The sequence below is a fragment of the Erysipelatoclostridium sp. MSK.7.34 genome, from assembly GCF_019041935.1.
Classification (GTDB): domain Bacteria; phylum Bacillota_I; class Bacilli_A; order Erysipelotrichales; family Coprobacillaceae; genus Thomasclavelia; species Thomasclavelia ramosa.
Genome location: NZ_JAHPYJ010000001.1, coordinates 173015 through 230685 on the forward strand (window position 1 = coordinate 173015; position 57671 = coordinate 230685).

Annotated in this window: 60 protein-coding genes and 1 other annotated feature (2 of these 61 running past the window's edge); of the genes, 15 read left to right on the top strand and 45 right to left on the bottom strand. The window is 31.0% G+C overall.

Annotated elements, in window-relative coordinates:
* The 4 genes from murD to KTF99_RS00895 all read right to left on the bottom strand — a co-directional run.
* Window positions 1-996: the 5' portion of a UDP-N-acetylmuramoyl-L-alanine--D-glutamate ligase gene (murD, locus tag KTF99_RS00880; protein WP_009008949.1), read on the bottom strand. 345 nt of this gene lie to the left of the window's left edge; 996 of the gene's 1341 nt are visible here — the first part of the coding sequence; it begins with the start codon at window positions 994-996; the stop codon falls past the left edge of the window.
* Between the two features lie 3 nt (window positions 997-999).
* Window positions 1000-1977: a phospho-N-acetylmuramoyl-pentapeptide-transferase gene (gene mraY, locus KTF99_RS00885; RefSeq protein ID WP_003536546.1), complete on the bottom strand. Its 978-nt coding sequence runs from the start codon at window positions 1975-1977 to the stop codon at window positions 1000-1002.
* Between the two features lie 98 nt (window positions 1978-2075).
* Window positions 2076-2345 (bottom strand): HPr family phosphocarrier protein, encoded by a 270-nt coding sequence (locus KTF99_RS00890; protein WP_003536545.1) that lies wholly within the window; start codon window positions 2343-2345, stop codon window positions 2076-2078.
* 63 nt (window positions 2346-2408) lie between these two features.
* Window positions 2409-2933 (bottom strand): tRNA (mnm(5)s(2)U34)-methyltransferase, encoded by a 525-nt coding sequence (locus KTF99_RS00895; RefSeq protein WP_003536544.1) that lies wholly within the window; start codon window positions 2931-2933, stop codon window positions 2409-2411.
* A gap of 136 nt (window positions 2934-3069) precedes the next feature.
* Between KTF99_RS00895 and KTF99_RS00900 the strand changes: the two genes are divergently transcribed.
* The gene (locus tag KTF99_RS00900) at window positions 3070-4506 is read left to right on the top strand and encodes a 6-phospho-beta-glucosidase (RefSeq protein WP_003536543.1); all 1437 of its coding nucleotides are present in this window, start codon (window positions 3070-3072) and stop codon (window positions 4504-4506) included.
* A gap of 285 nt (window positions 4507-4791) precedes the next feature.
* Here KTF99_RS00900 and KTF99_RS00905 read toward each other — a convergent pair whose 3' ends face one another.
* Complete coding sequence (locus KTF99_RS00905) at window positions 4792-6132, bottom strand: MATE family efflux transporter (protein WP_003536542.1); 1341 nt, start codon at window positions 6130-6132, stop codon at window positions 4792-4794.
* 151 nt (window positions 6133-6283) lie between these two features.
* Here KTF99_RS00905 and KTF99_RS00910 point away from each other — a divergent pair, with 151 nt between their 5' ends.
* The 4 genes from KTF99_RS00910 to KTF99_RS00925 all read left to right on the top strand — a co-directional run bounded on the left by KTF99_RS00910 (window position 6284) and on the right by KTF99_RS00925 (window position 9736).
* Window positions 6284-7717, top strand: coding sequence for a 6-phospho-beta-glucosidase (locus tag KTF99_RS00910; protein ID WP_008791414.1), 1434 nt, complete (start codon window positions 6284-6286; stop codon window positions 7715-7717).
* Window positions 7718-7843: 126 nt separating this feature from the next.
* On the top strand, window positions 7844-8272 hold the full coding sequence (locus KTF99_RS00915; protein ID WP_217215405.1) for a helix-turn-helix transcriptional regulator: 429 nt from the start codon (window positions 7844-7846) through the stop codon (window positions 8270-8272).
* A gap of 5 nt (window positions 8273-8277) precedes the next feature.
* Window positions 8278-9027: an ABC transporter ATP-binding protein gene (locus KTF99_RS00920; protein ID WP_003536539.1), complete on the top strand. Its 750-nt coding sequence runs from the start codon at window positions 8278-8280 to the stop codon at window positions 9025-9027.
* Complete coding sequence (locus KTF99_RS00925) at window positions 9005-9736, top strand: ABC transporter permease (protein WP_009008947.1); 732 nt, start codon at window positions 9005-9007, stop codon at window positions 9734-9736. The genes KTF99_RS00920 and KTF99_RS00925 overlap by 23 nt, the downstream gene beginning before the upstream one ends.
* 37 nt (window positions 9737-9773) lie before the next feature.
* Here KTF99_RS00925 and KTF99_RS00930 read toward each other — a convergent pair whose 3' ends face one another.
* From KTF99_RS00930 to KTF99_RS00955, 6 genes are all read right to left on the bottom strand, one after another.
* The gene (locus KTF99_RS00930) at window positions 9774-10256 is read right to left on the bottom strand and encodes a DNA-deoxyinosine glycosylase (RefSeq protein ID WP_003536537.1); all 483 of its coding nucleotides are present in this window, start codon (window positions 10254-10256) and stop codon (window positions 9774-9776) included.
* Between the two features lie 12 nt (window positions 10257-10268).
* On the bottom strand, window positions 10269-11126 hold the full coding sequence (locus KTF99_RS00935; protein WP_008791411.1) for an EamA family transporter: 858 nt from the start codon (window positions 11124-11126) through the stop codon (window positions 10269-10271).
* Between the two features lie 84 nt (window positions 11127-11210).
* Window positions 11211-11909, bottom strand: a complete 699-nt coding sequence (locus KTF99_RS00940) for a response regulator (RefSeq protein ID WP_003536534.1) — start codon at window positions 11907-11909, stop codon at window positions 11211-11213.
* The gene (locus KTF99_RS00945; RefSeq protein WP_003536532.1) at window positions 11902-13821 is read right to left on the bottom strand and encodes a DUF4118 domain-containing protein; all 1920 of its coding nucleotides are present in this window, start codon (window positions 13819-13821) and stop codon (window positions 11902-11904) included. The genes KTF99_RS00940 and KTF99_RS00945 overlap by 8 nt, the downstream gene beginning before the upstream one ends.
* 39 nt (window positions 13822-13860) lie before the next feature.
* Window positions 13861-14505 (bottom strand): potassium channel family protein, encoded by a 645-nt coding sequence (locus tag KTF99_RS00950; protein WP_003536530.1) that lies wholly within the window; start codon window positions 14503-14505, stop codon window positions 13861-13863.
* A gap of 10 nt (window positions 14506-14515) precedes the next feature.
* The gene (locus KTF99_RS00955) at window positions 14516-15802 is read right to left on the bottom strand and encodes a TrkH family potassium uptake protein (RefSeq protein ID WP_254210075.1); all 1287 of its coding nucleotides are present in this window, start codon (window positions 15800-15802) and stop codon (window positions 14516-14518) included.
* Window positions 15803-16047: 245 nt separating this feature from the next.
* Here KTF99_RS00955 and KTF99_RS17340 point away from each other — a divergent pair, with 245 nt between their 5' ends.
* Complete coding sequence (locus tag KTF99_RS17340) at window positions 16048-16182, top strand: hypothetical protein (RefSeq protein WP_003536526.1); 135 nt, start codon at window positions 16048-16050, stop codon at window positions 16180-16182.
* Between the two features lie 164 nt (window positions 16183-16346).
* Here the strand turns inward: KTF99_RS17340 and trpA are convergent, their stop codons facing one another.
* From trpA to KTF99_RS00990, 7 genes are read right to left on the bottom strand one after another with little or no spacing between them, the layout of a single operon-like run.
* Entirely contained in the window at window positions 16347-17114 is a 768-nt protein-coding gene (trpA, locus tag KTF99_RS00960) for a tryptophan synthase subunit alpha (protein ID WP_003536523.1), read from the bottom strand.
* Entirely contained in the window at window positions 17107-18291 is a 1185-nt protein-coding gene (gene trpB / locus KTF99_RS00965) for a tryptophan synthase subunit beta (RefSeq protein ID WP_029480472.1), read from the bottom strand. Before trpB ends, trpA begins: the two co-directional genes overlap by 8 nt.
* Entirely contained in the window at window positions 18278-18874 is a 597-nt protein-coding gene (locus KTF99_RS00970) for a phosphoribosylanthranilate isomerase (protein ID WP_003536520.1), read from the bottom strand. Before KTF99_RS00970 ends, trpB begins: the two co-directional genes overlap by 14 nt.
* Window positions 18864-19664: an indole-3-glycerol phosphate synthase TrpC gene (gene trpC, locus KTF99_RS00975; protein WP_003536518.1), complete on the bottom strand. Its 801-nt coding sequence runs from the start codon at window positions 19662-19664 to the stop codon at window positions 18864-18866. The genes KTF99_RS00970 and trpC overlap by 11 nt, the downstream gene beginning before the upstream one ends.
* A 13-nt stretch (window positions 19665-19677) precedes the next feature.
* Entirely contained in the window at window positions 19678-20685 is a 1008-nt protein-coding gene (gene trpD, locus KTF99_RS00980) for an anthranilate phosphoribosyltransferase (protein ID WP_003536516.1), read from the bottom strand.
* Entirely contained in the window at window positions 20678-21253 is a 576-nt protein-coding gene (locus KTF99_RS00985) for an anthranilate synthase component II (RefSeq protein WP_003536515.1), read from the bottom strand. Before KTF99_RS00985 ends, trpD begins: the two co-directional genes overlap by 8 nt.
* On the bottom strand, window positions 21253-22716 hold the full coding sequence (locus KTF99_RS00990) for an anthranilate synthase component I (protein ID WP_008791408.1): 1464 nt from the start codon (window positions 22714-22716) through the stop codon (window positions 21253-21255). The genes KTF99_RS00985 and KTF99_RS00990 overlap by 1 nt, the downstream gene beginning before the upstream one ends.
* Window positions 22717-22770: 54 nt before the next feature.
* Window positions 22771-23006, bottom strand: a binding site (T-box leader).
* A 231-nt stretch (window positions 23007-23237) separates the two neighbouring features.
* Between KTF99_RS00990 and KTF99_RS00995 the strand changes: the two genes are divergently transcribed.
* On the top strand, window positions 23238-23489 hold the full coding sequence (locus tag KTF99_RS00995) for a hypothetical protein (RefSeq protein WP_003536511.1): 252 nt from the start codon (window positions 23238-23240) through the stop codon (window positions 23487-23489).
* Window positions 23490-23572: 83 nt separating this feature from the next.
* On the opposite strand, the gene KTF99_RS01000 is transcribed toward KTF99_RS00995, so the two are convergent.
* From KTF99_RS01000 to KTF99_RS01035, 8 genes are all read right to left on the bottom strand, one after another.
* A complete protein-coding gene (locus tag KTF99_RS01000) occupies window positions 23573-24295 on the bottom strand; it encodes a phosphatase (RefSeq protein WP_003536509.1) in 723 nt (240 codons plus the stop codon).
* A gap of 58 nt (window positions 24296-24353) precedes the next feature.
* The gene (locus KTF99_RS01005; RefSeq protein ID WP_003536507.1) at window positions 24354-24764 is read right to left on the bottom strand and encodes a DUF2000 domain-containing protein; all 411 of its coding nucleotides are present in this window, start codon (window positions 24762-24764) and stop codon (window positions 24354-24356) included.
* Entirely contained in the window at window positions 24757-25647 is an 891-nt protein-coding gene (locus KTF99_RS01010) for a DMT family transporter (RefSeq protein WP_003536506.1), read from the bottom strand. Before KTF99_RS01010 ends, KTF99_RS01005 begins: the two co-directional genes overlap by 8 nt.
* Window positions 25640-26461, bottom strand: coding sequence for a helix-turn-helix domain-containing protein (locus tag KTF99_RS01015; RefSeq protein ID WP_003536504.1), 822 nt, complete (start codon window positions 26459-26461; stop codon window positions 25640-25642). Before KTF99_RS01015 ends, KTF99_RS01010 begins: the two co-directional genes overlap by 8 nt.
* Window positions 26462-26541: 80 nt before the next feature.
* Window positions 26542-27459 (bottom strand): LysR family transcriptional regulator, encoded by a 918-nt coding sequence (locus KTF99_RS01020; RefSeq protein ID WP_003536502.1) that lies wholly within the window; start codon window positions 27457-27459, stop codon window positions 26542-26544.
* A gap of 43 nt (window positions 27460-27502) precedes the next feature.
* Window positions 27503-29770 (bottom strand): 5-methyltetrahydropteroyltriglutamate--homocysteine S-methyltransferase, encoded by a 2268-nt coding sequence (metE, locus tag KTF99_RS01025; RefSeq protein ID WP_196004218.1) that lies wholly within the window; start codon window positions 29768-29770, stop codon window positions 27503-27505.
* Window positions 29770-30882, bottom strand: coding sequence for a 5-methyltetrahydropteroyltriglutamate--homocysteine S-methyltransferase (locus tag KTF99_RS01030; protein WP_029480498.1), 1113 nt, complete (start codon window positions 30880-30882; stop codon window positions 29770-29772). Before KTF99_RS01030 ends, metE begins: the two co-directional genes overlap by 1 nt.
* Window positions 30883-30989: 107 nt before the next feature.
* Window positions 30990-31799 (bottom strand): MerR family transcriptional regulator, encoded by an 810-nt coding sequence (locus KTF99_RS01035; RefSeq protein ID WP_008791403.1) that lies wholly within the window; start codon window positions 31797-31799, stop codon window positions 30990-30992.
* A 70-nt stretch (window positions 31800-31869) separates the two neighbouring features.
* Here KTF99_RS01035 and KTF99_RS01040 point away from each other — a divergent pair, with 70 nt between their 5' ends.
* A complete protein-coding gene (locus KTF99_RS01040; RefSeq protein WP_003536495.1) occupies window positions 31870-32523 on the top strand; it encodes a GNAT family N-acetyltransferase in 654 nt (217 codons plus the stop codon).
* Here KTF99_RS01040 and KTF99_RS01045 read toward each other — a convergent pair.
* The 14 genes from KTF99_RS01045 to KTF99_RS01110 all read right to left on the bottom strand — a co-directional run bounded on the left by KTF99_RS01045 (window position 32520) and on the right by KTF99_RS01110 (window position 45955).
* The gene (locus KTF99_RS01045; protein WP_029480503.1) at window positions 32520-34088 is read right to left on the bottom strand and encodes a DUF975 family protein; all 1569 of its coding nucleotides are present in this window, start codon (window positions 34086-34088) and stop codon (window positions 32520-32522) included. The two genes, KTF99_RS01040 and KTF99_RS01045, sit on opposite strands and share 4 nt — an antisense overlap.
* A 27-nt stretch (window positions 34089-34115) precedes the next feature.
* Window positions 34116-34892, bottom strand: a complete 777-nt coding sequence (locus tag KTF99_RS01050) for a pentapeptide repeat-containing protein (protein ID WP_008791402.1) — start codon at window positions 34890-34892, stop codon at window positions 34116-34118.
* Between the two features lie 65 nt (window positions 34893-34957).
* Complete coding sequence (locus tag KTF99_RS01055; RefSeq protein ID WP_003536489.1) at window positions 34958-36253, bottom strand: dicarboxylate/amino acid:cation symporter; 1296 nt, start codon at window positions 36251-36253, stop codon at window positions 34958-34960.
* Between the two features lies 1 nt (window position 36254).
* Window positions 36255-37106, bottom strand: coding sequence for a dTDP-4-dehydrorhamnose reductase (rfbD, locus tag KTF99_RS01060; RefSeq protein ID WP_003536487.1), 852 nt, complete (start codon window positions 37104-37106; stop codon window positions 36255-36257).
* A gap of 75 nt (window positions 37107-37181) precedes the next feature.
* Entirely contained in the window at window positions 37182-37706 is a 525-nt protein-coding gene (locus KTF99_RS01065) for a GNAT family N-acetyltransferase (RefSeq protein ID WP_003536486.1), read from the bottom strand.
* Between the two features lie 83 nt (window positions 37707-37789).
* Window positions 37790-38728, bottom strand: coding sequence for a tocopherol cyclase family protein (locus tag KTF99_RS01070; RefSeq protein WP_029480508.1), 939 nt, complete (start codon window positions 38726-38728; stop codon window positions 37790-37792).
* Between the two features lie 55 nt (window positions 38729-38783).
* Window positions 38784-39803, bottom strand: a complete 1020-nt coding sequence (locus KTF99_RS01075; RefSeq protein ID WP_003536484.1) for an AI-2E family transporter — start codon at window positions 39801-39803, stop codon at window positions 38784-38786.
* Between the two features lie 53 nt (window positions 39804-39856).
* Window positions 39857-41254, bottom strand: coding sequence for a polysaccharide deacetylase family protein (locus tag KTF99_RS01080; RefSeq protein WP_029480510.1), 1398 nt, complete (start codon window positions 41252-41254; stop codon window positions 39857-39859).
* Window positions 41255-41385: 131 nt separating this feature from the next.
* Entirely contained in the window at window positions 41386-43140 is a 1755-nt protein-coding gene (locus KTF99_RS01085; protein ID WP_003536482.1) for a hypothetical protein, read from the bottom strand.
* A gap of 149 nt (window positions 43141-43289) precedes the next feature.
* A complete protein-coding gene (gene lepB, locus KTF99_RS01090) occupies window positions 43290-43805 on the bottom strand; it encodes a signal peptidase I (RefSeq protein WP_008791398.1) in 516 nt (171 codons plus the stop codon).
* Between the two features lie 131 nt (window positions 43806-43936).
* Window positions 43937-44452 carry a signal peptidase I gene (lepB, locus tag KTF99_RS01095; RefSeq protein WP_029480512.1) on the bottom strand — a complete coding sequence of 172 codons (516 nt, stop codon included), beginning with the start codon at window positions 44450-44452 and terminating at the stop codon, window positions 43937-43939.
* Window positions 44453-44482: 30 nt separating this feature from the next.
* Window positions 44483-45205 (bottom strand): SigB/SigF/SigG family RNA polymerase sigma factor, encoded by a 723-nt coding sequence (locus KTF99_RS01100; protein ID WP_003536479.1) that lies wholly within the window; start codon window positions 45203-45205, stop codon window positions 44483-44485.
* Window positions 45198-45632, bottom strand: a complete 435-nt coding sequence (gene spoIIAB / locus KTF99_RS01105; protein ID WP_003536477.1) for an anti-sigma F factor — start codon at window positions 45630-45632, stop codon at window positions 45198-45200. Before spoIIAB ends, KTF99_RS01100 begins: the two co-directional genes overlap by 8 nt.
* Window positions 45632-45955, bottom strand: coding sequence for an STAS domain-containing protein (locus KTF99_RS01110; RefSeq protein WP_003536476.1), 324 nt, complete (start codon window positions 45953-45955; stop codon window positions 45632-45634). Before KTF99_RS01110 ends, spoIIAB begins: the two co-directional genes overlap by 1 nt.
* Before the next feature lie 166 nt (window positions 45956-46121).
* Here KTF99_RS01110 and KTF99_RS01115 point away from each other — a divergent pair, with 166 nt between their 5' ends.
* The gene (locus tag KTF99_RS01115; RefSeq protein ID WP_003536474.1) at window positions 46122-47261 is read left to right on the top strand and encodes a D-alanyl-D-alanine carboxypeptidase family protein; all 1140 of its coding nucleotides are present in this window, start codon (window positions 46122-46124) and stop codon (window positions 47259-47261) included.
* Between the two features lie 53 nt (window positions 47262-47314).
* On the opposite strand, the gene KTF99_RS01120 is transcribed toward KTF99_RS01115, so the two are convergent.
* The 5 genes from KTF99_RS01120 to KTF99_RS01140 form a co-directional block, all read right to left on the bottom strand.
* Window positions 47315-47812, bottom strand: coding sequence for a hypothetical protein (locus KTF99_RS01120; RefSeq protein ID WP_009009218.1), 498 nt, complete (start codon window positions 47810-47812; stop codon window positions 47315-47317).
* 259 nt (window positions 47813-48071) lie between these two features.
* A complete protein-coding gene (locus tag KTF99_RS01125) occupies window positions 48072-49370 on the bottom strand; it encodes an MBG domain-containing protein (protein WP_003536468.1) in 1299 nt (432 codons plus the stop codon).
* Window positions 49371-49588: 218 nt separating this feature from the next.
* The gene (locus tag KTF99_RS01130; protein ID WP_003536459.1) at window positions 49589-49873 is read right to left on the bottom strand and encodes a hypothetical protein; all 285 of its coding nucleotides are present in this window, start codon (window positions 49871-49873) and stop codon (window positions 49589-49591) included.
* A gap of 9 nt (window positions 49874-49882) precedes the next feature.
* Entirely contained in the window at window positions 49883-50608 is a 726-nt protein-coding gene (locus KTF99_RS01135) for a CpsD/CapB family tyrosine-protein kinase (RefSeq protein WP_029480521.1), read from the bottom strand.
* 516 nt (window positions 50609-51124) lie between these two features.
* On the bottom strand, window positions 51125-53074 hold the full coding sequence (locus KTF99_RS01140; RefSeq protein ID WP_029480523.1) for a polysaccharide biosynthesis protein: 1950 nt from the start codon (window positions 53072-53074) through the stop codon (window positions 51125-51127).
* A gap of 389 nt (window positions 53075-53463) precedes the next feature.
* Between KTF99_RS01140 and KTF99_RS01145 the strand changes: the two genes are divergently transcribed.
* The 6 genes from KTF99_RS01145 to KTF99_RS01170 all read left to right on the top strand — a co-directional run.
* A complete protein-coding gene (locus tag KTF99_RS01145; RefSeq protein WP_008791393.1) occupies window positions 53464-54147 on the top strand; it encodes a YveK family protein in 684 nt (227 codons plus the stop codon).
* Window positions 54148-54149: 2 nt separating this feature from the next.
* Complete coding sequence (locus KTF99_RS01150; RefSeq protein ID WP_003536455.1) at window positions 54150-54926, top strand: tyrosine-protein phosphatase; 777 nt, start codon at window positions 54150-54152, stop codon at window positions 54924-54926.
* Window positions 54927-55652 carry a CpsD/CapB family tyrosine-protein kinase gene (locus KTF99_RS01155; RefSeq protein ID WP_003536454.1) on the top strand — a complete coding sequence of 242 codons (726 nt, stop codon included), beginning with the start codon at window positions 54927-54929 and terminating at the stop codon, window positions 55650-55652.
* 2 nt (window positions 55653-55654) lie between these two features.
* Window positions 55655-56632 carry a hypothetical protein gene (locus KTF99_RS01160; protein WP_003536453.1) on the top strand — a complete coding sequence of 326 codons (978 nt, stop codon included), beginning with the start codon at window positions 55655-55657 and terminating at the stop codon, window positions 56630-56632.
* Window positions 56633-56924: 292 nt separating this feature from the next.
* Window positions 56925-57473 (top strand): LPXTG cell wall anchor domain-containing protein, encoded by a 549-nt coding sequence (locus tag KTF99_RS01165; protein WP_003536450.1) that lies wholly within the window; start codon window positions 56925-56927, stop codon window positions 57471-57473.
* Window positions 57474-57505: 32 nt separating this feature from the next.
* Window positions 57506-57671, top strand: the start of a protein-coding gene (locus tag KTF99_RS01170; RefSeq protein ID WP_008791392.1) for a class D sortase. The gene runs 473 nt beyond the window's last position; the window shows 166 of its 639 coding nt (coding positions 1-166); its start codon is at window positions 57506-57508; its stop codon lies off the right edge, out of view.

Here is a 57671-nt window from a genome sequence, read left to right on the forward strand (position 1 = left end):
TGCTTTTGAATCATTATAGATTTTAACTCCATTAATTTCTCTAACAAACTCAATTCGATGTTCAACACCAATAAATGAGGCAATTTCTCGATTGATGACTGTTACTGGTACATCACATTTTTTAGCAATGCAGATAGCTGTCATAATATTTTGAATGTTATGGCGTCCTACAACTTTAATATCCGCTAAGTTAATAATTAATTCATCTCGATAATAGATTGCCTGTTCTTTGATCATACAGTCAGCTTCATGTATCAATGACATTGTGACTTGATTACATGGAACTGGATATTTTTCCAAATACTCCATTACTGTTTTATCATCAAGATTAACCACAAAATAATCATCCAGATCAGTATTCTTATAAATATTTGTTTTAGAAGCATAATACTCATCCAATGAGGCCATATAATCTAAATGATCGGGTGTTAAATTGATGATCGTTGAGACATAAGGCTTAAATCGTTCAATATCTAATAACTGAAAGTTACTCATTTCAATTACTACATAATGATTTTCTTCATTAAGAAGATCATTATCTAAAACAACATCACATAGTGGTGTTCCCACATTACCTGCTAAATGAACATGTTGATATTGTCCCTTTAATATTTTATCAATTAAAGTAACTGTTGTTGTTTTACCATTAGTACCAGTTACTCCAATATAATGTTGTTTTTTAGCAACTTGAAAAGCTAATTCAATTTCCGTATATACAGGAATCTTTCTTTCCTTAAGTCTTAAAATAAATGGCTTATGATAATTAATTCCAGGGTTCTTAATTACAAAGTCAAAATCACGTTCAAATAATTCAGTTGGGTGTGACCCTGTTACCATTTCAATTCCCATATCAAGATATTGTTGATATTCTGGAATATCCTTAATTTCTTTAGCTTCATTAACCGTAATCGTTGCATTTAATTTATGAAGCAATCTAATCGCAGCCTTACCACTTTTAGCAAGTCCAATCACTAATACCTTTTTTCCAGTAAACATATTCTATAGCACCCCAATTACAATTGATAAGATTCCACAGATGAAACCAATGAACCAGAATGAAATAGTTACTTGTTGTTCACTCCAGCCCAACATTTCAAAGTGATGATGGATCGGTGCCATCTTAAATACTCGTTTTCCCCGAGTTTTAAATGAGACTACTTGAATAATAACCGATAAAGTTTCCATTAAAAAGACTCCACCAACTAAAATAAGTAATAACTCTTGTTTTGTAAGTATCGCTAAAATAGCCAAGAAACCACCTAGACCAAGCGAACCTACATCACCCATAAATATCTTAGCAGGATGATAATTAAACATCATGAAACCAAGTAAAGCCCCTACCATTGCAGTTGCATAACTTGCAAGAGTATAATCTTTTGTCATGATAGAAAAGATTATAAATGGTGCAATCGCAACCATTGAAAGACCAGTTGCTAATCCATCTAAACCGTCAGATAAATTTACACCGTTACTTTCCCCTGCAAACATTACTAAGATTAATGCTGGATATAAATAACCCATATCAATATTAATATCTAATAATGGAATTGTAATTACTGATGTAAAATCAGGAATAAAGTTCATTGCAAAGAAATAACAAATAATTGCTAACGCGATCTGAGCTAATAATTTCGCTAGTGGCGGTAATCCCTTATTACTATGTTTAACAATGATCAAAGCATCATCCACAAATCCAATTGCACTATATCCAACTAAAACAATTGTTGCTAAAATCAGCTCCGGATCAAGTAAATTATTAAAATTAACAATAAAAGCACCAAGAATTGCGGCAATCACAAAAACGATTCCACCCATTGTTGGTGTACCATTTTTTGACTTATGTGATTCAAGTCCTTCTTCACGTTCAACTTGACCAAATTTCATCTTATGTAGGAATGGAATTACTTTAGGCATTGCTAGAACAACAAGAATAAAGCCAATTCCAAAAGCAATTATTAGTTTTAAGAAGTTTTCCATCTATATGTCCCCTTTTTTATAAAATTCGTCTTTACTATATCATATTATCGTTTAATAGGCAAAATAAAAGGGACAAGAGTCCCAATTATTAAATTGTTTTACCCACTAATTCCTAGATCCTTCATTAATTCAAGGGCCCGTTTAATAACTGCGTCCTCATCTTCTCCATCAGCAATAATTTCAATTTTTGCTTTTGTTGGAATACCCAGAGATAGAACCCCCATCAATGATTTCATGTTGACAGTTTTAGATGCGTAGACTAACTTAATATCACTGTTGAACATCTTCATAGTATCAACTAGTTCGGTTGCTGGAGTCGCATAAAGACCAACTGGATCAGTTACGGTAACGTCGATTCTTTTTACCATATTGCTTACCTCCTTAATTACTTATATTATAACATTGTTACCTAGTTATTGCATCTAATATAATTATCTTTTTTCAATTTGAATTACGTATGGAGCAGATAACTTATTCATCATTTTAAACAACGCTACATTATAACTTATATGATCTAAACTGGCGACATATTCCTCAATTAACAAACTTTCTTTTTTTCCCTCATCATGACCAATGTAAACAACTAAAAACAATTCTCCTTTTCGATTCAAATATTCAACTGCTTTTTTTATTGCTTGCAAAGAACTGTCCGCCATAGTTGTAATTTGATGATCTCCATTGGGGAGATAACCGAGATTAAAAATTCCTACATCAAAGTTTTTTACATAGCAATCAAAATTTTCATGAGAAGCTAAAATCAAATTTACATTATCAGTATCTTCTATCAACTTCTTTGTATTATTTAAAGCTTCCTGCTGAATATCAAAACTATAAACTTGTTTAGCCACTTTACTTAAAAATAAAGTATCATGACCATTCCCCATTGTAAAATCAATTGCAATTTGGTAGTCTTTTCTCTTAATTCGATTATGCACATATTCAATCATCGTTTCCATATTTTCCTATACTCCTGTTACATTTTGTGTAATCTATTACAATCGTTTTTATTTTAACACATTTAGCTAAAAAAATTTGTACCAACCTATTTTTTTGGTTATAATGAGACTGTAAAAATAAGGAGGATTAAATTATATGGCTTTAAGTAAAGATTTTTTATGGGGTGGCGCTTTAGCTGCTCATCAATTTGAAGGTGGGGTTTTAAATACCTCAAAAGGATATAGTGTTGCTGATGTGATGACTGCCGGAGCACATGGTGTTCCTCGCCGTATTACTGATCAAATCATGGAAAATGAATATTATCCAAACCATGTTGGAATTGACTTCTATTCTCATTACAAGGAAGATATTGCTTTATTTGCGGAAATGGGATTTAAATGCTTTAGAACATCTATCGCATGGACTCGTATTTTCCCTAATGGTGATGAAACAGAACCCAATGAAGAAGGATTACAATTCTATGATGATGTTTTTGATGAATTATTAAAATATGGAATTGAGCCAGTTATCACATTATCTCATTTTGAGATGCCTTATCATTTAGCAAAAGAATATGGTGGTTTTATGAATCGTAAAACTATTGATTTCTTTGTTAAATTTGCTGAAGTATGTTTTAAAAGATATAAAGATAAAGTTAAATATTGGATGACTTTTAATGAAATTAATAATCAAATGAATTTTAAAAATGATATTTTTGGCTGGACTAATAGTGGTGCTCATTTTGGAGATTATGATAATCCTGAAGAAGCAATGTATATTTGCGGTCATCATACTTTATTAGCAAGTGCATTAGCAGTAAAAATTGGTAAACAAATCAATCCTAACTTTTTGATTGGAAATATGATTGCAATGGTTCCAATTTATCCATTTTCATGTCGTCCTGCTGATATGGTATTATCAAATCAGATGATGCATGATCGCTGGTTCTTCTGTGACGTTCAATGTCGCGGTCATTACCCTGCATATGCTTTAAAAATGTTTGAACGCAAAGGCTTTAATATTAACATTACAGAAGAAGATAAGAAAATCCTTGCTGAAGGAACTGTAGATTATATAGGATTTAGTTATTATATGACTAATACTGTAGATTCAACTGCACATCAAGATGTTTCTAAAGCAACTGATGGTTCAAGTGAGCATTCTGTTAAAAATCCATTTATTAAAGAATCTGACTGGGGCTGGGCAATTGATCCAGAAGGATTAAGATATGCATTGAATATTTTTTATGAAAGATATGAAAAACCATTATTTATCGTCGAAAATGGTTTTGGTGCCATTGACGTTAAAGAAGCTGATGGTTCTTGCCATGATGACTATCGCATCAACTATTTAAAAGCTCATATTAAAGAAATGAAAAAAGCTGTTGAACTTGACGGGATTGATTTAATTGGTTATACCCCTTGGGGATGTATTGACTGTGTTTCATTTACTACTGGTGAAATGAAAAAACGTTATGGTTTTATCTATGTTGATCGTGATAATGAAGGTAATGGTACTTTAGAAAGAAGTAAAAAAGATTCTTTCGAATGGTATAAAAAAGTAATTGCTTCAAATGGAGAAAATCTAGACTAAAAACAATAAGATAAAAGTTACTTTTCTAATATAGTAATCATGTTTATAATATCTTAAGCTGAATTGCTCATTACAGAACATTATTTCTGCAACAAAGTATATTATGGCATGTTTTAACACTTATTAATAAGAAAATATTTTTATTCTTTTAAAATTGATACCGGACTGTTGTAATAACAGTCTTTTTCTACGTCTATTGCTCCTCTTAATCAAAACATCCTGTTACTAGCAAACTGTTTTTCTAATCTAAAAAGGCGACTTCTAAAGATTTAAATGTCGTTCCTTCTACTTATCGATGTATCTATTAGTCCACCTTTCTTTTTTTAAACCATACATAATCCCAATCAAATCAGCTAAAAACCAGCCAATTGGAATTGCCCACCAAATCGCCAAAGTTCCAAATAATGGTGCTAAAAGATATGCTAAAACAACACGTGTCCCTAGCGAAATAACAGTTAAAACTACAGAAATTCCTGGTTTACCAACCCCACGATAATAACCATACAATAAAAATAAACATCCAATTCCTAAATAACAAGCACCTTCAATTCTTAGATACTGAGCCCCTTGATAGATAATTTCAGACTTTGAAGATTCTATGAAGATCAGCATTAGCTTATCAGCAAAGATAAAGACTAAGGCAGAAATAAAAATACAAAAGATAGAAGCCATTACAACTGCTACTTTAAATCCTTTATGTATTCGTTCTTCTAATCCTGCTCCTTTATTTTGAGCAATATAGGTTGAAAAAGCATTACCAAAATCTTGAACTGGCATATAAGCAAATGAATCAATCTTTACAGCAGCAGCAAAAGCTGACATCGTTACTAAACCAAAACTATTTACTAACCCTTGAATCATTAAAATCCCAAAATTCATTACTGATTGCTGGATACAAGTTAATAATGAGTACGCTTTGATTTTCTCAAATATTTCACGTTCAAAATGCCAATGTTTTCGTTGCGGTAACAATTCTTTTTGACTTAGAAAGACATAAAGCATGATACCAATAGCACTAAAAGCTTGGGCAATCAATGTCGCAACAGCAGCTCCAGCTACCCCCATTGCAACTTCTGCCACTAAATAAATATCTAATCCAATATTTATAATTGATGCTAATGCTAGAAAGATCAATGGGATTTTAGAATTTCCCAAAGCTCTTAATAGCGAGGAAAAATAATTATAAATAAAAGTAAAAACTAGACCTAGAAAAATTATAAACAAATATTGATGGGTATCCGTAAAAATATCCCTAGGAATATTCATAAAATTTAAAATTAGATCAATTGCTAAAAGACAAACTATTTCTAATCCAATTGAAAAAATGCCGATTCCTACAAAAGAGACAAAAAAAGATGTTTTCATTTTATCTAATTGTTTAGCCCCATAGAACATCGAAAATAAAATTCCACTCCCCATGCAAAGACCTAAGATAATGGAAGTTAAAAAAGTCATAATCGTAAAAGATGAGCCAACTGCTGCCAGAGCATCAGTTCCGATATAATGTCCAACAATAAAAGTATCAGCTACATTATAAAGCTGCTGTAAAAGATTTCCTAAGATCATTGGAATTGAAAATTTAATTAATGCCCTGGTAATATTTCCTTCTGTTAATTTCCCTATCATAAAATCACCCCATTACTTACATAATAAATATATCATCCAATAAAGTCAATTAAAGAAAATTATGTAAGATATTTATCATTCTTATCATTATTTCCGTTATCTTTATTGATTTCGTAGTATAATATATTTATAAATAAGGAGGTCGATATAGATGACATTTAATAAAGATTTTTTATGGGGTGGTGCAATTGCAGCACATCAAGCTGAAGGAGCTTGGCAAGAAGGTGGAAAAGGAATTAGTTGCTCTGATGTCGAAACAGCAGGGAATAATGTAACTGGTGCGCCAAGACGCTTAACTGATGGCGTTATCGAAGGAGAAGATTATCCAAATCATGTTGGGGTGGATTTCTACCATCGCTATAAGGAAGATATTGCTTTATTCGCTGAAATGGGATTCAAAGCATTTAGAACTTCTATTGCCTGGACACGAATTTTTCCTCGGGGTGATGAAGAAACACCTAACGAAGAGGGTTTACAATTTTATGATGATTTATTTGATGAATGTCATAAATATGGAATTGAGCCAATTATAACATTATCGCACTTCGAAATGCCTTGGACGCTTGCAAAAGAGTATGGTGGTTTTAGAAATCGTGAAGCAATCGAAATGTTCGTTAAATTTGCCAAAGTATGCTTTGAAAGATACCAGCATAAAGTTAAATACTGGATGACTTTTAATGAAATCAATAATCAAGCTGATGTTTCTCAGCACAACTTAATCCAAGAAGGAGCTGTACTTTTAAAAAAAGATGATGATGCAGAATATTTAATGTATTTATCTGCTCACCATGAATTAGTCGCTTCTGCTTTAGCTGTTAAAGCCGCTCATGAGATCAATCCTGATTTACAAGTTGGATGTATGATTGGGATGAATGCTGTTTACCCTGCATCACCTAATCCAACTGATGTAATGAACGCTTTAGGAGCAATGCATCAAAAATACTGGTATGTTGAAGTCCATGCCCGTGGTCACTACCCAAATCATATATTGAAAAAATTCGAAAGAAAAGGTTATGACTTTATTACTGAAGAAGATAAAAAGATTTTATCTCAAGGTAAAGTGGACTATATTGGATTCTCATATTACATGAGTTTTGCTTCAAAATATCAAGGACGTAATGAAAAAACATATGATTATTTCAGTGAGGACTTTGTTCGAAATACTCATCTAAAAGCTTCAGACTGGGGTTGGCAAATCGATCCACTAGGATTACGCTGGTGCCTAAACTGGTTCCATGACCGTTTTGAGTTACCAATGATGATTGTTGAAAATGGTTTTGGTGCTTATGACAAAGTAGAAGCAGACGGAACAATCGATGATCAGTATCGTATCGACTATTTAGCAGCACATATCGAAGCTATGAGGGATGCAGTTGACTATGATGGAGTAGAATTATTAGGTTATACAATGTGGTCACCGATCGACATTGTCTCTGCTTCTACTGGTGAATATGATAAACGCTATGGATTTATCTATGTGAATTACAATAATAATCATGAAGGAGATTTTTCAAGATGTAAGAAAAAATCTTTTGACTGGTATAAGAAAGTCATTGCCACAAATGGTGAAGATTTAAGTGAATAAATGTAAAACGGTATGGACAGTCATACCGTTTTATTATGCAACTATTTTTAACATTCAAGGCAACTTTGATTGATAGACAATAATTGATTTTAACGTATAATCCTAAATATAGGAGGTATGAAAAATATGCTTAGTACGAATCTCGTTTGGCTTAGAAAACATTATCAATATACTCAAGAAGAAATTGCACAGCAAGTTGGTGTATCACGTCAATCTGTAGCAAAATGGGAAAGCGGTGAATCATTGCCTGATATTGACAGCTGTATGGCATTGGCAAAAATATACAATGTAACAATTGATAATTTAATCAATCATGATGAAGATGATGCTGGAATCGTAATTCCTCCCAAAGGAAAACATTTTTTTGGAGCAGTTACTGTTGGTGAACGTGAACAAATCGTAATTCCTCAAGAAGCACGTCGAATCTTTAAAATTTCCGCTGGTGATAAAATTTTGATCCTTGGTGATGAAGAACGTGGTCTAGCTATTGTCCATCAGCGTGATGTTATTAACTTTGTTAGTGAATTAGGAGTACCCAAAAATGAAAAGGACTGATTATCATGGAAATGATTGAAATTAAAAATTTAACAAAAAAATATAATGATAAACTTGCTGTTGATAATTTAAATCTATCAATCAAACAAGGAAAATTACTAGCTCTATTGGGAGTAAATGGAGCCGGTAAAACTACTACACTCAAAATGTTATCGGGTTTGATTCAACCAACAAGCGGTGATGCTAGAATCAATAACTATAGCATTGTTAATGAAAGCCTCTTTGTTAAAGAGCTTATCGCCGTTTCACCCCAAGAAACTGCAATCGCACCGAATTTAACCGTTAGAGAAAATTTGGAATTAATGGCGGAAATCCATGGTTTTAAAAAAACTTTAATCAATAACAAAGTCATCGAAATGATTACCGCTTTTAATTTGAAAGATGTTGCTGCTAAAAAAAGTAAAAAACTATCGGGTGGTTATCAACGGCGCTTAAGTATTGCTATGGCCCTAATTAGTGAGCCACAAATTTTATTTTTAGATGAGCCAACACTAGGACTTGATATTTTAGCCAGAGAACAATTATGGCGCACAATAAAAGCACTAAAAGGTAAGATTACTATCATTTTAACTACCCATTATCTCGAAGAAGCCGAAGCTTTATCAGATTATGTTTGTATTATGAAAGATGGTAAAATCAAAGCCCTGGGAACCACAAATGAACTAATTAAATTTGCCAAGACAACCAGCTTTGAAGATGCCTTTATAAAACTTGCAACAGGAGGGACTGAAAATGAGAACATGGGCCTTTGCTAAAAGAACCACAAAAGAAATTTTACGTGACCCTATTAATATTATTTTTGGTTTAGGTTTTCCAATCGTTATCTTGTTACTATTGACAACAATCCAAAAAAATATTCCAGCCACCCCTTTTTCACTAAAACAATTAACACCAGGAATTGCAGTATTTGGCTTGTCCTTCTTATCATTATTTTCAGCTACATTGATCTCTCGTGATCGAATGTCATCATTATTAGCACGATTATTTACTACTCCTATGACAGCTAAAGATTATATTTTGGGATATACTTTACCATTAATACCAATGGCCTTGATACAGACTTTACTTTGCTATCTAGCAGCATTTTGTCTAGGTTTAAAAATAACACCTGATGTCATTATTGCCATCTTATGTACAATCCCCATTTCAATTATTTTTATTGCAATCGGCTTATTTTGTGGCACTATTTTTAATGATAGACAAGTCGGAGGAATCTGTGGTGCCTTATTAACTAATCTTACCGCGTGGCTAAGTGGGACATGGTTTAGTTTAGATTTAATTGGAGGCTTGTTTAAAGATATTGCGTATTGTTTTCCTTTTGTCCATGCTGTAGATATGGCACGAGATGGCTTAAATGCGAATTATCACGCAATGCCTAATAATTTATTCTGGGTTTTAAGCTACGCTGGACTCCTCTTAATTGCAGCTGTTTCACTATTTAAATATAAAATGAAACATAATTAAAAAACTCTTTTTGAGTTTTTTGCTTTCTATTAATATATTATAACGATTTTATTTCTTTCCAAAAACTAATTAATTTCGTCAAAGAATAACTCGCATTAGCTGGTGAACTTGATGGTAACTTAGTAACAGGAAGATCAATAATTTCATCGAAATAGCGATGATACAATCTATCTGCTAAGTTCCCATTTGTATAAATATGCGTAATTTGACTTTGATCAATGATTTTCTTTAGATCATTGACTTCAACATTTGTAATACTACTATCACTCGAACCTTTGATTTCACAACTAGCAATTACATCCCACACAGCTATATGTTGATTTATTAAAAATTCTTTCTTTTCAATAATAGTCTCTGGTAATTCAGTATTATAAATATTTGCAAGAATTTTCCAAAAACGATTCTGCGGATGATGATAAAAAAAGTTGGCCTCCCGCGATTTTACTGATGGAAAAGAACCTAAAATTAATATTTTAGAACTTTTATTATATACAGGTTCAATTAAATGATATTCTCTCATAATTTCCTCCCTTTAAATCAATAATAACATTGTTCCTGCAACGATCAAAATCAATCCCGCCACAGCCTTTTTTGACAAAGACTCTTTTAAAACAAAATACGAAAAGATAATTGTGACGATGATACTCAGTTTATCGATTGGAACCACAATACTAGCCTCCCCTAATTGCAACGCTTTATAATAACAGATCCATGATAAACCTGTTGTAATTCCAGAAGAAAATAAAAAAAGCCAATTCTTTTTTGTAATTTCTTTAATTGTATGATAACTTCGCTGATAAAAAACAATCCCCCAAGCCATAATCAATACTACCGCTGTACGAATAAAAGTTCCCAGATTACTATCAATATTAAGCATTGCAATCTTAGCAATTATAGCCGTCAAAGAAGCAAATAAAGCTGAAGCCAAGGCAAATAATAGCCAATGGTTATTTGTCACTTTATTTACAACCTGCTTTTTTTCAATCATCATATAAGTTCCTAAAGACATAATTATCATAGAAATTATTTTAAGCATAGTAATTTTTTCGTCAAAGAAAATAAATGCTAACAGCATCGTTAAAATTGTACTACTTTTATCAATTGGTGTAACTTTGTTAACATCTCCTAATTGTAGTGCCTTAAAATAACATAACCATGATAATCCAGTTGCAATTCCAGAAAAACATAAAACCAATACTGTATTACTATCAATATATTTTAATTGTTCCTGGGTTCCAGCAAATAAGACCATTATCCATGAAAAAATTAAAACAATTATTGTCCTTAATGCTGTTGCTAAAGAAGAATCAACATTCTTCAAACCAATTTTTGCAAGAACTGCAGTAACCCCAGCAAATAAAGCTGATAGACAAGCTAATCCAATCCACACCCTAAGTTTCCCCCTATACTTATTATATTTATATTTTACCGCAATTAACAAAAAAGAAAAGTGAAACAAACTGTTTCACTCATATTATTCAATTCGTAACATTCGGTATCCAACTCCAACATGGGTCTGAATATATTTAGGATGCGTAGGATCTAATTCTATTTTTTTACGAAGCGTAGCCATAAATACTCTTAATGAGGCAACATCACTCTCTAAAGTACTCCCCCAAATTTCTTTAGTAATATATGTATGTGTTAATACTTTGCCAACATTTCTTGAGAGAAGGCACAGCAACTTATATTCAATCGGTGTTAAATGCAGTTCTTGCTGATCTAAATATGCACATCCGCCAGCGTAATCAATTTTTAGATCACCATTAACAAAATCACTACTTTCTATATTTTGACTTTGATTATAATTAAGCCGTCTTAAAATAACACGTAATCTTGCTAAAAGTTCCTCAACTGAAAAAGGTTTGGTCAAATAATCATCAGCCCCAGCATCAAGAGCCTCAATTTTATCACGATCTTCACTTCGAGCACTAATAACGATTATTGGCATATTTGTCCAAGTACGTACTTTTTTTATAATTTCAACCCCATCTAAATCAGGCAGCCCTAGATCCAACAGCATTATATCCGGTTTTTGTGAAGCAGTTTCAATAATTGCTTGTTTTCCCGTTTGTGAAGTATGATATTTATAATCATGAGTTTCTAAAGTTGTAGCAATCAAATTTCTAACTGCGTTATCATCTTCTACAACTAATACAAATGGCTTATTCATGTATTTCAACCTCCTTAATCGGCAATGTAAAACTAAAAATCGTTCCGTGAGGAATATTGTCCTTAACTGCAATATTACCACCATGCGCTACAATAATAGCTTTACACAAAGCTAACCCTAAACCAAGTCCGCGACGTCCGTCAATAACCTCATGCTTTACAGTATAAAACATTTCAAAAAGTTTTTCTTTGTCCTTATCACTGATTCCTGCTCCATCATCAGCAATTTGAATTTCTACAAAATCTTTATGCTTAAAGGTTTCAATACTAATCATTGAACCTTTTGGTGTATATTTAATTGCATTGTCAACAATATTTATAATTACTTGAATTATTAAGCCAGCATCTATTTTTGCTAAAATAAATTCATCATTAGCCTTTACCTCAATACGGTGTTCATCCTTTTTATGACTAATATGATTCAATGCCTCATTTATAACTTCCTCAATAAGTTCTGTTTCTAAATGCAGATTCATTTTACCATCTTCAATTCTTGTAACTGAAAGAAGATTTTCAACCAGATTAATCAACCATAATGAATCATCGTAGATTACTTCGTATAACTGCATTTTTTTATTTTCATCTAAGCTGCCGCTATTATTTATCAGTACACTTGCATTACCAGAAATACTAGTTAATGGTGTTCGTAAATCATGCGAAATTGAACGTAATAAATTTGCACGCAACCGCTCATTTTTAGCTTCAATTGCAGCTTCTTCTTTCTTTTGGTTAAAAAACTCTTTTTCTAGAGCTAAAGCACATTCACCAACGATTGATAGTACTAAATTATTTTCAAAAGCATCAAGAATAACATCTTCTAAAATTATTACTACTACACCATAAATATCATTAGTACTAGCAAGCGGTAAATAGTAATTCTTAGCTTGATATGTTTTATTATTCTGGTAGACCCAGTGAACATTAGTTTCAATCTCATCACAATCATGAACAGTCATATTATTATGATGAAAGACTTCATGTAAAATCGTATCATTTTCAGTAATTTGATAAATCATCACTGATTTATTTAATAATTTAACAATTTGTTTAGCTGCCGTTTCTTTAATTCCTGCAATACTTTTTTCTTTTTGCAAAAGACGATTTGTCTCTAATAGAACTTTTGTACGATATGCATGTTGAGCAGACTGTTTTGCCTGCTGTTTTATCCTTATTGCTAAAGTACTCGTAATAAAAGCGGCTATCAGCATAATTGCAAAGGTTACAGGATAACCAGAACCATAGGCTGCTAAAGTAAAACGTGGATTAGTAAACATAAAGTTAAAAATTAAAACACTTAAAATCGATGATACAAGACTATAAATACGGTTAGATGTAGTTATAGCAGTAATTAAAACACTTAAAATATAAACTGTAATTGTATTTGCTTCACTAAAACCTAAATGATGGAATAATATCCCTATCAGGGTTGCTATCAACAGAATAAATATTGAAATAGCTAAATCTTTACCCTTAACAACAAAATTAAAATCTCTTTGCTTTGATTTATCTTTCCCCGTATTTTGATGATAGACAATATTAATATCCAAATCTTTTAGTAAATTTAATAATTTCTTATCTAGCCTTGAACTAAATAAATGTTTCCTGTCCTTTTGACTATGTCCAAAAAACACTTTAGTTACTTTAGCATTTTTGCAAAATTCATTAATTTGATAAGCAATATCTAAACCAAAAGCTGTTTCGATATTAGCACCTAACTTTCTAGCCAAATTAGTATTATATTGGAGTCTTTCGCGATCATCCTTACTAATTTTTGAATTATCTGGTGTTTCAACATATAAAGCAGTAAAAATTGCTTTATTTTCATGTGCTACAGCAGCAGCCATTTTAATCACATCAGGATTAGAAGTAGATGAAGAAAGACATAGTAGAATATGTTCTTGTTGATTAATCATAATATAACCTCACTCGGCTTATATTATAACACAATTTTGCTAACGCGTAATTTCTTTAATTGATTTTGCAGTGCCCATAACAATCAATGTTTCATCAGCGGCAAATACATGATTTGTTGGTGGCAAAGGAAAAATTCTCCCATTCTTTTTAGTAGCTAAGATACTAACATGGTATCTCGTCCTAACTGCCTTTTCGATAATTGTTTTATTCAACCAGCTCTCTGGAATCTTAATTTCATAAATCGCAATATCAGGTGTTAATTCTAAATAATCAAAAACATTTTTTGCTCCATATTTAATTGCTATTTTTTCAGCAATTTCCCGTTCTGCATAAACAACATGATCAGCTCCATTGCGAAGTAATAATTTACGGTGAACATCACGACTCGCTCTGGCAATTATATATTCAGCCCCAAAATCTTTTAATAGTACAGTGATTTCTAAAGCCGTTTGAAAATTATCGCCAACTGCAACTACACAAATATCAAAATTATTAACTCCTAAAGATTTAATAAAATCTTCATTAGTCGCATCACCGATTTGAATTTCATTAACAATATTAACCGCCCAATCAGCTCTTGTTTCATCTTTTTCAATTGCTAAAACAGCATTTCCTTCTTCAATAAATTTTCTTGACAAATGACGTCCAAAACGTCCTAAGCCGATTACTAATACAGATTTCATAGTTCCTCCATCATCCTATTTGAATTTTTTCAGCTGGTGCTTTTGCTAATGGCGTCACCCTATTCGAAGCAAAAGCAAGCAGGAACGTAATTGAACCAACTCGTCCAAAGAGCATTAATAAGGCCAATAGACACTGTGAAATAACGCCAAGTTGTGAAGTTATTTCAATCGTCAATCCAACAGTTGCTATAGCTGAAACACATTCAAATAATACCGTTATATAAGAAATATTTTCAAGCTGACATATAATCAATGAAACAATCAAAGTCAACACTAAATATGCCATTAAAACACAACTTGCCATTTTTACTATTTCATCACTAATTCGCCGTTTAAAAACTTCAACACCTTTCTTTTGTTTAAACATACTTATAATGTTAACTAGCATTACTGCAATAGTTGTTGTTTTGATTCCCCCAGCAGTTGAACCTGAAGAACCACCTACAAACATTAATATAATTATGATTAATTGTGTTGTTTCTCTAATCTTCGATAAATCAACTGTATTAAATCCTGCTGTACGAGCAGTTACAGATTGAAATAACGAACTTAAAATAGTTGCATTCCCCTGCTCACAAAAATAAATAAATAGTGCTCCTCCGAATATTAAAATTATTGTGGTTGTAATAACTATTTTAGTATGTAATCGCATTTTAGAAAAATGTCCACGATTATCAATAATATCTTTCCAAACCAAAAAACCTAGACCCCCAATAATGATTAAGAGCATAATAATCATATTCAGATACCAATTATCTTGAAAAGAAACTAGCGAACTATATGGTTCAAAATTACCCATTAAATCAAATCCTGCATTACAAAACGCTGAAATACTATGAAAAATTGAGAACCACAAACCTTTAACCAATCCTAATTTTGGACAAAAAATAAATGAAAGAAAAAAAGCCCCTAACGCTTCAATAAAAAAAGTCGCCAAGATAATAAATTTTGTCATTTTTACAATTCCCCCAACATGTGGAGAAGAAATTGAATTCTGCATGATTGAACGACTAATAATTCCTATCTTCTTTTTAGCTAATGTTAAAGCATAAATACAAAAAGTCATAAAACCAATACCACCAATTTGAATCAATAAAATAATTATAAACTGGCCAAACCAGCTCCAATGACTATATGTATCTACCCGAATCAAGCCTGTCACACAAGTTGCTGAAGTGGCAGTAAAAAAAGAAGTCATTATTGAAACTTCCTGGTTTTCTTTCAACGAGATTGGGAGACTCAAGAGAATCGTCCCCATTAAAATAATAATACAAAAACCATAGAAAATAATCTTCATTGGCGTAAGACCATGCAATAATTTCTCAGTTAGTTTTTCTTTGATAGGACATCGCTCCCTTTACCTATACTTTATCTTATAAGTTCACTATACTAAACTATTCATAAATATAAAATAAAGATTTCCTCAATAGTATTAAGATTGTATAAAGATAGAAATTATCTTTATACAATCTTAATCTTATTAGTGAATATCTTACGTCATTTTTATACTATTTTTGGTATTTTATCTATAGAGGTGGTAGTATGGAAACAGTTGGACTATTAATTTTAATGATTATTATTTTAGGCGGGGGCTATTTATTAACCGGTTCGTTAGACACCTTATTAGATCATTTGACTATTAAAGACAATCATTCAAATAAACCCTTATCAAAATAATACTTTTTTAAGTTAATTTAAACTAAATTTAACAGCAATCCGATAGATTGCTGTTTTTTAGTTTTATTTTATACTATAAATCAAATTCATTTTTTTAAACGAACTATTATTAACAGTCTAAACTAATTAAAATTTCAATAATTTAATCCCTTCTAATTATCCTTTTATAATTCCTTAATCAGTGTCTGGATGTAATTAAATAATGGTTGATGCGCACGATCACCATGTTCTTTAATTAAATTAACAATTGCACTGCCAACAATTACACCATCAGCAATATTTCCAAAATGCTTCACTTGTGCTGGACTATTAATGCCGAATCCTACCGCTACTGGTGTATCAGTAACCGTTTTAATTGATTCAACAATTCCTTCAATATCTGTAACAATATTGCTTCGCATACCTGTAACTCCCATTGAAGAAACTAAATAAATAAAACCTTTTGCCTGGGCTGCTATTTCAAGTGTTCGCTCTTTTGATGTTGGAGCAATCATAGAGATTAAATCAACATCATATTTATAACAAATATCACTAACTTCCTTACTTTCTTCATACGGGCAATCAGGAATGATGATCCCATCAACTCCGGTTTCTTGACATTTTTTAAAAAATTCATCATATCCATAGTGGAAAACTGGATTTAAATAAGTCATCAAACAAAGCGGAATATTCGAATGTTTACGAACCTCAGCTACAATTTCAAAAACCTGATCGGTTGTCATTCCTTTCGATAATGCTCGTATATTAGCTTCCTGAATCACCGGTCCTTCAGCAATTGGATCACTAAAAGGAATTCCAATTTCAATCAATGATGCTCCTGCTTTTTCCATTTCTAAGATATATTCAACTGTCATTTTTTGATAAGGATCTCCAGCAGTTAAAAATCCAATAAAAGCTTTTTTATTATTAAAGGCTTCACTAATTCTACTCATTAATATCCACCCCCTGATATCTAGCAATTGCAGCTACATCTTTATCACCACGGCCGGATAAACAAATAATAACAATATCTTCTTTATCCATTGATGGTACAATTTTACGAGCATGTGCTACAGCATGAGCACTCTCAATTGCACAAATAATCCCCTCTGTACGAGCTAAGTATTCAAAAGCAGCCACTGCTTCATCATCACTAACTGGTACATACTGAGCTCGACCAATATCATGTAGATTAGCATGTTCAGGCCCTATTCCAGGATAATCTAGACCTGCTGAAATTGAATAAACAGGAGCAATCTGTCCATATTCATCTTGACAAAAATATGATTTCATTCCATGGAAAACCCCTAATGATCCAGTATTGATCGTAGCTGCAGTTAAAGCAGTATCAACTCCTTTACCAGCAGCCTCACAGCCAATCAACTGAACTTCCTGATCATTAATAAAATTATAGAACATCCCCATTGCATTACTTCCACCACCAACACAAGCCATAACAGCTGTTGGTAACTTTCCTTCATCTTCTAAGATTTGTTCACGTGCTTCCTTAGAAATAATACTTTGAAAATCTCGAACAATCATCGGAAATGGGTGCGGTCCCATAACTGAGCCTAATACATATAAAGTATCATCAACTCTTTTTGTCCACTCACGCATCGTTTCATTAACAGCATCTTTTAATGTCATTGTTCCACTTGTTACACTATGAACTGTTGCACCCAACAACTCCATTCGATACACATTTAGAGCCTGACGATCAGTATCTTCTTTGCCCATAAAAATTTCGCACTCTAAACCTAGTAAAGCGGCAGCCGTAGCTGTTGCAACTCCATGCTGACCAGCCCCAGTTTCAGCAATAACACGAGTTTTCCCCATCTTTTTTGCCATCAAAACTTGACCTAAAACATTATTGATTTTATGAGATCCCGTATGATTTAAATCTTCACGTTTTAAATATACTTTCGCACCACCTAAATCTTCTGTCATTTTTTTAGCATAATATAACAACGATGGGCGCCCTGCGTATTCTTTCAATAATTTTTCTAACTCTCGATTAAACTCAGGATCATTTTTATAAAATTCATATGCTTTTTCAACATTATGGATTTCATTCATTAATGTTTCTGGAATATATTGACCCCCATGTATTCCATATCTACCTGTTTCCATTTTTTGTTCTCCTTACTATTTCTATAATTTTATTACGATCTTTGATTCCGTTAGTTTCTACCCCACTACTAACATCTATTCCATAATCAGCTTTACTCATTGCCTCATCTAAATTATCTAAATCAATTCCTCCCGCTAGAAAAAATGGTTTATCTAAATCTTTGATTAGTGACCAGTCAAATGACTTACCGCTACCGCTTATTTTACTATCCAGTAAATAATAATCGCATTCATAATCCAGGTTATTAAGATCATCCTTTTCAATCACCTTGATGGCTTTAATAATCGGCATCTGCACTGACTGTTTTAACTGCTTAATATAAGCATTATCCTCATGACCGTGAAGTTGAATAAGATCAATGATCCCCATTTTAACAATAGCAGTAATTTCACTAATTTGTTCGTCAACAAATACCCCAACAGCCTTTATATTTGAATCAAGTTTATTTTTTAATTTTTCTGCTTGATGAATATCTACTTGCCTTTTACTTTTAGCAAAGACAAATCCAACATAATCAGGTTTTGCCTCATTTACATAATCTATATCTTCTACTTGAAATAAGCCACAAATTTTAATTTGCATTATCCGGTTTACGTAATCCTTGTAAGATTTCAAAAGTCTTACGTTTATCATGAGATCGCATTAAAGTTTCTCCAACTAATACAGCATCAACATTATTTTCTTCTAACGTTTTTATATCATCATATGTCTTAATCCCACTTTCAGAAACAAAAATAATATTTTCTGGTACCATCGAACGTAATTCAATACTGTTATTTAGATCAACTTCAAAATTTCTCAAATCACGGTTATTAACACCAATGATCTTAGCACCAACACGCAATGCCTTCTTTACCTGCATTGAACTATGGGCTTCAACCAAAGCACTCATCCCTAAACGCTCTGCTAAATTCAAACAGCGCATTAGCGTTATTTCATCAAGAATACTGCAAATTAGTAATACGGCATCTGCACCTAATAGTTTAGCTTCATAAATCATATATTCATCTACAACAAAATCTTTTCTAAGTACTGGTATTTTGACTATTTTAGCAATTTCAGCTAAAAAGTCATCATCACCTTTAAAAAAGTCGGGCTCTGTAACTACTGAAATTGCAGCTGCACCAATATCTTCATATTCCTTTGCAATACTTTTATAATCAAAATTTGGAGCAATCACTCCTTTTGACGGTGAAGCCCGTTTAATCTCCATAATATAAGAAATTCCAGCTCTTCTTAAAGCTCGTTCAAAAGGATAATCTTTATTAATTGGCTTATCAAAAGCCAATTTAGCTAATTTTTCAATGGAATTACGTTTTTTGTTTTCTGCTACTCTTTCCAAAGTTCTTTCTACAATATCATCAATAATCATTTTAAAACTCCTTCTACATGTTAGTTTTGTTAATGAACTCCTCTAGTTTAGCTAATGCTTTACCATCATCAATCAATCTAGCAGCTAATTCGATTCCTTCCTGCATTGTTTTTGTACGACCGGCAATATAAATAGCAGCTCCCGCATTCAACAACACAGCATCACGTTTAGGTCCTTTGACACCACTTAAAATATCCCTTGTAATTTTAGCATTATCTTTAGGGGTACCACCTACTAATTCTTCTTTGCAGCAGCGTGTTAATCCAAACTGTTCTGGAGTTATTGTATAACGAGTATAAGTACCATCTTTAACTTCGCATACACTTGTTGGGGCTGATAATGATATTTCATCTAAACTATCTTGTCCATATACTACCATGGCACGTTTAACTCCTAAATTAGTTAACACTTCTGCCAATGGTTCGACTAATGCCTCTTCATATACACCCATTACCTGCATATTAGCACCTGCCGGATTAGTCAAAGGCCCTAAAATATTAAACACTGTCCTAATTCCTAATTCCCGTCTTACTGGAGCCACATATTTCATTGCAATATGATAATTTTGAGCAAACAAGAAGCAAATATTAATGTCATTTAATATTGTAGCACTTTTTTCAGGAGTTACATCAATTTTTACTCCCAAAGCTTCTAAAACATCAGCAGCACCACATTTAGAGCTAGCTGCCCGGTTCCCATGTTTAGCCACTTTTACACCACTTGCTGCAATAACAAGAGAAGATGTCGTAGAAATATTAAATGAGTTTGAACCATCTCCACCAGTACCAACAATCTCCAAAACATCTTTATCATTTAGTAGTTTGATACAGTGTTCTCGCATTCCTGCCGCACTACCAGTGATCTCGTCAATTGTCTCTCCTTTTAAACTTAAGGCTGTCAAATAACTGCTCATTTGAACATCACTGGCTTCACCATTCATAATTTCATTCATACAGCTACGTGCCTCACCGGCAGTTAGATCAACCTTCTTCGATAATTTTAAAATCGCTTCTTTAATCATTTTCTTTTACCCCCAAAAAGTTTTCTATCATTTTTTTACCATCATCAGTTAAAATTGATTCAGGATGAAATTGTAACCCATATACTGGATAATCAATATGCTTAACTGCCATTACTTCACCATCTTCACTCAGTGCAATGGCTTTCAAGACCTTAGCTAAAGTTTCCCGTTTAACCGCCAACGAATGATAACGTGCGACTTTAGTTTGCTGTTTCAACCCTTGAAAAATTAAATCATCAGTCATTTTGATAATCGAACTTTTGCCATGCATCAATTCTTTAGCATAAGTAATTGTACTACCAAAAGCTTCACAAATTGCTTGATGCCCTAAACATACGCCTAAGATAGGTTTTTTATTATAAAAATATTTAATTATTTCCTCAATATTTCCCGCCTCACTAGGTTTTCCAGGTCCTGGCGATATTACGATCGTATTAGGATCTATTTTTTCAATTTCATCAACAGTCATCTCATCATTACGAATTACTTTAATATTTGGATCAATTGAACCAATCAACTGATAAAGGTTATAAGCAAAACTATCATAATTATCAACTAGTAAAATCATCAGTCAATTCCTCCATTTGCTGTATTTAGGGCGCTAATTACAGCTTGTGCCTTATTCAAACATTCTTGATATTCAATTTCTGGAACACTATCATAAACAATCCCCGCACCACTACGGACATATACTTTTTCATTCTTTTTATACACTAAGCGAATTGCAATACAAGTATCAAGATTACCAGTAAAGTCTATATAACCAATAGCCCCACCATAAATTCCGCGACGATTATTTTCTAGTTCGTTAATAATTTGACAAGCCCTTATTTTAGGGGCACCTGATAAAGTTCCTGCCGGTAATAATGCATCGATTGCATCAATCGCATCTTTATTTTCAAGAATCACCCCTGAGACAGTTGAACCAATGTGCATAACATGTGAAAATCTTAATATCTCCTGATACTTTTCAACTTTAACCGTGCCAAATTTAGAAATTCTACCAATATCATTTCTCCCCAAGTCAACCAGCATATTATGCTCTGCTAATTCCTTTTGATCAGATAATAAAGATACTTCAAAATTTACATCTTCATTTTCATTCATTCCTCGGGGTCGTGTTCCTGCTAAAGGATAAGTATAAAGATTTTTATCTTCTAACTTAACCAAAGTCTCTGGTGAAGCCCCTGCAAATTCTTGATCATCGCTAAAAAAATAAAACATATATGGAGAGGGATTGGTCGTTCGTAAAACACGATAAGTATCAAAAAGACTCCCTGTTACTTCAGCCTCTAAACAATTTGATAAAACTACTTGAAATATATCTCCTTCTTTAATATACTTTTTAGCACGTTCTACCATGTTACAATATTCATTTTGTTCAAATAATGCTTTGAAATCACTTTTTAGCCTTAATGGCTCAATTTTAGCTTTAACACCACTAATAATTAAAGCTTGCATTTTTTCTAATTTTACCAATGCCTCATGATAACTTTTTTCCAAATCATCAACTGCAACATTAGCTATCAAAACAATTTTTTGCTTATAATTGTCAAAACAAATAACTTGGTCAAATAACATCAAATCGACATCATTAAACCCCTCTTTATCATCACTTTTCAAATTTAAAACCGGCTCACTATATTTAAAATAATCATATGCAAAATATCCTACCAGTCCGCCAGTAAATGTTGGCAACCCTGCTATCTTAGGACTTTGATATTGTTTCAAAAGCTTTTTTAAATAATCTTTAGGGTGAGTTACCATGAACTCCTTTCCATCGACATTCATTAAATTATTTAAACATGTAATTTCACTTTTAGGATCATATCCCATAAAGGTATAACGGCTCCAGCGTTTTGTATCATCAACACTTTCAAGCATATAACAATGCTTACTATGTTTTTTTAAAATTCGCATCACTTCAATTGGGGTGATACTATCACCATACATTTCCTTGCAGACAGGAACTAAGTTGTAGTCTCCTGTTTTAATAATTTCCTTAATCTGTTCTAATGTTGGATAATACATCGCTAATTTCCTCCTTTGTAAATAAAAAACCGTCCCGACAGAAAATAATTTTCTGTCAAGGACGGATATATATTCCGCGGTGCCACCTTGGTTCACGATACAATCGTGCTCTTAGTAGATGCTATCACATCTATGACTACTGACGTAAGTCTAACGTCAAAGAATACTCGGCTAACGCTTTTCACTTTGCCCTCAGTGGTCCATTTAATAGGCTGCGTTCTACTTGATTCCACCATCCAAGCTCTCTATAAGTGCACGATCTATTTTTATCTCCACTTCATCGGTTTTCTTGGCTATATGATATACCGATATTTTTCTACTGTCAATAAAATATCATGATTTTATCGAATGTTTTTATTATAGTACATTTTTTTATTAATAAAAAATCCTATTACATAAAATAAAAAAAGACTGATTTAATCAAAATAAAAAATCATTTTTTCATTGAAAGCCCTTTCATTTTTGGATAAAATATGCTAATATAATGGTGAGGAAAGGATTAGTAGAAAGGAGTTGATAATATGAATGAGATGTATGTAATTTCAGTGTTAATGCTTTATACATTGATTATTTTAATCAATACATTGTTAAATACATATCGTCTGTTAACAACAACTGAGATGGTTGAAGAAAAAGAATTTATTTATCCTAAATCTTCAATCTATCATAGGGTTCATACTTATGTAGCTCCAATGATCCTAAGAATTAATATGAAAAAGGATTACGTACTAAATAAGAAACGTAGACCCCCAATTATATTAATGGCTCACTAAGGTTGAGTCTAATATGAAAAAATAGTTAATAAAGTTTAATTAATTTCAGATATAAATTTAACAAATATGAAAACAAGTGAGAATTAGTATCTCACTTGTTTTTTTATATATTCTAAAAAATCTTCAATATGATAATTAACAATTAATTCCTTTGGAAACTCTACTTCTTTTAAGAGTTCCTCGATTTGATCATAATTTTTTATATCAAAATGAATATGTGCATCACTACCTAAAATAATTTTAACTCGATGTTGTTTGCATAATTGTAGCATCTTAAGTGTATTTTCACGTGAATTTAGACGAGATGGACTACGTAAAGCATTATTATTCACTTCCAACAAAGTATGATACTTTTTAGCTGCTAAAACTACTTTCTCATAATCAAGTGGGCACTTACCATCATCTGGGTGAACGATTACACTAATATGAGGATTTTTAATTGTTTCGATCACTGCCCGTGTATTTTCTTCAATTGTTCCTGCCTCATAACAATGTAAATGAATTCCTGCCATGCAGTAATCAACATAATCATATAAATCTTCTGTAATACTAAGTCTTCCTTGATGATCCAAAATATTAATTTCAATCCCTAACAATAATTTAATTCCCTCTATCTCTCGAGGAATTACATCTAGATTTTTGAAGTAAATTGGAGCACATGTTCCTGGAATTCCCTGGTCATGCTCTACTATTCCTAATAATTTTATATCCTTTTCTTTCGCCCCAGCTACCATTTCACTAAGTGATGAATAAGCATGCCCGCTTGCTATTGTATGTGTATGTACATCTAATTCAATATTCTCCATTTTTATCCCTCCAATGGCTATATCATAGCCTATTTGGTGGCTAAAAACATCTTTTTTTCTATTTTAGTAATGATAAATTTCCTGTTAGTTTATTAATTCGTGTCCTTGTACCATATAGACAAATCCCAAAATATTTAAGCGAAGCTTCACTAGCCAGCTTCATTTTATCAATATATTCTGAATAATCACGACAACTTTGAGCAAGGTCACAAAAATCAATAACTAATACCTCATTAGGATAATAATTAGCCTGTTTTAGTAGTTCTCTGATTAAAAACTCATCACCCTTCAAAACTGGAATTGAAATCGTTACTATTCCACGATGTATATGTTCTTTCATATCATATACATCAGTCCCAACGATTTCCCCTTCTAACTTGCCTAAAGCAGTTCCTAAGATAGCAGTTGTATTAGCAATTAATCCTAGTGGCAAATTTTTATCAACTATCATAACACATTTTCTATCCATTCTTTTGTACCTCGCGTTTTTGAGATAAAAATAATCCAATCAAAGTCAGTACTGTCCCGATGAAAGCCATTAAAGTAATTTGTTCATGTAAAACAATGATTGAAGTCACTACTGTAACTACTGGTACAATGTATATGTAGATACTCGTCTTTACAGCACCTAATATTTTTACTGCCATATTCCAAGTTACAAAACATAAAGCGGATGCACCTAATCCTAAAAATAAGATATTTCCTAAATAAATTGGATTACTAAAACGTCCTAAATCCAATTTAAATCCTAAAGGTATCAATGTCAAAAACATAAATGTTACCCCATACATAAAAGTTCTTCTTGTGACCTGAATCGTACTATAACCATAATCACTAATTCGTTTAGTTAAAATTGAATAAACAGCCCAGACCAAAGCAGCCAGTAATGCTAATATATCTCCCAATGGATTCAGCTTAAAATTACTGCTGCCATTAAAACTAATAAGCATAATCCCCACCATTGCAGCCATAAAACCAATTATAAAATTTTGATTCAATGTCTCTTCTTTCAAAATAAAGTGTGATAAGATTGCCGTAAAAAACGGTGCAATTGAGATTATCACTCCGATATTTGAAGCCATCGAATATGTTAGTGCAATATTTTCTAATAAATAATACAAAGTAACTCCACAAAGTCCCGTTAGAGCAAATGTCAACTCTTGCTTCTTCGTCGTTTTTCTTAGTCTTTTGGGATAAATCAAAATTAAAATAAATAAACCTATCAAGAAACGAAAAAATAATATTTCTATCGGTTTAAAATCAGTTAATAAAATTTTAGTTGAAATAAATGTTGTTCCCCAAATAAAAATTGTTAATAATGCAGCCAAATGTCCTGAAAAATCCTTATTCATCCTCTTTCCCCTTAAAAATATTTTGATACTGTTTCGGTGTCAAGCCGATTAAGCTCTTAAAAAAACGAGTAAAATGACTTTGATCACTAAATCCCGAAAGCATTGCTGCCTCAAGTGGACTGAGACCCTGTTCAAGTAGCTCTTTGGCATGATTAACACGTATTGTTTCAAGATATTGATAGGGAGTTATCCCAAAAGAACGAGCAAAATTACGAATTAGAGTATACTTATTCATCTGTGCTAATTCACTTAATGAATCTAAAGAAATTTGATTGATAAAATTATCATCTAAATGCTTTTTTACTAATTTGATTGGCTCACTAAATCGACTTTTTAATAGCGGCTGGTTATTAGTATATTCTTTAACCAGCTGTTCTATCAAAATATAAAATAATTCTTCTTTCAAAAACTCCGTTTCTTTCTTCATCACACTTTGATGCAATGTGCGTAAAGATTCGACCATCTCACTTTGAAAAGCAACTGGTTTTTCAAAATTTGGTAAATAGCTACATCCTATAACCTCTTTTACTGCTCGCACCATAACATCTGCATCAATATTTAAACAACGATAATCAAGCGGTTGACCGTCGCGACTTTCACAAGTGTGATTATCACGAGGATTTAATAACAGCATATCCCCTGGCTCCATATCATATTCATCCCCACGACAAGACAAATGGCGATTGCCCTTTTCAACAAAACCAACTACATAACAGTCATGAAAATGATTAGGGAATTTTTGCATTATTCCAACAAACTGATATGCTTCAATTTGTAATTGTTCATCATATACGATCGTTCTAGTTTCCACCACCTGTATCCCTCCTTGAATGCTACTATATCACAAGTTTTAAAATATTGCTTGAATGATATTGACATAAATAAAAAAGGGAGCTAGACTCCCTGCATCAATTCTTGAGTATTTTGTTTTAATGCTTCAATAAAAATTTGACCTAAATAGCTGCGCGCTGTATCATTTCGAACAATGTATCCAATCTTGATCGTTTCATCAACAGCAAGCGGAATCGCAATAATATTTTTACCATTCAATTCTTCGCTAATAATCCCTGTTGAAATAGTATACCCATCTAAACCAATCAATAGATTAAACAAAGTTGCTCGATCACTGACTTTGATTATTTTTTGATGTACTAAAGTGCTTAAAATTTCCTCAGAAAAATAAAATGAATTATATTGTCCTTGTTCAAAGGATAAATAAGGAAATGGTTCAATATCTTCAAGAGTCACAATATCTTTTTGAGCTAATGGATTTGTATTACTAACAAAAATATGTGGTTTAGCAATAAAAAGCTGATTAAAAATAAGATTGTTTTCTTTTAACAATTTATTAATAACTTTTTGATTAAAATCATTTATATAAAGAATTCCAATTTCACTTTTAAGAGTTTTAACATCTTCAATTATTTCATATGTGCGAGTTTCCCTAATTGTAAATTCATATTCGTTATCGCTATATTTTTTTACTAAATCAACAAAAGCATTAACAGCAAAAGAATAATGCTGAGTTGAAATATTAAAGCGCTTTTTAGTACTTTTTGTTTCTAAATATCGATTTTCTAAAAGTTCTGCTTGTTCAAGAACCTGACGCGCATATCCTAAAAATTCCAATCCTTCATCACTTATTATGATACCCTTATTAGTTCGTGAGAAAATGATAATTTTCATCTCTTTCTCTAATTCTTTAATTGCATTAGATAAACTAGGCTGTGAAATAAATAATTCTTTAGCTGCTTCACTAATTGAGCCTTTTTGAGCTACCGTAATCACATAGCGTAATTGTTGTAATGTCATTTTCTTCACTTCCTTTGGCCTTATTCTAACACTATTTACTCAGTTATTGAAGTTTGGCACGAATATTTTTAGTTGCTTCGACCATATTTTTTAAACTAGCTAAAGTTTCTGGATAAGCTCGGGTCTTTAAGCCACAATCTGGATTGATCCATAATTTGCTGGCAGACAATTTTTCAAGCATCGAGGTTAAAACTCTTTCTAATTCTTCAACACTAGGAATTCTTGGAGAATGAATATCATAGACTCCTGGCCCGATCTCAGTTTTAAAATTAACTCTATTTAAAGTATCGATCAATGTTAGATCAGAACGTGAAGCTTCAAAAGAAATAACATCACTATCCATATCTTCAATTGCTTGAATAATATCATCAAATTCACTGTAACACATATGGCTATGAATTTGTGTATCTGCTTGAACACTACTATGAACTAAGCGATATGCTGGAATTGCCCAATCAAGATATTCACTTTGCCAATCCCTTTTTCGTAATGGCAATTTTTCTCTCAGTGCTGCTTCATCAATTTGAATAATTTTAATGCCATGATCTTCAAGATCTAAAACCTCGTCTTTGATTGCAAGTGCCAGTTGTAAAGTTGTTTCTGCCAAAGAAATATCAATCCGCGGAAATGACCAGTTTAACATTGTTACTGGACCGGTCAACATTCCTTTAACAGGTTTTTTAGTTAGAGCTTGTGTATATACTGCATAATCTACTGTTAGCGGGCGCACTCGAGAAATATCACCCCAAATAACTGGCGGTTTAACACAACGAGTACCATATGATTGTACCCAGCCATTCTCAGTAAATAAATATCCATCTAGATTCTCACCAAAATATTCAACCATATCATTTCTTTCAAATTCTCCATGTACTAAAACATCTAAGTCTATTTCTTCTTGATACTTGATCCATTCTTTAATCATCTGATGATTAAATTCCGCATATGTCTGTTCATCAATGTCACCATTACGATAAGCTCGGCGATTAGCTCTTACTTCTTTGGTTTGAGGAAATGAACCAATTGTTGTAGTTGGTAAAATTGGTAATTTAAATTTTTCTTTTTGAATTTGGCGACGTACTTCAAATTCCGGTAGGCGAATAAAGTCTTCTTTTTTCAGTGCTGCAATTCGTGCTTGGACTGCTTCATTAGTACGATTATTTGGCTCTTTAAAGAATGCTAAATTATCAACATAATAACTATGTCCTTTTCCAATTCGCATAATTACCTTTAATTGAAATAATTCTTTTAATTTTTCTTGTGCAAAAGAAAAATTATTTTTATATATTTGCTCTAAATTCCTTTCATTTTCAATCGTATAAGGGACATGAATCAAGGAACATGATGTATTTAAAACTATTTTATTGACATTATTTTTTATTTTTTCAATTAAAGAAACTGTTTTTTCATATTCATTCTTCCAAATATTTTTACCATTAACTACTCCTGCAAATAAGATTTTATTTTGATCAAAACCGTAACGATCTAATAAAGTTAAATTTTCCTTACCTTCAATAAAATCTAATCCAATTCCATCAAAATCTAAATTTAAAACTGTTTGATAACAGTCACGAATATCTCCAAAATATGTCTGTAATAAAATTTTTACTGACTCTTTATTATCTAAAATTTTAGTATATATTTCTTTAAACAAGATAATATCTTTATCACTTAAATCAAAAACTAGTGCTGGTTCATCAACCTCAATCCATGAAGCACCTAAATCCCTCAATTTCTTAATAACCTCTAAATACCCATTTATAAGATCATCAAGAATATCTTGATAAGTTAGTGTCCCTGTAAAACGTAATAATTTCATTAAAGTATATGGTCCAACAATGACTGGTTTGGTCTTAATCCCTAAATCAAGTGCTTCTTGAAACTCATCAAAAATCTTAGTTCCATTTAAGCTAATTTCAACTTGATCATCAACTTCCGGTACTAAATAATGATAATTAGTATTAAACCATTTTTTCATTGCTAAAGCTTTAACATCTCCATTTTCCCCTTGATAGCCTCGTGCCATTGCAAAATATTGATCTAATGAATTCAATTGTAATTCTTGATATCGTTTAGGAATGATATTTAGTAAATAGGCTGTATCTAAAACATTATCATAAAATGAAAAATCGTTTGAAGAAATATAATCTATTTTTTGGTTATCTTGTTCAACCCAATGTTCTTTTCTTAAATTTTGGGCAATTTGTAATAACTCACTTTGTTCAATCTGTCCCTTTAAATACCGCTCTGTAGCAAATTTTAATTCTCGATTTGATCCAATTCTTGGATATCCAATAACTGCTGTTTTCATTATTTTCCCCACACTTCTTCAGCAATTTCTTTGACTAATGCAATTTTAGCCCACTGCTGATCTTCAGTTAAATTATTTCCTTCTTCAGTTGATGCAAAGCCACATTGGGTACTCAAGCATAATTGATCTAAAGCTACAAACTGACTAGCTTCGTTAATTCTTGCTTTTATCATTTCCTTATCTTCCAATTCTGAAAATTTTGATGTAATTAATCCTAAAACAACTACTTGATCTTTAATAAATCTAAGTGGTGTAAAATCCCCTGAACGATCACTATCATACTCTAAGAAAAACTCATCTACCTTACAGTTACCAAATAATTCCTTAGCAACTGGTTCATACCCCCCTGATGAAAACCAAGTTGATCTGAAGTTACCACGACAAATATGAATTGTTATATTCATATCATCTGGCTTATTAACAATCGATAAGTTAATTAAATATACATATTTTTTGACCAGTGCTCCTACATCAATCCCACAATTAGCATATTCCTCCCGTTTTTCTTTTGAACAAAATTCTCCCCATGAAGTATCATCAAGCTGTAAATACCGACATCCTCGATCATAAAAAGCCTGAATAATCTTTTGATAAGCCATAGCTAAATCTACAATCAATTGTTCATCATCCTGATATCTTGCAATTGGCTGATATTCTTTTGTTCTAACGCAGGCAATTAAATGTAGCATCGTTGGTGCTGGAATCGTCATTTTTGCTGTTACACCATTTTCAATGATTGAATTTAAATATTCGAAATGTTCTAAAAATTCATGATCTTCAAAATCAATTTTATCAATAATTTTTAAAGTCGCCGCCTTGGGCTGAACCCCTTTAAAATCAACTGACCATTTTTCAGCTTCAATTTTTTTTACACCTGTTAAACCTGCCAAAAAATCAAGATGCCAATAACTCCGACAAAATTCACCATCACTTACAGCTTTTAAACCAGCTGCCTCTTCTTTTTTTACTAATTTTAAAATCTCTTCATTTTCAATTTTTTTTAATTCATTTTTACTAATTAAATTATTATTGAAATTCTCACGAGCATGTTTTAAACGCTCGCTTCTTAAAAAACTTCCAACTATATCATATCGATACGGTATTTTATTCATGTTATCACACTCCTTGTGTACATAGGATAACAAATCTTTTTATTATTGAAAAATACTTAAAACATAGGGTTATATATAGTTTAAAACTATATATAAAAAAGATTAGTTTATTCACTAATCTTAATTGATATTTCAGTAAAATACTCATCAATACTATTGATTGCAAATTCATTGAGACCTCTTTCAAAAGCATATCCTATTAATTTCAAGTTTTCCTTTTTTGCAAAGTTTAACATACTACGATATAATACAGCTATTTTATCCCAATCCCCTTTAACATAACCACATAAATATTTTCCTTTAGATTGTAATAAAACGTTTTTGCCATATCGTTTGTTTTGAAGGGAAATAAACAGACCATCGTAATGTTCAAAATCATTATTTTTAATTTTATCAATACTAATATAACTGCCACACCCTACTTTATATTGTTCTATATTCCAAGCCTGCTGCAAATATTCTAAAATTTCTTTAACATCATATTGAACAAAAGGCTCATTTGAAACTAATAAATATTCATCTTGGCGCTCAACGATTTCGATTTCAAAATCAGTAACTCGTGAACTCTTCAACAATTGATTCTTTTTTATCTCTAATACCTTTTTTGTTTGTTTTAAACGACGAATATCTTGTTCTATTTTTAGTATTTTATCATCAGCAATATTTACAAAATCATTAACATTAGGATTATTTAGATAACTTTTAATTTCGCTGATACTCATATCTAACTGCTTTAGCATTAGAATATTTTCTAATTCAATACTTTGAAAATAATCGTAATATCGATAATTATTTTCACCTTTAAATTTTGGTTTAAATAAATCAATTTCATCATAGTAATGTAGCGTTCGCTTATTAATTTTATGTAATTTAGCAAATTGTGCAGTAGTTAGTTTTAATGATTCATTTTTTAACATTATGTTCCTCCTTGACTTTACAGTAACCGTAGACTTTATGATAATTATATATTAAATAAAGGAGAATAGTATGAAAAATCAAATTATTTTTAGACCAATTATTAAAAAAGACTATTTAGCAATTGAAAAAATTATTCGTGAAGCATGGCACTATGATGAGTTTTGTACTTCCAAAATAGCTAAATTACTATCAAAAATTTTCTTAAGCAGCTGTTTAAGCAATCAAACTTTTACGCTTGTTGCCTTGCTAAAGGAACAGCCTATTGGCATTATTATGGGAAAAAATATCAAAACACATAAATGTCCCTTTAAATATAGGGTTAAACAAGGATTCAATATTTTTAATCTCTTAATAAGAAAAGAGGGACGAAAAACAGCTAAAATATTTAAGGCTGTCAATAATATTGATAAAGTTTTGTTACAACAAACTAATCAAGACTATCAAGGCGAGCTATCTTTCTTTGCAATTGATGCACAGTATCGGGGATTAGGTCTTGGAAAAGAATTATTTAATCTACTGATTAGTTATATGCAAGAACAACAAATCAATAGATTTTATTTATACACTGATACAAGCTGTAATTATCATTTCTATGAGCATCTAGGGATGATGCGCCGAGTTGAACAAACTCACTGTTTTAAAATCAACAATGAAAAAAACGTAATGCATTTTTTTATTTATGACTACTTGTGCAAAAAAACAGTTTCTACTGAAACTGTTTAATCGAGTTTATTTAGATTTTCTTCATCCAAAGACTTTTTAATCTTATAAATATATTGCCAGCTTCCTAATCCCATAAAGATTAATCCAAGGACTATATCTCTAACTACAATAGCAAAGATTTCACTGAATGAAAGGAAGTAAGGAATATATGAAAATGCAGTAAAAATACTTTGTAATTGCATCAGATCTTTAATTTTTAGCCCTAAGCTGATTGATTCTGCAAAAAACAGTACCAAAACGCTACAAATAATTGAAATTATTAATCCTTTTTTAGAAATTTTACCAGCCATTCGCTGATAACCATTTATCGCTAAAAAAACAATTAAATAACCTAAGAATGCGACGATAAAACCGATTTGATACACCAATGCCCAAAGCACACCACCAATTAGAGCACCAGCCACAGCACCAATGATTCCTCGGCTACTGTCCTCAACGATTTCTTCAGCTTGGGTACTGATTGCATCTCTACAGTCATCACACATATTCATCAATTGACCATGATACTCATAGAATGAAGTTGGTTTATTAATATGACAAGTTCCACAACTTGGAAGGAAGCCCAGATCTCTTAACTTTAAAGTAATTCGATTTAAAATCTCATATACTTCATGTAATTCCTCACTTCGCAAAGCACTTAAGGTAATTGTTCCATTACTATAATTAATAGTTTTAATGTTTGTTAATATTGTTCTTAAATTATTAAAATATTCATCTAGAGCAGTTCGATCTTCCCCAATAGTATCGATTGTAATAATTAGGTCATTGTTAGCACTCCCAAACATCACTACTACTGGATAATCATTAAACATTCCATATACATTATTACGTGTATCAAGTTTCAAATTATTTAATAAAGCAAACTCTTCAATATCATTACTACTTACATTATTGTTACTGTTAACTACACCATAAAATTCATTCTCGTTTTCTAAAAAGAATTTATTAAATGTTAATGTCATATATGGCAATAACCAAATAAATAATATTCCCAGTGTTACTGTACTTAATAAAATCCAGCCATAAAAACTAAAAAATAAGACAAAACATTTCATTTTCTTTCCTTGCATCATTTTCCAGCTTGTTGTAATTGCTTCAAAAATTGATAAACTAGGATAATTTGCTAAAAGATAAGGTGTCATTGATAACCCTAATCCCAAAATAATTCCTGGAACAACAAATGCCAATGTTCCTAAAACACAAATAAGTCCAACACCCAGAACACCAAATCCCTGTTTAAAATATTGCCCTATAGGTGCTCTCAATTCATTAAGATCAGCAATATCCTCCTGCACAATTTTTTTGATATAACGATATATATTGACTGAAAAACCAATTACTAAAAAATATAAAGCAAATACTCCCACTGTCACAGCTAGATCCATAAAAGTAAAAGTATCATAATAACTGCTTCCCCCAATGTCGATCATTACTGAAAATAGTAATAAAACAATAAAAGAAAGTCCTAGTGAAGCCGCAAATATAGCTAAAAAACCTTTCCAAATATTCCATTTATTCGATCGTGTTTTTTCTTTAGCCCATAATTTAATTCCTACTCTGTCCATCTTTATCTTCTCCCTCTTACAAATTTACTAATAGCCTATATATTCCGGCAATTTTGTGTACCGATTAATAACACATGCACTTATTTGAGCTGGTGTTAGAAATAGACTTTTTGATAAATCACTATTTCTAATATCCATCTTTCTTACATCACTTCCTAAAAAATTAACACCACATAAATCACAATTAGACAAATTTGCCCCAATTAAAAAGGCCCCCTTAAAATCTTGTCCACGTAAATCTTTTTCATGTAAATCACAACCCATAAAATCAGCACGATTCAGTACTGTTTTTCTAGCTTGCAATGGTTTAATTTGAATATCTTTATTCATTTGACAATAGACTTCCTGTAATAAAGGATTTACTAATTGCCGATACTTATTTAAGTCAAGTGCAAGGATTTCTTCGGCATCTAAATAAGTTAATGATTCAATCATCTGATAATATGTTTCGAGCTGTTCATTTAATCGTTGACTTTGTACAAAATTTTTACCAACATATAAATACCATAAAATTTCATGCAGCTGTACCATAACTTCAAATACTTCAAATAGAAGCTGGTCATCTTCTTTGAACAGGGCTGTCTTTTGTCCCGCTCCAAGACAATCGTAGTTTATACAACCATAATAATTTACAATTTCTAGCTGGTCATGTATTTTGCAACGATAATCTGCTAATAAATTTTTACAATTTCTTTTTGCTGGTTTATCATAAGGAAAACCATCACTTTTAAAAAAGAATAGTGCTCGACAACAAAATCCTCTACAACCACAACAGTCTGTTTTCAAACCAGATAACTTATTCATAATATCCTCCAAAATAAAAGATGAAGATCCTATCTTCACCTTTTATTATACATGATTATTACAAACTATTCACTAACTCTTTTTATATCACTATTATCAAAAATATTACGATTGATTGCTTTATTTTGATGTGCCACAATTGTTGTACAAACAGCATCACCTGTAATGTTAACTGCTGTTCGTGTCATATCTAAAATACGGTCAATTCCCATGATCATCCCAATCGCTTCCACTGGCAACCCAACTGAATTAAATACCATCGTTAAAGTAACTAATCCAACACTTGGAATTCCCGCTGTCCCAATTGAAGCTAATGTAGCTGTTCCAATTACGGTTATGTAATCTGTTAGATCTAGATTGATTCCAAAGGCTTGTGCCGCAAAGACGACTGCCACTCCCTGCATGATTGCCGTACCATCCATATTGATCGTAGCCCCTAAAGGAATTGTAAATGAGGAAATTCTCTTTGAAACTCCCATTTTTTTAGCTAACGTATCTATTGATAAAGGGATGGTCGCATTTGAAGTGGCAGTTGAAAAAGCAAAAGCCATAACCGGAAAAAAGTTTTTAATAAATTTAATCGGGTTTAATCCCGTAAATAATTTGAGTAAGCCTAAATATACAAATAAACACTGAACCGCCAATGCTATCAAGACAGCAATCATATACTTACCTAATGGTAAAAAAGCACCAAATCCTATTCCCGCAAAAGTCCTTGCAATTAAACAAAATACTCCTAATGGTGCAATTGCCATAATCATCATAGTCATCTCCATCATAATATCATTAAACTGACTGAAAAAGTTACCAACCACTTCAGCACGTTCACCTAACTTAGCTAAAATAACGCCAACTAATAAAGCAAAAACAATAATTTGAAGCATATTGCCATTTGATAATGCACTAATTGGATTATCTGGAATAATGTTTAAAAGTGTTTCAACAAGTGTTGTAGATTCTGTTGTCCCTACATTTGCAGCAGTTGATTGAACAGCTGACATATCTAATCCAAGTCCAGGATTTATCAAATTACCAATCAATAAAGCTACTGTGATTGCTAACGCTGTTGTAAAAAGATAAAAAACAATCGTTCTAACGCCTACTGAACCAAGTTTTTTTGTATCTCCGATTGCCATGCTTCCACATACCAAAGAACAAAAAACTAACGGCACTACAAGCATCTTCATCAATTTAATAAAGCCTTGTCCAATCACATATAAAATACCATCAATAACAATATCATCCCGAACTGAACCAGCGGGTAAGTTAAATAGTATTATTCCTAAAATTGCCCCCGCTATCAAGGCAATAAATATTTTTGTAGTTAAACCAATTTTTTTCTTCGCTTTCTTTAATGCCATCCTAATCCTCCTTGATTTCTTTTATATATTCTTGTAACGACTCTTGCCAAGTTGGCATTTGATACCCATTGACTAAACGTAAAATAAAATTATCTAGTACGACATATGATGGACGAACCACCTCATCAGCCATCTCTTTTGTTGAAACTGGCGTAATCATCACATGACTATTAATTTGTTTACTGATTTCTTTAGCAAACTCATAACGACTACACACACCTTTACAAGTAATATGATATGTTCCGTATTCACTAGTTTCCATTAAATATAGAATTGCTCGAGCAAGATCTTTAGCACTAGTTGGTGACCCAAATTGATCATTTGCAACATTTAAAAAATCTTCTTTTTTACTTTTAGCTATAAACTCATTAACAAAATTTGTACCATTTTGTCCATAAATCCAATTACTTCGAATAATAAAATGTTTATGCGTAAATTCTTTAACATAGTCTTCTCCTGCTTTTTTTGAACAGCCATACACTGTTTTCGGTTTCGCCACATCAAACTCGTTATATGGTGTATCACTTTTACCATCAAAAACATCATCAGTTGAAATTTGAACTACTTTAGCTCCAATTTTTCGAGCTACAATACACAAATTTCGTGGTCCTAAAGCATTGACCCGAAAAGCTTGATCACGATTCCTTTCACACTTATAAACATCGGTAATCGCAGCACAATTAATGATAATATCCGGTCGATTGATTTCTCCAAAACTAATCACATCATCTGTATTAGTAATATCTAATTCATCTTGATCTGTATTTAAAACTTCTATTTCTAATGGTTCAATTACTTCATTAATTGCTGTTCCGATTTGGCCATTGGAACCAACAACCCATACTTTTAACATAATTTTCCTCCTCTTTTCATAATAAAAGCGCTGAATGTATCAACGCTAATCTTTTTTTATTATAGCAATGAAATTTTATACTGTCAAATTTACCTCATCTTTTAAAATTGAGTAAAAGAAATCATCATGAACAATCTCTTGATAACCGGTTACCCCCATACGAAGACAACCTTCATACTGAAATCCTAGTTTTTCTAACAACCTTGCAGAAGCAGTATTTTCTTTAAACACTCGAGCACTAATAATATCAATCTCTTGCTCAAACAATTTTATAATAATAGCTTGCAGAGCTTCATACATATAGCCATTACGATAATACCTACAGTCTAAATAATATGATAAACTGAGAGCATTTACACGATATCTTAAACGATCAGGATTTATAAACACAGCACCAATAACATTATTAGAATTTTTTAGTTCTATGCAATACATCATATCATGTTCCCTCTCAATATCTCTAATCATCTCAGCAAATTCATATTTCGTCATCGCATTAAACTTTAACGTTGCCATATCATTATGAATCTTTAAAAGAGTTTGAGCATCATTATTATCGGGACTTCTTAAAATCAACCGTTCTGTTATTATTGTTTCCATTATTTTCTCCCTTATCCAAATAACTCATTATTATATACTCATATTGTACCACGACAAATAAAAAAAGATGATAATTAATCATCTTATAACCAATTTCCAAACAATTCAAAGCCACAATTAATAAAATTAAACTTAGCAACTTTTTTATTCTTTTTATAAACTAATAAAACAGCTAAAGCATTAAGACTTTCTTCAACATAACCATTCATCTTTCCTGATTGTGGTGATTTTAATTCAAAACGATGTCCTGCTTTTATTTTCAAATAAAATGTATGAGGATGTTGACTAATAATTAAATAATGATATCCTTCCCGCGTAAACATATCTTTTACTCTTGCTCCATAATAAGTTGCTACTCGAATTTGTTGATCATCTACTAATAAGTTCATGATCAATCCTTGAAAACTACACGCTAATAGTGGAATCTTAGCAATTGATAAAAATAAACTTGCCTCTTTTTCTTTACAGCTATTTGATTGTAACCATAAATAATCTTGTGGAAATGAACGTCCCCAGTCCTTTTCAATATAGCCATCACCAATTATCTGAAATTTCTGATTATTTACTTTTAAGCTCCCAGTAATATGATGTCGCAGACTTATTATTGCATGATTACATTCTAAAAATGATAAATAATGAAAAGGTCCCATAATCGTTGGAGCATAACATGTTGTTTCTAGTTTAGTATACTGACTATTTTTCAAGTTTCCTTGAATATCAACTAGCCCATTATCAAGATCCAAAATAATTTGTTCTTTAGTAAAAAAATTATTTTTAATTCTAATGTAAAAGGGATCTTTTCCCCACTGGAAATCATCTAAACTATATTCAATCATCTGACTTTGGTTTGTATATGTATCCAAAGTTTGAATAAATGCACAAGATTTTTCAATTGTCTTACTAATCCCGACAATAATTGCTAAAGAAATTTTACAATCAACAATTTTGAAATACCATCCTTCAAACAAGCGCTGGTCACTGTCTTTAAGATGTAAATTAAGTTCTGTATTTTCTATTTTCATTTTCTCACCTACTAGCAAGTATATGAAAAAGCTGATAATTTATACATTACCTTCTTTAAGATTTTTGAATCTCTACCTTATTTTTTAATTGATATTTGACTTTGAGAATTTGGATAATCACCATTAATAATGTCGGCACAATAATCAAACCTATTACACCCATAACTTTCATTCCTAAATACATCCCAACTAATGAAAGAACTGGAGTTACTCCAAGATTTTTAGCAATCAATTTTGGTTCCAAAATATTTTTTGTTATTACAATAATCATATAGATAACAAGTAATGCTCCTGCAAGATATATTTTATTTGTCAGAGCACTGATTATGATCCATGGAATCATGATCATATCTAATCCTAAAACCGGCATAAAATCAAAAATTGCTATTATGCAAGCCAGCATTATACTATGATTAATCCCTATTATTTTAAATCCTAGCCATAATTCTCCAAACGTAATGATCATAATTATAAAATAAGCTTTAAATAAATTACTTAATACTTCTTTAATTGTATCTATTATAAGTGCCACCATTTCATATCGTTTAACTACCAGTCTTTCAATTCTAGAATAATCTAGAAGAATAAATAATGAAGTAATAACAACAAATATTAAATCAAATAAAATACTTGGTATTTTCATAATAAAAGCAATTAAACCAGTAATAAAGCCAGTAGAAATACTTTCAACTATGCTCATTGATCCACTGTAAATAACATCTAAGTACTTTGTTGCATCAATTATATAATGGTTTTGACTAAATAACTGATATAAATTTTCAAGATAATTAGGCAATAACTCTAATACCGTGTATATTTGAATTACAGCAAATATAATCATGGCAATAATTACACCAATAAAAAGAAGATAATTAAATACAATCAAACATTTTGAAAGAAAAATATTTTCAATCTTTAATAATTTAATTTCTTTAGCTAATAGCGGCTGCAGTACCAAAACAATCAAGCAACTAAAAAAAAGCGGAATCAGCCAGTTTATTAACACATATGTAGCTATTACAATCATAATTATTATCATCAAATAATAACTATATTTAATTAATTTTTCTTTCATCTAATCACCAATACAGTATATGTTTAAAACAAAAAAGAATTCCTTTAGGAATTCTAATTATTTACACTATGGTGTACGACAAAAGAACTATCATCTATTCCTTTAAATACGTAACCTTTATTTTGGTAATATTGAATTACAGGCCCAATTGCTTTTAAAGAATTCTCTTTTCCATTAGCATCATGAAACAATAACATAATATTTTTCTCAGTCGATGCTGTAGCATTTTTAATCAATTGTTTTACTGATAATTGTCCCGAGCCATCTTCACTATCCTCATTCCAATCGTAATATTGATAACCGCGATTTACTACTTCTTTAGTCAATTTACTCATAATCTTATGACAGTATTTCTTAGAAACCTGATTACTACTGCCACCAGGAAAACGAATATATTTAGGCACACTTCCAATTTGACTATATACAAGATCTTCAATTTTTTTTAAATCTGAAAAATATGCTGATGACGAGTTATATATTTGATCATATTCATGAATATAAGTGTGTAATCCAATCGTATGACCTTGGTCATGAGCTTTTTTTATTAAATCATAATAATTTTCATTGGTTCCTGTTACAAAAAAAGTTGCTTTAGCATCGTAAACCGCTAAAATATCTAAAACCTTTTGGGTGTTCATCGATGGACCATCATCAAATGTTAAATATACTACCTTCTCATCACTAGGCTCAAAACTTCCTATTGTCTTATTTTCAACAACGCTAACAATACATGTTTCTTTTGTCATATTCCCAGAACGATCTTTAGCAAAATATACAATTTGATAATCACCTACTTTAGAAATGTCCAAATTAGAACTATCAATTGTTAAAGTTGGATTATCATCTTGATTGTCTTTAACACTGACACTTGATAGAAGATCAATATCACTATCTTTTAAAACACTTAAATTACGAATCCCTAATATTTCTGGCGGAGTCGTATCTTTAGGTAACACATGCACGACTGTTTTTTTGGTTACACAGTTACTGTTAGCCCGACATATCGATACTTCAACTTCGTAATCCCCTACATGATCAAATTGATAATCTTTTTTGAATTTAACTGTTGTCCGAGAATTATCATAAATATCTTTTACTACATCCCGAGCAGTTATCTTCATTCCAAGATCAACAGTAACTTCCTGTACTTCAACATTTGGCTTTAAAGTATCCTGAAGTTCAATCGTAATCGTAGTTTTGATGTTATTATAAATATACGTAATCGGATATTTACCGACTTTACTAAAATCAATCTTACTAGTATCTACATTAACGTCACTAATTGAGCCGCCAATAACTTTTTGAATATTAGCCTGAGGATCGAATTTATTAGATATTTCAATGACAGGATGATAGTTGTATAAAACGATTTGATTAGTTGGTTTAATTGATAATATTATCAAGGTAATAACTAGAACTAAAATAATTAGAAGTAGTTTATACTTTTTCACTTTGATCCCCTCATCAAACCATATTCACCCTTATAAAAAAAAGAACTGCTCCGTGAGGATAAACAAAAAAATCTTAGTATCGTGGTACATCCCTCGTCAAGCAGACACGGGATGTACCATTTATCTAAGATTTATTCTTCTTCTAATTGTTTTAATTCATCTTCACCAGTAATATATTTAAGAATTGCCGTAGCTGCTTCTTGAGGACCTTTATGTTCGTTTCCTTTAATTCCTAAACGTGTTCTTAATTGTCCTACTTTAACCCCTTGTTTAAACATTCTATTGAAATAATCAACTAAAATAACTTCAGTTTGTTCTTCACGTTGTACTGGTCCAAATGGATTAGCAAAATAGCTGCCTACTAAACCGTATTCAGTAGTAGTTCCTTTAGCCATACGATTTCCTGCTCTAAATACATCTAAAGCACTATTTACATCATCAAAGAAACTTAATGATTCGCCACCCTCTTCATAGTTATTTGCATATAGGAAGAAGTCAACATCATGATGCGCAACAACATCTTTATAATCAGTGATTGGTATTACGATTCGCGCATTTACTTTATCTGGATTCATAAAAACAGAACGGTCTAATTCTTTAAAACTATACCCTGCATCTAAATCATCAAGTCGTACAAATGCTCCAATTTCTGTACCAGAAGTTTTAACTTTACCTTCTTCGTCTAATAATAGAACACCCATATCATCATATACAGTTACTAAATCACGGATATAAGCTGCTCCAAATACTTTAATTTGTTCAATTGTTTCTGATTTACCAGCGCCACTGTCACCCATAACTACTATATTTTTAACTTCACCAGAATGTAACGTAATTTTAACCATCGCTCCATGGATAGGTAATTGACGTTGATTGATCTTACGAACATTGTGTAAAGTTAACATCATTTTTTTCATATAACCAAAGTAATCAAAATCATCACTTGCTGATAATAATGCTACCATCATATCATTTTCATCATCTTGATAGAAACTTTGATTCATCTTACCATCTTCATAACCGTATACATAGATGATATCTGGTTTACGATTACGATATTCTTCTTCACTTGCTAATTCAAATAAGTTACATAAAGCAACCCCTTGAGCCATAAATGCTACATTGAAATATACAAATGCTAATAAATCTCCAACTTTAGCTGGATAACAGAACCATTGTTCAGAATCAAATTTCAAATCTTCGATTGGATTATGTTTTGTTTCTGGGAATACCCCATCACGTTTATTCCGCTTAGAATAAGTAATGAATGGTGGATGAATAATTACGGTTTCAATAAATGGAATATCATCTAAATTACGATATTCATAAGGTAAGAATGAACGCATATTTGTTACTCTTAAACCTGCATTAACCCCCGCAGTAATTTGACGGTATACATGATGACGATATCCCAAAGCTGTTTCTTCAATAGTACGGTATACTGATAAAACTAATTCTTCAAACTTAGCTTGAGCATCTCCAAACTGAACATTTTGATATCCTCTACTTGTATTTTCATTATATACAACACTATAACGTTGTAATTTTCTCCAGAAAAGATATACTTCCTCAATTACTTTTACAAATTCATCACGATCTCTAAAATATCCTGATAAATGTGGATATGAAGATAAAACTTCTTCAACAGACATCACTAATAACAATTTAAAAATTGTTCTTAAATCACTAACAATTTCCACACTCTCACTTTTTACTTCTCTTAAATAAGTATAAGTAGTATTTTCTTTTCTTTTTCCTTCGTGAACGAATCCTTTTAAAACTCGTGCAAAAGATTCACTTTCGATTAATTGACAACGAGATTGGCAATATTCTTCAGAAAAGTTTAAGATCGCGTTCCCGCGAGTAATTTTAAATTTATAACTCATTTTACCACCCTTTCTTTCTTCAACAAGCTACTTCCCCCACTTATTGATTTTTGTCATTTTAACACAAAAGGCACATTGTATACAATACTTATTATAAAAAAAGTTAATTTTCTTTCTAAAATAAAAAAGGTCGTTAAGACCTAATTAATTTAAAAGAAAGGAACTGTAAAGAAAACTTTGCCAATCACATCTTCATCAAAATCAAAATAACCTAATCGTCGTGAATCAAGACTATTATTACGATTATCGCCCATAACAAAAACTTTACCTTCAGGGATATCGATCGACATATCTTCATTATTAGTCATAACCCCATTAATGTAGTCTTCTTCTAGTAATTTACCATTTAAATAAACTTGATTATCTTTAATATCAATATGATCGCCACCAATTCCAATTACACGTTTAATAATATAAGTTTCCTTTTTAGCAGCATCAACATAATCAACAACAATAATATCATTACGTTTTGGTTCTTTATTTTTATAAAATACCTTATCAACTAAAACAATGTTACCCTCATGATAAGTTGGTATCATCGACGTTCCATAAACCCTAGATATTTGAACAAAATATAATATACCATATGTAACTATTAAAGTAATTACAATAACCTTTAAGTATTCCAATAAAATACTCTTTTTGCTTTGTATAGCCTCTTCCATTTTATCACCTGAAGTCATTATAACACTTTTTGTTGTTCAATCAAGTAACTATGTTATTTTACGATAATTTAATTTTAAAAAAAAGTAAGTTTAGCTATTTTGCTAAAACTTACTTTTAAATAATAATTTTATTAAGAGAACGGAACCGTAAAGAAAACCTTACCAACTACATCTTCTTTGAAATCAAAATAACCCAAACGCCGCGAATCAAGACTATTATTACGATTATCGCCCATAACAAAAACTTTACCTTCAGGAATATTGATCGACATATCCTCATTATTAGCCATAACCCCATTGACATAGTTTTCATCAAGTTTTTTGCCATTTAGATATACTATATTATCTTTAATTTCAACATAATCTCCGCCAATAGCTATAACTCGTTTGATAATATGCTTCTCTTTTTGATTTGCATCTTTATAATCAACAATTACGATATCATTTCGCTGAGGACTACTATTTTTATACAATACCTTGTCTACCAAAACAATGTTTCCCTCTTTAAATGTAGGGACCATTGAAGTCATTTGAACTCTTGATATTTGAATAAAATACAATACTCCATATGTAATCACTAAAGTGAGCACAATTACTTTTAAATATTCTAATAAAATACTTTTTTTACTTTGTGTAGCCTCTTTCATTTTTATTACCTATGAACATCATAACATTTATTACTGTTCATTTAAATGACTACGTAATTTTGCAATAATTTTCTTTTCTAATCTTGATACTTGAACTTGGGAAATATTTAAACGCTGAGCGACTCGCTCTTGATTAAAATCAAGCTGATAACGCATATAAAGAATTAACTTCTCTTTTTCATCAAGTTTATCAATTTCCATCTCTAATGCAATTTTTTCAAACCACATCTTATTATGTTTATTTTCAATTCGTTCCTCCATTGAAATAGAAGAACCGTCCTTTTCATAAATTGGTTCACTTAATGAGGTTGGATAATAAGATGAGTCAATTGCCTCAACAACATCTTGAACATCAACATCTAAATAAGCTGCAATTTGTTCAACTGTTGGATCTTGACCGGTTTGATTAGTTAGTAATTCACGAGCTTTATTTATTTTTAAATTAAGTTCTTTTAAAGAGCGACTCACTTTAATTGTCCCATCATCTCTAAAATAACGTTTGATTTCACCCATGATGATTGGTACTGCATATGTAGAGAATTGTACCCCATAGTTAGTATCAAAGTTATTAACAGCTTTCATCAAACCAATACATCCAATTTGAAAAAGATCTTCTTTATCATAATAATTATTTTTGAAACGATGGACTATTGACCAAACTAGTCCAAGATTTTGACTGACAACTAATTCTTTAGCACGATCATCCCCGCGATGTGCTTGTTCAATCAGTTCAATAGTATTACTTTTAGCCAAGGTTAGAGTCTTTCAATTGTTTCTTAATAGTTAGTTTAGTTCCTAAATCCGGTGTTGAATGTATTTCTAAATTATCGCAAAGGGCTTCTATAATGGTTAACCCCATCCCCGCATGTTCTAATTCTTTTAATGAGGTATACATAGGTATTTTTGCTTCATCAATATCTTCAATTCCTTTTCCATAATCTTGGATAATGATTTTAATTTGACGATTGTCCTCTATTGTTACTTTAATAATTACCTTACATTCAGGATTATTTTGATAACCATGGATAATGGCATTACTAACCCCTTCACTAATGATTGTTTTTATTTCAACTAATTCATCGATTGTAGGATTTAATGAGGTAATAAATGATGCAACGCTAGTTCGCGCAAAGGGCTCATTTTCAATTCTAGCGTTAAAACTTAACTCCATCTGGTTCATTATCCTTTTACCTCCTCTACATATTCCATCAAATCAAACATTCCTGATAATTCAAAAACTTTATAAGATGTTTTTGATAAATTTGCTAAATATAATTGGCGATCATCTAATTTCAATTGATTATAACGTCCTAAAACTAATCCAATGCCTGAACTATCAATAAAATTAGTATGTAAAAAATCAAAATAGACAGGTCCATTGCCCTTATCTAAAATACTATTTAGTAAGCTGCGATATTTAACAACATTACTGCAGCTAAGTTCGCCATAAAAATAGACGATAACTTTATCATCTAATATCTTGTATTCAATCTTATTTTCCATTATTTCATCTCCTCGTTTGTATCTTACATCTTTTAAAATAATGATGAAATGGTTTCGACAAAACTAGAAGAAAGCATACAAAAAAAGTAGTCATAAACAAATTTCATAACTACTAGATGTATTTTTATCAAACTTGGACATATTAATTAGGGAGGCGATAAAATTGATGAAAAAATTACTAATAACCCTACTGGTAGTATGCTTACTACCAATCTCTAGAGTTCAAGCATTGGACAATGATGTTACTCCTAATGCAAAGTCTGCAATCTTGATTGAGGCAAATTCACGGCAAATTCTCTACGATAAAAATGCTGAAGAAAAGCTTTATCCTGCTTCAACAACCAAGATCATGACAATGATTTTAATGTTTGAGGCCCTACGAAATAAAAAAATATCGTTTGATGATGAAATTACTACTTCAAAATATGCAGCTAGTATGGGCGGAAGTCAAGTTTACTTGGAAGTTGGTGAAAGTTTATCTTTAAAAGATATGTTTAAATCAATTGCTATCGCTAGTGCTAATGATGCTAGTGTGGCAGTAGCTGAACATATTGCTGGAAGTATTAATAAGTTTGTAGAGATGATGAATGATAAGGCTAAAAAATTAGGTTTAAAGAATACTCATTTTAAAAATGCAACCGGTCTACATGATCCCGATCACTACACTTGTGCTCATGATTTAGCAATAATGGCTGCCTATCTAATTGAAATCGGCGGTGAAGACTTATTTGCTGTAACGTCATTGTATGATAGTTATATTCGTGAAGATACGAAACAAAGCTTTTGGCTAGTCAATACTAATAAATTGTTAAAGTTATATAATGGTGTTGATGGTCTAAAAACTGGATATACAAAAGAAGCTGGTTATTGCTTAGTTACCACTGCACAGCGTGATGGTCAAAGAATTATTGGTGTCCTAATGAAAGAAACAGCTCCAAAAACAAGAAATGAAGAAATGTGTAGTTTACTGGATTATGGTTTTAATAATTATAAGCAAGTTACCATTTTTAAAAAAGATACTTTAATTGAACAGCATCTAGTTGATAAAATGGATAACCTGACTATTGATGTCAAATGTAAGAAAGATATAGTATATACTAAAGCAAAAAGCGCTGATGCTAAAGTTTCTACTAAAGTAAACTATAAAGAAAATTTCTTACCGGTTAAACAAGGTGATGTTATTGGCACATTAGATGTCATTGTTGATGGCAAAACAATTGCTACCTATGATGTTTATAGTGACACTAATGCTTCTAAATCAACATATCTATCAAAAACAATTAAAACATTAAAATATTTATTTTAAAACGGATTAAAATCCGTTTTTTATATACACAAAAACAGGCCTTAGCCTATTTCTTAAAAATCTCTTAATTTATCTAAACCGTGATATGCTTTAGGAATTTTTAATACTGTACAATATTTTTCATCTATACAAATTTCATCATCATCCATATAAGCAATAAAACTACGTTTAACAATTTCCCCGTTAATAACATAATAATTAAAAAATGATTTAACTTTTTTTATTTTTCTAATGCAATAATCACTATATGTACATTCATCGAAATTTCTTAATGATCTAAAAAAACTTGTTTTTTGACGATAAATCAATTTACCTGCTTTTTCTTTGATAAAAGACTGACTTATTTTATTAATTTGATACAACATCATTATAACTACAATAATTATAAATATAAATATTCCTCTTATTTTTATTGACGCAATTACCAAGATGCTTAAGCCAAACAATTCTGGAATAATGAAATACCGAAGATACTTTATTATTGAAAATTTGTATAATAAATCTAATTTAGACATATCACTCCAATTATCCATATTCTTTACCAATGACATTGTTATCACTCCTTATTTTTATTCCATTATATCTTTATCAAAGAGGATTAAAAGTCACTTTTAGTAAAGTTGATATTAAGTTTTTATATGATTTATAATTTAATTATTTTAGTATTATACTTATAAATATATCCATAAGTTCAATAATAAAATAATATTCCCCACTATTTTGATCCCTCCTTTCGTAAACAATGTTTTATTTACATTGTCTACTTTAGAGGGATCATATCATTTTTTAGTGGGGAATTTCATATAATAGCTATTTATTTAAACTATGTATTTTTCTTAAAATAATTAACAATAGTAAGGCACTAATTCCTGCCAATGCTATCAAAGTATTTAAATCTACGTTATCACCGGTTGGGGTTCCCTTATCTACAGGTTTAACAGGTAGGGCGGTTTTAGCGTTGACCGTTAAAGTACCAGTAACAATTTCTAAATTATAATTATTGGCCCCTTCGACTTTACCATTGATTACATATTTTCCTGCTTTTTCACCTGGTTCTCTAGTTAACTCAACAGTAAATATATCTCCATTAACCAATCCTATAATATTATAAGTAAATTCTGGATCAATTTCTCCTTCAACCTTCATTTTATCATCGATTATTAGCTGCACTTTTTTACTAGCTATAGTATATGTACCATCCGTAAATGTTACATCATAGTTTTCATTACTTGCATCACCAGTAATCTTATATTCACCTACATCATTTCCCGATTCACGTTCTAAAGTGATTCCTAAATCCGCCAATGTATCACCATAAGCTAAAGTACTATCCACTGCTAGTGAAAATGTTAATACTTTTTCATCATCACCATATGTCGTATTAATGTTATCAATATTAATATTTATAGCTTTAGGTGTAATTGTATGCTTTCCTTTTACAACTACTACTTCTTTGTAGTTTTTAGCTACATCTTCATTGATAATTGCCTTTATTTTATGATTCCCTACATTTTCATTGTTATCTGTAACACAAACAATCGATGATACTAATGTATCAATATCGCGTGCTACTACACCCTCTAAAGAATATGAATATTTGTATTCTTCACCATAATTATTATTTATATCATTAACAGTTACAATTGCTTTATCAGCCTTTTTAATAACTAAAGAAGCTACTTTCGGTATTGCCGCATAATGTGTATCATCACCACTATATGACGCTACAACACGATATCGACCAGCTGCAGTTGGGGGGATAGTACTATTATAACTATTATCAACACCTTTATATACTAATTTAGCATCAATAAAAGCGTTACCCGATTTATCATAAACTTTTCCAATTAATGATTTTGATGTACCATCATATGTTTCCACATTTAAATAATTATCAAACTTAATTTGTACTGTTTCTTTTCTAATTGTATATACACGAGTAATTGGTTTTACTGCATAATTACTCCCTAAAGTATATACTGTTTCAGTATATACACCTGGTTCTAAAATTGGTTTTGTATTAGTGTGATACTTACCATCACTAGAAAAACCTGTATATAGTGTTCTAACTTGAATCCCATCAACAACAGTACCTTCTTTATTGTACAATTTACCACCAAAATTGAAATTGTATCTATCACTGTATACTATGCTGCCTTTAATCTCTTACTTTTTCCTAGGAGCGTCGCTCTTTATAATTATCACTGCCCTTTTCTGTTCGATATAATCTAGTCATTCGATAAATCAATCTTGTTATCCCTAAAAACATGGTAATCAATAAAAAATATATAAAATAGCAACTTAGCGGTAAACTTTTATCGGCTATTTCAAATAAAAAAAACATTAGCAATACTATCAATTACTGCAGCGCTAAGAATATTTTTAAGCTCATTAATTGAAGCAAATTGCCATAAACTACGGTAAAGTTTAAAAAGATAAAAAATCACCAACGAGATAAAAATCTCCAGTCCCATTAAATTCTTTAATATATTAAAATAATAGCTTGGAATTTCTCCATTAAACCTAAGAAATAGCGCTAAAAAACTTGCTAGAATAATGCAAATTAAATCAATTAAAATTAAAATAATTCTTCTTACACTAAACTTTCTCATTGCCCCTCCTTAATAATAGTAATAATTATTGTATTTATCCTTTTCAACTTCTACTTGACTTAATACTGTTCCAAGGATATTGACATTATTCTTTTGTAAGATTTCGATTGAAGCCTTAGCATCTTTACGACCAGTTAGTTGTGATGAGCAAACAAAAACCGTTCCATCAACCACATTACCAATCGGAATAGCATCACTAACTAACATAATTGGAGGACAATCAATAACTATAAAATCATACAGCTTCATCAGCTCATTAATAAACTCTTCAAAGATATCACTACTAATTAACTCACTAGGATTTGGTACCTTGATGCCAGCAGTTAGTACTGATAACTTTCCCTCAAATGATTCATCTTCAATAAATTGAAAATATTTTGAACTAATTTTTTTAGTTTCACCATATTCGATCAAAGCGTTAGTTAATCCTCGTGAGTTCGATAGTTTTAAATAATGATGTTGGGTCGGTCTTCTTAAATCAGCATCAATCAATAAGACATTTGCATATTTCGTTGCATATATCATCGCTAAGTTTAAAGCCGTAGTGCTCTTTCCTTCATTACTAATTGAAGATGTGATATTAATTGCTTTAACATTTTTTCCTACTGCTGAATATTCAATATTAGTCCTAATGTTACGATATACTTCTTGATAATCAACATGATTATTTTTGTTACTTTTATCAATAATTTTATGTGTACTTTTTACGGCCTTTTTTCTCTTTCTTCCTAACATTTTCTCTCTCCTTTGAAAACTATTCACCAGTCATCATACAGCTTTAATAAATTGGCAGTTCTACCAGCTGTTAAACATATGACCAGGGAAGTAAATTAGACTATCACAAAATAATTTTGATTTATTTTACAGAGACAAGATGTGTTGTTTCTATATTTTCTAGTACTATTCATGAAAATCTAATTATATATATTTATCACTAGAACAAATAAACTATCATACTTGGTATTTTAAACATTCAACTAATCTGTGATAATAACATAAGCCAAAAAATATCACAGCAATTCATACTAAGTATTATTTTATTTTCTAGAACTGCCCTAACAAAAAAAGCTCTGGGCATCATTGCCTAGAGCTTTGCTAATACATATCATTTTACATCTATCAAATCTAGAATATATCGATATAGATATATTCATTCAATCATTCATCTATATACAAATACTAGCCGTATTAGCATATTACAAATTACTTATAGTAACGCGACATAGCGACGATTACCACGATTAATCATTTTTAAATATTTACAGTTTTACTAACTTGAACTTGTTCATTAACTTGAACATGTGAATCTTTCTTTATTTCTGGTGTCTTTCTTCTCTTTGGAGTAATACCATATTGGTAAGTTGGCACAAGTTCCTTAATCAATGAACGAATATCATCTGTTTCTCCATATGCAGCTTCTTTTAAATTTATTAATCTTTCAACAAATGTATCTTCATTCATCTCAATCGGTTTTCCAATGTGAATCATATGATTAGGAGTATCTTGAAGCCCCTCCTCTTCCATAAGTAATTCTTCATATAACTTTTCTCCTGGTCTTAATCCAGTATACTCGATTTTTATATCAACATCCGGCTCATAACCAGATAATTTAATTAAATTTTTTGCCATATCAGCTATTCTTACTGGCTCACCCATATCTAAAATAAAAATTTCACCACCCTTAGCATAGGCACCTGCTTGAAGAACTAACGATACTGCTTCAGGGATTGTCATAAAATAACGAATTATATCAGGATGGGTTACTGTTACAGGTCCACCTTCTTTAATTTGTCTTTTAAATATTGGAATTACCGAGCCATTCGAACCTAGAACATTGCCAAATCTTACAGCAACGTATTCAGTTTGTGATCTTTTATTGTAAGTTTGAACAATCATTTCACATAACCTTTTTGTAGCACCCATCACATTAGTTGGATTGACTGCTTTATCAGTCGAAATCAAAATAAATTTTTGTGCATTATATTTATCTGCAGCTCGAGCAACATTTAATGTTCCAAAAACATTATTTTTTATTGCCTCATTCGGCGAATCTTCCATCAAAGGAACGTGTTTATGTGCAGCCGCATGATAAACAATATCAGGATGATAAATCTCAAATAATTTATTGACCTTGACTTCATTTCTTACAGAAGCAATTAAAGTCTCTAAATTAAGTTCTGGATAATTATGCTTTAATTCTAATTGAATATTATAAGCATTATTTTCATAAATATCTACAATTATTAATTGTTTTGGTTTATTTGCAGCAATTTGACGGCATAATTCACTACCGATTGATCCGCCCCCACCTGTTACCATAACAACTTTATCGGTTACATAGCCCATAATATCAGCTAAATTAACTTTTATTGGATCACGTCCTAATAAATCTTGAATCTCAACCTCTTTTAAATCAGAAATATGAACATCTTCATTAATAAACTGATATATTCCAGGCAACTTTTTTAACTTACATTTTGTTTCTTTACATATATTAAAGATATCGATTAAATCTCTTTTACTTGCTGAAGGCATCGCTACCATAATTTCTTCTATCTTATATTTATTTACAGCTTCAATGATCTTATCACGACCACCATATATTGAAACCCCATGAATTGTTCGATTCCATTTACTTGGCTCATCATCAATAAAACAAATAACTTCTTTATAGATACTCTTTGAACCTAAAATCTCCTTATAAACTTTTTCCCCAGCAACTCCGGCACCAATAATCATTACTTTTTCTAAAGGTCGTTGCTCTTTTCTTCCCCTTATATTATGACGCGCGGCATATAACCTAATAAAACGATAAATAAATCGACTTCCCCCAACCATCAATACTAATAATAAAAAGTAAATAAAATAACAACTTCTTGGTAATGGATTTCCAGTCAATTCACATATTAAGATATTTGCTATGGCACTCATAATCGACGCAAATATAATATTTTTTAGTTCAATTATCGATGCAAACTGCCATAAACTATGATATAGACGAAAAGTAATAAAGATTGCTAGTCCAATTAATATCATTGAACCAATCAATATATTTACTCTATGTAGATACTGAGACTCAATAGGTCCATTGAATCTCAATAATAAAGATCCATATGCAGCAATTATAATGCTAATAACATCAAAACTAACTAAAAATATTCGTCTAATATTCAGTTGCGTCTTTTCTCCCAATCTTTTCATTCTGTTCTATCTCCCTTCTAGAAACTCAGAAAAGTAACTACTTATCATTTCTCGATTTTCTAAAATCATTTAACATTCTATTTTTAAGCATGATAAAAGATTCTATCAAATATACAAGGCAATTATGATTAATTTAAGACAATAAATCAAGTGATTTTCCATATTTTCTCTATTTTATTACAATTACCGACAATATCCATCATAAATTTAATCTTATTTTCATTCTTTTTTTTAAATTTATAAAATAACAACTCTGTCACACATTCTATTTTAACATTTTTCTACAATAAATATTAATTTTTATTGGTAATTTCTTGCATTTTATCCGCTTATAAAGGATAATACGTTTTGGAATAGTTTTATTCAATATATTAATAATGGGAGGACTTATGGATAAAAATGAATTAAATGATGAAGTTGAAATCGACTTATCACAATTATTGAAATTACTGAAAAAGAATATTCGCTTGATTATTATCTTAGCCTTAGTCGGAATAATTATTGCAGCTTCTGCAACTACCTTTCTAATAAGTAAAAAATACCAGTCACAAGGAAGTGTATTATTAAAAGCTGATGTAGTTAATGGATCATTAGACTCAACTCAAGTTAATACAAATAAAATGATGGTAAATAACTATGTTAAATTATTACAAGGTAATAACATTCAAGATCAAGTTGCTAAAAACTTAAATATTACTTCTGCCGAAGTACGCAGTTCATTAAGTATTACAAATACTACTGATACACAAATTATTGAAATTTCTTCAACAACTGTTGATCCTGGACTTTCTAAAAGAATCGTTGATGAAACAATTAGTGTTTTTACAACTTTAATCCAAGAAAAGCTAGATGTGACAAATGTTACGATCGTTGATCAGCCTGAAGTAAATCCTAATCCAGTTTCACCAAGCATGGTTAAAAATGTTATTATTGGGGCAGTAGCCGGTATCGTTATTAGTTTGGGGTATTTATTACTTACATACCTATTAGATACTAAAATTAAAAACGGTGAACAAGCTGAACAATATCTAGGGGTCCCTCTATTGGGAATCGTCCCTTTCTTTGAGGAATAACCATGGCATTTATTGATATACATAGTCATTATGCTTGGAATGTTGATGATGGTATCGAAACTCGAGAAGATGCACAGGCAGCATTAAAAAAAGCTCAAATTCAAAATATTACTAAAATTGTAGCAACTCCTCATCTTACTCCAGGAACAACTACAGCAAAAGAGTTTGAACAAATTAAAGAACGGATTGAGGAATTAAAAAAGCTTGCCAAAGAATATCAAATTGAAATCTATCCAGGTTGTGAAGTTATGCTTAATGGAGACTATCTAGAACTATTAGATAATCATCAATATTTAACTATTAACAATGGACCGTATTTACTTGTTGAATTTAATGTTACTCAAAAATTACCCGAAGATTATGATGATCGTCTATATGAATATGGAATAAAGCAAAAAATTGTTATCGCTCATGTAGAACGTTATTTTCATCATAGTATTGATTTAAATCTAATTCAAGAGTGGATTGATCGTGGCTATATTATTCAAGTTAACAGCACTAGTTTATTAGGAATCCATGGTAGTATGATTCAAGAAAATGCATACCAGCTATTAGATAATGGTATGGTTCATGTAATCGCTAATGATGTTCATCGCCCTAATGGTAAACGTAGTGTTAATCTCCAAGAGACATATGAAGTTTTAGCAAAAAAATATCAAGCTGAGGATTTAACTAGACTCATGTATGATAACCCTCTAGCCATTATCAATGGACATGCGCCTGAATTAATAAAAGTTCGTAAAATATCTAAATTACCTTGGTTTAAAAGGAGAAAATAAATGTTTAAAAAGAATAAAAAACAGAGTGAAAAAGACACATATCTGATTACTTCGCCAGATAAAAAGCATGGGAAAATCGATTTTAAAGAAGTATACCGCCACATTAGAACAAACATCGAATATTCTACTGTTGGTAAAAATGTTAAAGCAATCAATGTGACATCTTCAATTCCTAGTGAATCAAAAAGTACTACATCATTAAACTTAGCGATGATATATGCAACGAAATATGCAAATGTCTTATTGATTGATGCTGATTTAAGAAAAGCTACCCAGCATCGTTATTTAAAACTATCGAACTCACGAGGATTAACTAACGCTTTGATCGAATATGGTGAAACTAAAAAAATTAGTTCAAAATGTTTCCAATTCATTGAAGATGAATCGTTTGTAGGAAAATTATCAGTTTTAACTTCTGGGGTCAAAGTACCAAACCCTAGTGAATTATTAAGTAGTCAAATCTTCGAAGACTTTATTAATGAATTAAAAGGATTATACGATTTTATTATCATTGATTGTCCTCCAATTATGTTAGTTAGTGATGCTATTCCGATTGGTAATGTGGTTGATGGAACAATCTTTGTTTGCTCATCACAACTAACTGGTCGTAAAGATGCTAAGGCTTCAATCGAAATCTTACAAAAGAATAATGTCAATATCCTTGGAACAGTATTAACTCAAGTAGAGCAAGATGGCTCTAGCAATGGATATTACTACTATTACTAACAATGAAAAATAAAAAAAACAGTATTTTTCTTATTGTTGTTCCAATTCTTTGTATTTTAATAGTAGCATTATTTGCCTATGATCGTTACCAAACCAACCAGTTAGCAAAAAAATTCAAGCAAGATAATCAAACTGTCGATACTTCTAAAAACAATAATCAAACATCGTTAGAAAACAAATTACCAACTATCTATTGCGTTGGTGATAGTACAACGATTGGAACTAGCAAAAATACCAGTTATCCCAAATATTTAGAAAATAGCATTAATACAACTATTACTACTTTTGGAGATGACTCTATTAACAGTCTTGCTTTAGCAATTAAATTTGGCGTTAGTGAAATCTATGTTAATAACTTTACGATTCCTGCAAAAAGTGAAGAAACTACAATTACCTTATTAGATAAAAATGGCCAGGCCGTAAATGCTATTTTAACAAGTAAGACCAATATTGATAAATGTACAATCAATAACATTGAAGGTTCCATCAATTATGATACAGCTAATAATCGTTTAGTTTTCAAACGTTCAAAAGCTGGTGAAAGTAGTAAAATCAATACTTTAACTAAAATAGAAGTAACAAAACCTGAAATTAATAAGGATAACATCTTAATATTATTTACTGGTTCTTATGAAGAAAGTGTTCAAGGAAGCTTAGCTGAATATCAAAAACAAATTATTAGTGCATTTAACACTGATAAATATATTGTTGTATCATTAACTCAAGATGATCGTGATGCTACAAATAATTTATTGAAGACAACACATGGTGATCATTATTTAGATTTTAAAAGTTATTTATTAACAAGCGGTTTAAAAGATGCAGGAATTACAGAAACTGCTCAAGATAAAACAAATCTAGCTAATAAAAATACTCCGTCTAGTCTTTTAGATGACAAGATAAATGGAAATAGCAAATATAATGAATTATTAGCAAAACAGCTTACTGATAAAATGACTAAATTAGGTTATCTAAAATAAATAAACTAGTTTAACACTTTAATTTTTAATAAAATTAAAGTGTTTTTTTATAGTTAACAGTAATTAACTTAAAAAAAATATAAAAGTTATTATTATATCATAAATAAATTGTTTTTTATATATCAAATTTTTAATATTTTTTTGTATTTTTTATCATTGTCACAAAATTATCTCAAATTTAAATAACTAAATTTAACTAATTACTTGTTATTATGCCAAAAAAGATATATTATATATGTGTATATTTGTGTATCTTTCGCAAATATTCTAAAACTAAAAAGGAGGGGACAAGATGAAGAAACTTTTAAGTTCTTTAATGGTAGCTTGCTTAATGTTTGTTGCAACTATCTCAACTGTTGGTGCTGTTGGTTCTATCACTGCTGATGAACAAAAAATCATCGATGCTTTAGAAGCTGGTGTTACAGTTGATGGAGTTAAAGTTAATCTAAAAGCTGCTGATATTAATGCTGCTAAAAATTACTTAACTAACAATGATGTTACAGCTGCTCAAGTGACTACTATTTTGAACAACATTGAAGGAGCAAAATCTTATATGCAAACTAATCATATTAAAGATATCGCTTCTATCAAAGGTGCTCATGCCACTGCAATTTTAGGTTTCGCTCAAGCTGCAGCTGATGTACTTGGGTTAACTATTAAAGTTGGTGCTGATGGTACTGTCACTGTTTACAAAGGTAGCGAAGTTGTTTATTCAACTACAAACGTTATCAAAAAGACTGGTTATGATTTCACTCAAACTGCTGTAATGGCAGCTGGACTTGTAGCTGTATTATTCGGTGCAGGATATTACGCTAAGAGAAAACAACTTTTAGTTAAATAATCGTGCGATTAAAACATAAGCAAAAAAAGATAATGGCACTAGTATTAGTGCCATTATCTTTTACCATTATCTGCTACCTAGTATTATTTTTAATAATTAGTCCAATTATTGAACCAGTCATGTCTATTTACAGTCTTGTTGCTAGTGAACATGCACCAAATTTAAATGATAACAGCAACAAAGATCTATATAAAAATA

What these genes read in the sequence shown, in the direction of transcription:
- mraY (WP_003536546.1), bottom strand. Translation starts at nt 1,977, where the DNA reads ATGGAAAACTTCTTAAAACTAATAATTGCTTTTGGAATTGGCTTTATT.
- KTF99_RS00890 (WP_003536545.1), bottom strand. Translation starts at nt 2,345, where the DNA reads ATGGTAAAAAGAATCGACGTTACCGTAACTGATCCAGTTGGTCTTTAT.
- KTF99_RS00895 (WP_003536544.1), bottom strand. Translation starts at nt 2,933, where the DNA reads ATGGAAACGATGATTGAATATGTGCATAATCGAATTAAGAGAAAAGAC.
- KTF99_RS00900 (WP_003536543.1), top strand. Translation starts at nt 3,070, where the DNA reads ATGGCTTTAAGTAAAGATTTTTTATGGGGTGGCGCTTTAGCTGCTCAT.
- KTF99_RS00905 (WP_003536542.1), bottom strand. Translation starts at nt 6,132, where the DNA reads ATGATAGGGAAATTAACAGAAGGAAATATTACCAGGGCATTAATTAAA.
- KTF99_RS00910 (WP_008791414.1), top strand. Translation starts at nt 6,284, where the DNA reads ATGACATTTAATAAAGATTTTTTATGGGGTGGTGCAATTGCAGCACAT.
- KTF99_RS00915 (WP_217215405.1), top strand. Translation starts at nt 7,844, where the DNA reads ATGCTTAGTACGAATCTCGTTTGGCTTAGAAAACATTATCAATATACT.
- KTF99_RS00920 (WP_003536539.1), top strand. Translation starts at nt 8,278, where the DNA reads ATGGAAATGATTGAAATTAAAAATTTAACAAAAAAATATAATGATAAA.
- KTF99_RS00925 (WP_009008947.1), top strand. Translation starts at nt 9,005, where the DNA reads ATGAGAACATGGGCCTTTGCTAAAAGAACCACAAAAGAAATTTTACGT.
- KTF99_RS00930 (WP_003536537.1), bottom strand. Translation starts at nt 10,256, where the DNA reads ATGAGAGAATATCATTTAATTGAACCTGTATATAATAAAAGTTCTAAA.
- KTF99_RS00940 (WP_003536534.1), bottom strand. Translation starts at nt 11,909, where the DNA reads ATGAATAAGCCATTTGTATTAGTTGTAGAAGATGATAACGCAGTTAGA.
- KTF99_RS00945 (WP_003536532.1), bottom strand. Translation starts at nt 13,821, where the DNA reads ATGATTAATCAACAAGAACATATTCTACTATGTCTTTCTTCATCTACT.
- KTF99_RS00950 (WP_003536530.1), bottom strand. Translation starts at nt 14,505, where the DNA reads ATGAAATCTGTATTAGTAATCGGCTTAGGACGTTTTGGACGTCATTTG.
- KTF99_RS00955 (WP_254210075.1), bottom strand. Translation starts at nt 15,802, where the DNA reads ATGAAGATTATTTTCTATGGTTTTTGTATTATTATTTTAATGGGGACG.
- KTF99_RS17340 (WP_003536526.1), top strand. Translation starts at nt 16,048, where the DNA reads ATGGAAACAGTTGGACTATTAATTTTAATGATTATTATTTTAGGCGGG.
- trpA (WP_003536523.1), bottom strand. Translation starts at nt 17,114, where the DNA reads ATGAGTAGAATTAGTGAAGCCTTTAATAATAAAAAAGCTTTTATTGGA.
- trpB (WP_029480472.1), bottom strand. Translation starts at nt 18,291, where the DNA reads ATGGAAACAGGTAGATATGGAATACATGGGGGTCAATATATTCCAGAA.
- KTF99_RS00970 (WP_003536520.1), bottom strand. Translation starts at nt 18,874, where the DNA reads ATGCAAATTAAAATTTGTGGCTTATTTCAAGTAGAAGATATAGATTAT.
- trpC (WP_003536518.1), bottom strand. Translation starts at nt 19,664, where the DNA reads ATGATTATTGATGATATTGTAGAAAGAACTTTGGAAAGAGTAGCAGAA.
- trpD (WP_003536516.1), bottom strand. Translation starts at nt 20,685, where the DNA reads ATGATTAAAGAAGCGATTTTAAAATTATCGAAGAAGGTTGATCTAACT.
- KTF99_RS00985 (WP_003536515.1), bottom strand. Translation starts at nt 21,253, where the DNA reads ATGATTTTACTAGTTGATAATTATGATAGTTTTGCTTATAACCTTTAT.
- KTF99_RS00990 (WP_008791408.1), bottom strand. Translation starts at nt 22,716, where the DNA reads ATGTATTATCCAACATTAGAACAGATTAAGGAAATTATTAAAACAGGA.
- KTF99_RS00995 (WP_003536511.1), top strand. Translation starts at nt 23,238, where the DNA reads ATGAATGAGATGTATGTAATTTCAGTGTTAATGCTTTATACATTGATT.
- KTF99_RS01000 (WP_003536509.1), bottom strand. Translation starts at nt 24,295, where the DNA reads ATGGAGAATATTGAATTAGATGTACATACACATACAATAGCAAGCGGG.
- KTF99_RS01005 (WP_003536507.1), bottom strand. Translation starts at nt 24,764, where the DNA reads ATGGATAGAAAATGTGTTATGATAGTTGATAAAAATTTGCCACTAGGA.
- KTF99_RS01010 (WP_003536506.1), bottom strand. Translation starts at nt 25,647, where the DNA reads ATGAATAAGGATTTTTCAGGACATTTGGCTGCATTATTAACAATTTTT.
- KTF99_RS01020 (WP_003536502.1), bottom strand. Translation starts at nt 27,459, where the DNA reads ATGACATTACAACAATTACGCTATGTGATTACGGTAGCTCAAAAAGGC.
- metE (WP_196004218.1), bottom strand. Translation starts at nt 29,770, where the DNA reads ATGAAAACAGCAGTTATTGGATATCCAAGAATTGGATCAAATCGAGAA.
- KTF99_RS01030 (WP_029480498.1), bottom strand. Translation starts at nt 30,882, where the DNA reads ATGAATAAAATACCGTATCGATATGATATAGTTGGAAGTTTTTTAAGA.
- KTF99_RS01035 (WP_008791403.1), bottom strand. Translation starts at nt 31,799, where the DNA reads ATGTTAAAAAATGAATCATTAAAACTAACTACTGCACAATTTGCTAAA.
- KTF99_RS01040 (WP_003536495.1), top strand. Translation starts at nt 31,870, where the DNA reads ATGAAAAATCAAATTATTTTTAGACCAATTATTAAAAAAGACTATTTA.
- KTF99_RS01045 (WP_029480503.1), bottom strand. Translation starts at nt 34,088, where the DNA reads ATGGACAGAGTAGGAATTAAATTATGGGCTAAAGAAAAAACACGATCG.
- KTF99_RS01050 (WP_008791402.1), bottom strand. Translation starts at nt 34,892, where the DNA reads ATGAATAAGTTATCTGGTTTGAAAACAGACTGTTGTGGTTGTAGAGGA.
- KTF99_RS01055 (WP_003536489.1), bottom strand. Translation starts at nt 36,253, where the DNA reads ATGGCATTAAAGAAAGCGAAGAAAAAAATTGGTTTAACTACAAAAATA.
- rfbD (WP_003536487.1), bottom strand. Translation starts at nt 37,106, where the DNA reads ATGTTAAAAGTATGGGTTGTTGGTTCCAATGGCCAAATCGGAACAGCA.
- KTF99_RS01065 (WP_003536486.1), bottom strand. Translation starts at nt 37,706, where the DNA reads ATGGAAACAATAATAACAGAACGGTTGATTTTAAGAAGTCCCGATAAT.
- KTF99_RS01070 (WP_029480508.1), bottom strand. Translation starts at nt 38,728, where the DNA reads ATGAAAATAGAAAATACAGAACTTAATTTACATCTTAAAGACAGTGAC.
- KTF99_RS01075 (WP_003536484.1), bottom strand. Translation starts at nt 39,803, where the DNA reads ATGAAAGAAAAATTAATTAAATATAGTTATTATTTGATGATAATAATT.
- KTF99_RS01085 (WP_003536482.1), bottom strand. Translation starts at nt 43,140, where the DNA reads ATGAGTTATAAATTTAAAATTACTCGCGGGAACGCGATCTTAAACTTT.
- lepB (WP_008791398.1), bottom strand. Translation starts at nt 43,805, where the DNA reads ATGGAAGAGGCTATACAAAGCAAAAAGAGTATTTTATTGGAATACTTA.
- lepB (WP_029480512.1), bottom strand. Translation starts at nt 44,452, where the DNA reads ATGAAAGAGGCTACACAAAGTAAAAAAAGTATTTTATTAGAATATTTA.
- spoIIAB (WP_003536477.1), bottom strand. Translation starts at nt 45,632, where the DNA reads ATGAACCAGATGGAGTTAAGTTTTAACGCTAGAATTGAAAATGAGCCC.
- KTF99_RS01110 (WP_003536476.1), bottom strand. Translation starts at nt 45,955, where the DNA reads ATGGAAAATAAGATTGAATACAAGATATTAGATGATAAAGTTATCGTC.
- KTF99_RS01115 (WP_003536474.1), top strand. Translation starts at nt 46,122, where the DNA reads ATGAAAAAATTACTAATAACCCTACTGGTAGTATGCTTACTACCAATC.
- KTF99_RS01120 (WP_009009218.1), bottom strand. Translation starts at nt 47,812, where the DNA reads ATGTCATTGGTAAAGAATATGGATAATTGGAGTGATATGTCTAAATTA.
- KTF99_RS01130 (WP_003536459.1), bottom strand. Translation starts at nt 49,873, where the DNA reads ATGAGAAAGTTTAGTGTAAGAAGAATTATTTTAATTTTAATTGATTTA.
- KTF99_RS01135 (WP_029480521.1), bottom strand. Translation starts at nt 50,608, where the DNA reads ATGTTAGGAAGAAAGAGAAAAAAGGCCGTAAAAAGTACACATAAAATT.
- KTF99_RS01140 (WP_029480523.1), bottom strand. Translation starts at nt 53,074, where the DNA reads ATGAAAAGATTGGGAGAAAAGACGCAACTGAATATTAGACGAATATTT.
- KTF99_RS01145 (WP_008791393.1), top strand. Translation starts at nt 53,464, where the DNA reads ATGGATAAAAATGAATTAAATGATGAAGTTGAAATCGACTTATCACAA.
- KTF99_RS01150 (WP_003536455.1), top strand. Translation starts at nt 54,150, where the DNA reads ATGGCATTTATTGATATACATAGTCATTATGCTTGGAATGTTGATGAT.
- KTF99_RS01155 (WP_003536454.1), top strand. Translation starts at nt 54,927, where the DNA reads ATGTTTAAAAAGAATAAAAAACAGAGTGAAAAAGACACATATCTGATT.
- KTF99_RS01160 (WP_003536453.1), top strand. Translation starts at nt 55,655, where the DNA reads ATGAAAAATAAAAAAAACAGTATTTTTCTTATTGTTGTTCCAATTCTT.
- KTF99_RS01165 (WP_003536450.1), top strand. Translation starts at nt 56,925, where the DNA reads ATGAAGAAACTTTTAAGTTCTTTAATGGTAGCTTGCTTAATGTTTGTT.